The sequence below is a fragment of the Brevundimonas bacteroides DSM 4726 genome (assembly GCF_000701445.1).
GTDB classification, from domain to species: domain Bacteria; phylum Pseudomonadota; class Alphaproteobacteria; order Caulobacterales; family Caulobacteraceae; genus Brevundimonas; species Brevundimonas bacteroides.
Genome location: NZ_JNIX01000007.1, coordinates 55,552 through 102,500, shown reverse-complemented (window position 1 = coordinate 102,500; position 46,949 = coordinate 55,552). Strand labels below are relative to the sequence as shown.

Below are 46,949 nucleotides of genomic sequence, written 5' to 3'. Positions count from 1 at the left end.
GGCTTCCTGCGTCGCCTCGGCGATCTGGCACTTCACCACATCGCCGATGGAGATGACGCCGGCGAGACGGCTTTCCTTCAGGACCGGCAGATGCCGGATCCGGCGATCGGTCATGCGGCCCATCAGGACGGCGACGGTCTCGCCCGGCTCGGCGAAGACCACGTCGCGGGTCATATAGTCGGCGACCGGCCGGGTCAGAGCGGCCGCGCCATCCCGCGCCACGGCCCGGACGACGTCGCGTTCGGAGATCACGCCGGCGACCCGGTCGGCGTCGCAGACGATCAGGGCACCGACCCGGCGGCCGTCCATCTCGGCGCAGGCCTGGGCCACGGTGGTGTCGGGCGCGATCGAGAAGACCTCGCCGCCCTTGGATTTGAGAATTTCCGCGACCAGCATCCGGCGTCCCTTCCCTGTCTTGTCGGGAGCGATCGACGGCCGAAGAGCCGAAGCCGCTTCTTAAGCGAGAGGATCACCCGGTTCCGGGCTCGAATCAAACCTTTCCGGAAGTCGGCCGAACACCCTTGCGAGAGGGCCGATGGCCAGGATGCCGAACAGGAAGCCAAAGGCGTGGGCCTCCCAGGCGATTCGCGCGCCTTCCGCGCCGGGCGCGAAGCCGATCAGGCCGATCACCGCGTTGACCGCCATCCAGGCGATGGCGGAGCGGATCACGCCGCCGTCGGTCAGGGGAAGAACCCGCCCTCGCCCGCCCAGCAACCGGGTCGCCGCGCCGATCAAGCCGAAGACCGCGCCGGAGGCGCCGACCAGGGGATCGACCGAGCCCCAGTGCAGAACTCCATATCCCAGCGTCGCGGCGACACCCGACACTATATATAGGGCGAGGAAGACGATCAGGCCGATCCCGCCGCCGAACAGCCGGGCCAGCGGCGCGCCGAAGGTCAGGGCACCGACCGCGTTCATCAGCACATGGGCCCAGCCGCCATGCACCAGCATGGAGGTGACCAGGCCGCCGTATCGCCCCTCGGCGAGGTCGGCCGGCCGAAACGCGAGTTCCAGCCAATAGGTGTGCGACCGCTCCTGCAGCCAGTAGAGCGCCGGCATGGAGGCGGCGAGCAGCAGCGCCGCAAGCGGGGCGTTGAAGATGCGTTCCCTGGGGGGCGGGCCGTCGAATCGGCCGTCGGACGGCTCCATGCCCCTCAAATGCGGAAGGGGGCCGTTCACATCAAGTCATCCTTAACACCCGTCTCCCATTTTGGGACGCGGACCGCGCGCCCGCGGCCGAATCACGAGTGCCGAGTGGGATTTGACGACATGAGCCCGAACCGGATCGCCTCGGCCGCCCTGGCCCTTTCGCTCATCGCCCTGCCCGCCAGCGCCCAGCTGGCGTCGTCGTCGGGGATGTCGAGCTTCCAGAACGGATACGGCGGCGCGCGCCAGTCGGTGACCAGCGCCCAAACGGGCTCGACGCGGGACGAGAACGGCAACCGGCTGATCGTGGATGGCATCATCCAGGCGGGCGCCTCGGCCTATTCGCGCCAGTCGGGCGGGGTGTCGAACAGCTATTCCGGCGGCGTCGGCAACGGCTACGGCACGGTCGCCGGGGCCACGGCCATCGGCAACAATCTGAACGTCGTGGTCCAGGGCAGCCACAACACCGTCATCGTCAACTCGCGTCAGACCAACTCGGGCAATGTCACGGCCCGCAACGACCTGACCGGCACGCTCACAGGCTTCGAATGACGTTGCGTCCCCTTTCCCGGCTGCGCGTCCCAGCGCTTCTGACGGCCTCGGCGCTCGCGCTCAGTGCCTGCGTCAGCCCGACGGCGGGCCCCGGGGGCCTCTACGCCCGGCCGATCGGCAATGCGCCGGTCACGGCGAACCCTACACCCTATTCGCCAGCGCTCTACTGCATGGCCGACTATGCCCGACGTTACGGCCTGCCCTCGCCTCGCATGGCGGTTGGGCGGATCGCTGATTACACCGGAACGGTCTCCTCGGATGGCGGGCGCCAGATCACGGGGGGTGCCTCGCTGATGGCGATTTCGGCCCTGGCGAAGGCGGGCGCCCAGATCGTCGAACGCTATGACACCTCCATTTCCGAGATGGAGCTTCGCTACGCCAACAACCGGCTGATCGGCGACGAAGGCGGCACGCCTGAAGAGCCGAACTATCGCCGCATCCTGGCCGGTCAGGTGCCAGGGTCCGACTTCTACATCGTCGGCGGCATCACCGAGGTGAACTACAACATCCGCTCGGCCGGCTTCGACGCCGGGGTGGGCGAGACCGACACCGACGTGCCGGGATCGGGCATCGTCCAGGGCAAGATCTACGTCATGAACGTGGCGATGGACCTGCGCCTGGTGCAGACCACGACACAGGAAGTGGTCGACGTCATCTCTTACCAGAAGCAGATCATCGGCCGGGAGATTTCGGCTGGTGTGTTCGACTTCCTTAACGGCAACGTCTTCGACATCTCGGCGGGCACCGGTGGCATGGAGCCGGTCCAGTTGGCGGTGCGGTCGCTGATCGAGCGCGCGACGGTGGAGCTGATGGCCAATCTGTATGGCGCGCCGGGGCCGGAGGTCTGCCTGTCGGCCGAGAATGATCCGCTGAACACCGTCGGCCCCACGGGCGGCTACTACCCCGCCTATGACAACACGGGAACGAACAATGGCCAGACCCGCGCCGATCCGTCTCGCTGGCACGATCGCCGCGACGGCGATGTGCGTCGCAGCCGCTACTGAGGTTCTTGCCCAGCAGCAGGACAGCCGCGTCCTCAACAACCAGCTCCAGCTCGGCGACGTCATCAGTGGTGTGACGCTGAACGTCGAGGATGCCGCAGGCGAGGTCGCGGTGGACAATGCGGCCCAGGGCAACAGCCTGTCGGGCTCGGTTCAGAACGGGTCGCTGGACCTGTCGTCATCGCAGACGATGAACGGAAATACGCGGGCCACGACCACGGTCGAGGCCACCGGCGACACGGAAGGGCCGCTGAACCTGCAGACCCAGGCGCGCGGCAACTATCTGGCGGCCGGGGCCTATGGCGCGGACCTGACGATCGAGGCCAGTCAGGTGGTGGGACCGAGCGAGGTCACGGCCTCGGCGGCGCAGACGAACGAGGCGGCGCGGCTGCTGGGCGGGACGTCCATGTCCACCACCGCCATCGGCAACACCACGTCCATCGGCGGGACCGGAGCCCGGGTCGAGGGACTGGTCAGCCAGCGATCGGACGCAGGCGTTCGCTCCGAGAGCTTCGTTGTCAGCCAGTACATCCCGGCGACGGGAGAGGTGATCGCGACGTCCATCGGCAATACGATCGCCGCCAACTCCACGGCCGCCTCGAGCCAGGCCCTGACCCTGCGCCAGCGTCAGGCGGGCGACGCCGTGACGGCGAACGTCAGCGCCAATTCGGGCAATGCCTGGGATCTGGCCGGGCGGGCGCGGGCGACGGCCAACCAGTCGGTGCTCTACAATCAGGGCGGCTCGGTCGTGGTGACCGCCGACCAGTCGAACCTGTCGCAAGTGCGCGCCTCGACGGTCGTCACCGCCTATGACTATGGCGCAGCCACGGCCAATGCGGCGGGAACCGGCAATGAGGTCTCCATCGGCAACAACGACCGCTATCTGGAGATCGACAACAGCCAGGTGAACTCCGGCGGCGTCGAGGTGACGTCGGAGTTCGCGGGCGCCTATGGCTATGACGTTCGCGTCGGGGTGGAGGCGACGGGAAACGCCGTGACCGGCTATGCCTGCTCCGAGTGCGACGGGCAGATGGTCATTTCGAACGACCAGACCAACAGCGGAAACGTCTCGGCGCGCGCCACGACCCGCATCACAGGCTCCGGCCGCAGCGTGGTGACGAGCGCCACGGCCACGGGCAACTCCGGCACCTTCTACGTCTCCGGGTCCGGAAACAGCTCTGGCAACTAGGCGATCCGGCGGCCGTCCAGCGCCGCCAGGGTCAACGGCGGGCGGTTCGACACCCCGACCCCCACCGACAGGCGAGCCGTCAGCGGTCCGACGGCTTCGCGCCGCCGCTCCTGCTCCTGCACGGGCTGATAGAGGCCAAGCAGGCGGTCTGTGCGGTCGTCGGCGGTCCGAAGCGGGGCGATCACGATCTCCAGCGCGCCCCGCAGACGCGCGGCCTCGGCGACCATCACGACGGGCCGGGTCTCGCGCACCGTCTGGACGATCGCCGCCTGAACGAGCGGGCGGCTTTCGGGGGCCCAGAGGTCCAGCCAGGACACGCCGGCCATCCGTCGACCGTGCAGGGTCTCGATCCAGGCACCGGCCAGGCGGAAGACCGCGCCGTCGCCTTTTCGGTCGGCGCTGAACAGCTGAGGCACCAGGGCACCGAAGGTCATCGGCTCAAGATCGGCGCGCAAGGGCACACCGCCGACCCTGGGCAGGGCCGACCAACGGTCGATCAGGGTCTGTGTGCCGTTCTGGAACACCGGGCGCGCCTCCGCCGCGGCCGGCGCAAGGCCCACGCCGCATCGTGAACGGAAACGAAAGACCTTTGCCGCCAGATGTCAGGCTGGATCGGCCCAAGCGCGGCCGCGAGACGCTTTTTTCGGGAGCCCAGCCCATGCGGGTGCGGATCAAGACCTGGCTGCCGGCCGCCGTGGGGGCCTTCGCCTTCTTCGGCCTGGCTAACACCGGCGCGGCCCAGTGCAGCTCGGGCTGCCAGCCGCCCCCGCCGCCCTGCTGCGAGCCACCGCCCCCGCCGCCCCCTCCCCCGCCGCCGCCTCCGGACTGCTGCGACCATCCGGGACCGCCGGACTATCCGCCGCCGGGCGACATCAATGTGAACGTCAACGTCAATGCGAACGCCAACTCCAACGCATCGGCGGCGGCGCGGGCCGGGATCAACGCGCGCGTCGGCGGGTACGGCAATCTGCGCGGCGGTGGCGGTGGCTCGGCCTATGTCAGCGTCGAACAGCCGTATCCGACGGTGATCCAGGGCCTGACGGTCGAGGCCGGTGCCATCGCCCGCGTCGTGCGCGTGCCCTATGAAGCCCGTCGCCGCTGGGAGAAGCGGGTGGTCATCCAGGCCTTCTGCATCGACGACCGGGGCAGCCCGCATCCGGCGTCGCAGGTGATACCCGACCGCGACATCCATGACGGCTATGAGGGCGAGCTGTATCGCTGCATCGCCGGAACGCGGCTGCAGATCACCTGGGCGGAGTGGTTCGGCGAGGTCGCCTTCGATCACGGCGAGAGCTTCTACTGCCAGAAGGGCGAGGCCCTGTGGCGCGATCGCCTGGGCGGCCTGACGTGCCGCTCCCAGACGCCCCAGCGCGAGTGCAACGAACGCTCGCTGCTGCGCCGCTATGGCGCGGGCGTGAAGGTGGTCACCTGGATCCGCGAGGAGATCTACACCGAGTACCGCGAGGAAACCGTCATGGAGCAGGGCGCGGCCATCGTCGGCGCAACCCTGATGCTGGACGGCGGCGTCGGCGGCCGGGTGTTCTAAGCTGAATGGCGCACAACGGGCCGTTCAGCCTGCCAAAAGCGCCGCTCCCCTAGATTGCGGCCGTCGGTCATCGCCGGCGATCCTGAGTAGACTTGGCCCCGGAGCGCATGCCCCGGGGCCATTTTTCGATCAGGCCTGGCAGGACGGCGTCACTGCCTGTCGGGCTGTTCGGAGCCGCCGGACAGGGCGGCGGCCTCGGCGGGAGAGGCAGGCGCGGCGACCTGCTCCTCCGTGGCGGTGTCCATCGATTCCGGGGCAGGCGTGACGCCGCCATCGGTCGGGAGCTCGGTCGGGCCGCCGACGGCTGGAGCCGTGGTGGATTCGATCTCGGTTGCAGGGGCGGCGTCGGCCGTTTCCTCGGCGGCGGGGGTGCAGGCGGCGAGCGCCAGGGCGGCGGCTCCGGTCACGAACAGCAGGGTGCGCATCGGTTATTCTCCTTGGACGGCGTTCGACGAGGAACGGCCAAGGTCGCCGTTGGTTCAGTCGCCGACGAAATCCTGGGCGAACTCGGGGGCTTCGCCGTCCTCGATCGGGTCTTCCTCGTCCTCGGAGCCTGTGCGTGAAGGGTCCGGCACTTCGAAACCGACCGGCAGCGACAGGTCGAGCAGACCGGCCGCCTTCATCTCGGCGGCGCCCGGCAGGTCGTAGAGGCTGGCCAGGCCGAAGTGTTCCAGGAACCGGTCGGCGGTGGCGTAGGTCACCGGGCGACCCGGCGTGCGGCGGCGGCCGCGCAGGCGCACGAAGCCCATCTCCAGCAGCAGGTCGAGCGTCCCCTTGGAGATGGAGACGCCCCGAACGCTCTCGATCTCGGCGCGGGTGACGGGCTGGTGGTAGGCGATGATGGCGAGCGTCTCCAGCGCGGCCTTGGACAGGCGGCGCGGCTCCTCGCGTTCCTCTGTCATCAGGAAGCCGAGGTCAGGCGCGGTGCGGAAGCGCCAGCGGTCGGCGACGCATTCCAGCTCCACGCCCCGGCCCTGGTAGCGCGCCCTGAGCGACGCGATGGCGCGACCGACGTCGGCGCCTTCAGGCAGGCGACGCGCGATGTCGGCGGCAGACAAGGGGCCGGCGGCGGCGAACAGCAGGGCCTCGACCCGGCGTTCGACTTCGGCCTCGTCGGGGGCGAAACGGAGGTCGCTCACGGCGTCAGCTCCAGCGGCAGTCCCCGGCCTCGGCGTTTCAGCCAGACCTCGTCGAAGGCCTTCTCCTGACGTACGTCCATGGCCCCTTCCTTGACCAGCTCCAGGCTGGCGGAGAGGGTCGAGGCGGTGAAGCTGGCCTGGCTCGGGCCTTCGGCTTCGTCTCGGACCGGGGCGACGCGCACCAGCGGGGTCCAGTCCGCCAGACGCGGCAGGATGTCCCTCAGCCAGTCGCGGGCCTCCTCCAGGGCGAAGGCCTCGATGCGCTGGGTCGGATTGTACTGGCGGCCCTGCTCGCGGCGGCGCTGGCCGACGTAAGCGGCCATGAGCTCGTACAGGCTGGCGTCGATGCGGTCGGACGGGACGATCACCGTCGCCTCCGGGTCCCCGCGCGTGAAGACATCGCGCTTCAGCTGGGGCCGGGCCATCAGGGCCTCCGACGCCTTTCGCATCGCCTCCAGCTTCTGGAGCCGGAACGCCAGCGCCGCCGCCATTACCTCGGCCGGAGGCTCGTCGGCCTTGCCCTTCTCGGTGCGCGGCAGCAGCAGGCGCGACTTCAGATAGGCCAGCCACGACGCCATCACGAGGTAGTCGGCCGCCAGCGAGAAGTTCCGCCGCCGCGCCTCGTGAACGAAGGCCAAATACTGCTCCGCGAGTTTCGTGATCGAGAGCTTCAGCAGATCGACCTTCTGCGTCCTGGCCAGCGCCAGGAGCACATGCAGCGGGCCTTCGTAGCCCTCCAGGTCGACCACGAAGGCGTCGCGCGCGTCGACCTCCTCGACGGCGGTGAAATCCAGATTGGGCTGGAAGGCTTCGGGCATGCTCAGGCCTGCGCCTCGCCGACGTCGGGGCCCTTGGCAGCGGTGAGCCGACCCGCGAGCATGGCGTCGAAGCGGTCGCGGGCCTCGGCCACGTTGAGCGGCTCCGGCGTGTGGACGATACGGGCAAGCGCAGCCGACGCCCGGCGCGCGGCCCCGCCCTTCAGCTTTCCGACGCCGGCCATGACCTGCTCCATCTCCGCCATGTCGCCGGTCCAGTGGATGACGAGGTCGCAGCCGGCCTTGAGGGATTTCTCCGCCCGCTCGGTCAGGTCGCCGGACAGGGCGTTCATGCACAGGTCGTCGGATAGCAGCAGGCCACCGAAGCCCAGCCGCTCGCGGATCAGCTTGATCGCCTTCTTCGACTGGGTGGCCGGGCGCTTCCTGTCGATGGCCGTGAAGACGATGTGGGCCGTCATGCCGATGGGCATGTCCGACAGGGCGTTGAACGGGGCGAAGTCCCAGGCGTCCAGATGCTCCAGATCGGCGTGGACGGTGGGCAGTTCCTTGTGACTGTCGGCGAAGGCGCGGCCGTGGCCGGGCATGTGCTTGATGACCGGCAAGACGCCACCGGCCAGCAGACCCTCGGCCACCGCCCGACCGAGCTGGGCCACGGTCGCCGGGTCCTGGGCGTAGGCCCGGTCGCCGATGATGTCGTGGGCGCCGGGGGTGGGCACGTCCAGCACTGGGGCGCAATCGATGTTTATGCCGACGGCCTTGAGGTCATGGGCCATCAGCCGTCCGCCCAGCCGCGCCAGCTCGCGCGCGGTCAGGGGGTCGTTCGTGGCTTCCAGGAAGGCCTCGCCCGGCGGATACCTGGACCAGTGCGGTGGGCCCAGGCGCTGGACCCTGCCACCTTCCTGATCGACCAGGATGGGGCAGTCCCAGCCCACGGCTTCGCGCAGGGCGTCGGTCAGGCGCAGGACCTGTTCGGGGCTCTGGACGTTGCGTCGGAACAGGATGAAGCCCCAGGGCCGCGCCTGCGCGAAGAAGGCGCGCTCCTCGGGCGTCAGGGCCGCGCCCTTGCAGGCCAGGATGGCGGCGCTGGACACCCCGCCTAGCGCACCAGGCAGTCGCCGCCGCCCGCCTGGATGGCGGCGCAGAAGGCGCGGGCGTCGGCCGCCGACAGGCCGGTGAACGTCGTCCGGTAGACGGTGGAACCGTTCGAGGCCGTCACCTCCTGCACCCGCTTGGTGGCGTTCCGCGCGAACTGCGGGAAGCGCGCGGCGACGGCGGCATATTCGCGATCGGCGATGGCGGTCGAGGAGAAAGCGCCGATCTGGACGGCGGCGTTTCCGCCCGCTCCGGTCGCGGCGGGGGGCGGGGTTTCGGCGGCCGGTCTCGGGGCGGGCGCGGGCGTCGCCGGACGCGGGGCCTCCGCCTTCTCGGCCGTCTCGATCGGGCGCGGGGCCGGGCGCGGAAGCGGAGTCTCCGGCGGAGGCGCGAACTCGGGCGCGGTCGGGGTCTCGGAGGTCTCGTCGTAGAGGCCGACGCCCGCCTCCGGGTCGATCGGCTGAGCTTTGATCGGGGCCTCGACCTTCATCTGCGGCACGGGCGTGCCGACGGCGGGCGGGGCGTCGGTTGAGGAGCGCAGACCGGAGCGATAGAACAGCACCACCGCGATGATGAGCACCAATAGCACGCCCGCGCTGACCAGCAGGGTCACGGGCGGGGCCTTTTGCGGCGGCGCGCGACGCGGGTCGTAGCCGCCCCGGTTGAACGGCAGGTCGTCGTCGGTCGGCGGCGTATAGGCGCCGCGGTCGCGGGGACGGTGATCGTCGTCGTAGGACATGGTCTTGCGCCTCGGTTCGGGCCCGGCTCGAATCGGCGATCCGGCCTGTCAGTCTAAGCCGCCCCGGCCCGTCTGAGGAATCACAGATCGAGGGCCAGGTCGAGTGTGAACAGCTTTCTGTGTTCCTCGATGGCGTAGCGGTCCGTCATGCCGGCGATGTAGTCGCACACCGCCCGCGCGCGCTTGTGCGGATCATCGGTGGCCGCGCGCCTGCCCCACTCCGTCGGCATGACCTCCGGCTCGGCCATGAACAGCTCGAACATCTCGGCCAGGATGCGGCGCGCCTGGCTGCGGGTGCGGTTGACCCGGTAGTGGCGATACATCCGCTCGAACAGGAACCGGCGGAGTTGGCCGAGGTCCGCCAGCATGGCGTCTGAGAACTGGACCAGGGTGCGCCGCGCGGCGCGGACGTCGTCGGTGGAGGCAATGCCGTCCTCGGCGATGCGCCGCTCGGTCTCGGAGAGGACATCGTCGATCATGACGCCGATCATGCGTCGCACCGCCTCCAGCCTCAGCATGCGCTCCGACAGGCCGGGCCATGCCTCCCGCGTCGCCTGCAGGACGGGTCCGATCAGGGGCACGTCGCTGAGGTCGGCGAGGGTGAACAGCCCCGCCTGCACTCCGTCATCGACGTCGTGGTTGTTGTAGGCGATGTCGTCGGCGATAGCGGCGGCCTGCGCTTCCAGCGAGGCGAAGCTGTCCAGCCGCAGATCCCAGCCGGGGGCGAAGTCCGCGATGGCCGTCCAGGCCGGCTCATGAAGTTTGTGGGTCACAGGACCGTTGTGCTTGACCACGCCCTCGATCGTTTCCCACGACAGGTTCAGGCCGTCGAAGGCCGGATAGCGGGTCTCCAGCTTCGTCACGACGCGGAAGGTCTGGACGTTGTGGTCGAAGCCGCCGAACGGGTCCATCTGGAGCTGCAGCTCATCCTCACCCGCGTGGCCGAACGGCGGATGGCCCAGGTCGTGGGCCAGAGCTACGGTCTCGGCCAGATCCTGATCGATGCGCAGTGCATGGGCCAGGGAACGGGCGATCTGGCTGACCTCCAGACTGTGGGTCAGGCGCGTGCGGTAGTGATCGCCCTCGTGCGCCACGAAGACCTGGGTCTTCTCCTTCAGCCGCCGGAAGGCGGTCGAATGGATGATGCGGTCGCGGTCGCGGGCGAAGGCGTTGCGCGTCCGGCTGGGAGCCTCGGGAACCAGCCGTCCGCGCGAGGCATCGGCGGCTTCGGCGTACGGGGCGCGGGCGTTGCTTTGGCTCAATGGACGCAATCCGGAAGCCCGGACTTTGCGAACCGGGCGGGTCGGTCTCATATAGAGGGCGATGACGTCCGTCCAAACCGCTCCGCTCGAACTGAAGATCTCGACGCGCTCGCCCGAGGGCATCGTGCTGGCCGACAGCGCCTCGCGCCGTCTGGCCAGGCTGGCGGAGATAGAAGGTCACCCGGTGATGCTGCGGGTCGCGGTCGAGGGCGGCGGTTGTTCGGGGTTCCAGTACCGGCTCGATCTCGTGGAGGTCGCCGAACCCGACGATCTGCGCATCGAGGCGGACGGTCAGGCGGCGCTGGTCGATCCGGTCTCCGTGCCCTTCCTCAAAGGGTCCGAAATCGCCTTCGTCGATGAGCTGGCCGGAGCGCAGTTCGTGATCCGCAACCCGAACGCGGCGACCAGCTGCGGCTGCGGGGTCAGCTTCTCGATCTAACGGCAAAAGGGGGCACCCATGCTGAGCCTGATCCTCGCCGCCGCCCTTGCCGTCAGCGACCCAGTCGCCACGTCGGTGGAAGTGCCCTCCCCGCTGGCGCCGATGCACGGGACCGTCTTGAGCCCAAGCGGTGAGACACGAGCCGCGGCCGTCATCATCGCTGGATCGGGACCGACCGACCGAAACGGGAACAACCCCCTGGGTGTCCGGGCCGCGTCCTATCGCCTGCTGGCCGAGGGGCTCGCGGCTCAGGGCGTGGCGACCGTTCGATACGACAAGCGCGGGGCGGGCCAGTCAGTGGCGGCGCTCGGCAATGAGGCCGACCTGCGGTTCGAGCACATGGTGGACGATGCCCTGGCCTTCGCCGCCGAGGCGCGAGCCCGCACCGGCCTGCCGTGCGTCTGGCTGATCGGGCACAGCGAGGGCACGGGCGTGGCGCTGATGGCCGTCACGCGGGACGACGACGGCATCTGCGGTCTGGTGCTGCTTTCGGGACTGGGGCGGCGGCCACGCGTCATCATCGAGGAACAGTTGGGCGGTCAGTTGCCGGAGCCGCTGCGGACCCGCGCCTTCGAGGCCCTGGCCCGAATCGAAGCTGGCGAGCTGGTCGCCGACACCCCGCCGGAGCTGGCGGCCCTGCTGCGGCCGTCGGTCCAGCCCTTTCTGATCGGCCTGCTGGCTCTGGATCCGGCGGCCCTGATCGCGGCCTATGACGGCCCCGTCTTCATCGGCAACGGGACCACCGATCTGCAGACCACCGTCGTCGATGCCCGGGTCCTGGCCGAGGCCCAGCCGTCAGCGCGACTGGTCATCTGGGAGGGCGTGAACCACCTTCTGAAGGTCGCGCCGGCGGACCGGGCGGCGAATCTGGCGACCTATGCAAATCCCGATCTGCCGCTGGCGGACGGCGTGGTGGAAGACGTCGCGACCTTCATCCTCGCGCCGCGCTGAGGCTCAGGCCCCCAGCGTCTCCTGGAACCGCACGGGCCTGCCGTGGGCCGAGCCGATCAGTTCGCCGTCCTGCATGACGACGCGGCCCCGGACGATCGTGGCCATCGGCCAGCCCTCGGCCTCGAAGCCGTCGAAGGGGGTCCAGGCGCAGCGGCTGGCCATGTCCTCGTGGCGGATGACGCGCCGGGCCTTGAGATCCACCAGCGTCAGGTCGGCGTTGTAGCCCTCGGCCATGCGGCCTTTGTTCGCCGTCTGGAAGACGCGCTGGGCCCCGGCGGAGGTCAAGTCGATAAACCGCTCCAGCGTCATCCGCCCCTGCGCGACATGGGTCAGCATGACGGGCACCAGGGTCTGCACGCCGGGCATGCCGGACGGCGAGGCGGGATAGGGGCGGGCCTTTTCCTCCTTCGTGTGCGGCGCGTGGTCGGAGCCGAGCACATCGACCACGCCCTGTTCGATGCCGTGCCACAGGCCCCTGATGTGGTGGGCGTTTCGGATCGGCGGGTTCATCTGGGCAAAGCCCTTGAGCCGTTCATAGGCCTCGTCGCCGTCCAGGGTCAGGTGCTGGGGCGTGACCTCGACGGTGGCCACGTCCTTGTGATCGGCGAGGAAATCGATCTCCTCGGCGGTGGAGACATGCAGGACATGGATGCGCTTGCCCGTCTCCCTGGCCAGCCGGACCAGGCGGCGCGTGCTCATAATGGCGCTCTCGGCGTCGCGGACCTCGGGGTGGCTGGTCCAGTCGCCGGGGCGGGCGAGCGGGCGGCGGTCCGCCAGACGGTACTCGTCCTCGGAGTGGAAGGTGGCGCGACGGCTGACGGCGTTCAGCACCTTTCGCACACCGTCGTCGTCGGCGATCAGCAGGTCGCCCGTCGAGGCGCCCATGAAGACCTTCACCCCGCAGCAGCCGGGCAGCCGCTCCAGCTCGCCCAGGTGATCGGCGTTGGCGTGGGTGCCGCCGATGTAGAAGGCGTGGTCGGTCCACATGCGGTCCCGGGCGCGGGCGAGCTTGTCCTCCAGGGTGGCCGGATCAGTGGTGTTGGGCTCGGTGTTCGGCATCTCGAACACGGCGACGACGCCGCCCAGGGCGGCGGCGCGGCTGCCCGTCTCGAGGTCCTCCTTCCACTCCAGGCCGGGCTCGCGGAAGTGGACCTGGGTGTCGATGACGCCGGGGAGCACCGTCAGGCCTGTCGCGTCCACCACCTGACCGGCCGAGGCCTGGGACAGGTCGCCGATAAAAGCGATGGCTCCGTCGATCACGCCCATGTCGGCGGGGCCGCGTCCGGCGTGATTGACCACCTCTCCGCCACGGACGATCAGGTCGTATGTCTGGGTCATGAACGCCTTCTACGCGGCGGCGGACCGCTTCGCCAGAAGGGCGCGCGCCGCCTTCAGCACCCGATCGGCGGGCAGGCCCATCATGTGCTGGATGGCCTGATTGAGGTTCGGATCGACGGCCCGGAACTCTTCGAAGAGCCGATCGCCCCGGATGGAGACGCCGCCCCACGGACCGACGCGGGTGTCGTCCGAAGGGCCGTAGACACCCACGGTCGGGGCGCCCGCCGCGACCGCCAGCTGGGTCCAGATCGAGTCGGCCCCGATGTAGAGCGCCGCCCGCGACAGGGCCGCAGCGGTCTGCAGCCGGGTCAGCTTGCCCTGCAGTTCGATGACCCGGGCGCGGGGCACCGCCAGCCGGATGGTGTGGGCCAGGTCGCGGTCGGCCTCCTCGCCCACGATCATAAGCCGCCCGCCAGCGAGCGGCCCGTCCTCGGCCAGCAACGGCAGGGCGACCTTGGCGTAGCGTTCAGCGGGCCATCGCTTGCCGATCCAGTCGGCTCCCGGCCCGACCGCCAGAATGGGCGAGGGATCGTCGCCGATCAGGGCGTCGGCGGCGGCGCGGGTCTCGTCGCCGAGGAACAGACGCGGCGCGGGGACCTCGTCCAGATGCAACGTCCAGGCCGCGTCCTCGACCGCGTGGGCGCCGGGGCGGGCCGGCCCTTTCACGGCCCGCTTCTGGCGACGCAGGCGCTCTGTAAAGCGGGTGCCGCGCATGTCGACCGCCAGACCCCAGCGTGTCTGGCGGACCTGGTTCCACAGGGCGATCCAGTCGAACCGGCCGGTCTTGTCGAGCACGATCAGATTTGAAAGGCGCAGCGTGTCGGCGAATAGCGGCGCCGAGGCCGCAGAGCCGACGATGGTGAAATCCGCCTGGGGCAGGCTATCGACCAGATAAGCCAGGACGCCCGACGACAGCGCGGCCGCCTCGGCGTCGGCCTCGGCGATGTAGAGAATGGGAAAGCGGCCGCTCATGGGCGCACCGTATACGGATTCTCTCGTGGCGAGGGTGGGGCAAGTCCCGGCGAACTTGCCCGGCCGCCGTCAGATGACGAAGTCGTAGACGATGTCGGCTAGGGTATGGTCCATCGTGCGGGCGGGCGTGGCGTCGGTCGGGCAGTTGACCAGGCGGGCCGGCACCCCGGCGACTGTGCAGCCCGCCGGCACGGGCTTCAGCACGACCGACCCTGACGCCACCTTGGCGTAATCGCCGATCACGATGTTCCCGAGCACCTTGGCCCCAGCGCCCAGCAGGACCCCCTTGCCGATCTTGGGGTGGCGGTCGCCGCGCTCGGCGCCCGTGCCGCCCAGCGTCACGCCGTGCAGCATGGACACCTCGTCGCCCACCACCGCCGTTTCGCCGATGACGATGCCTGTGCCGTGATCCAGGAACAGGCCCGAGCCCATGCGGGCGGCGGGATGGATGTCCACTTGGAAAAGCTCGGAAATCCGGCTCTGGAAGTGGAAGGCGAGCGTTTCGCGGCCTTGCGTCCAGAGCCAGTGGGACACGCGCCAGGCCTGGAGCGCTTGGTATCCCTTGAAATAGAGGAAGGGCTGGAGCAACGACTTGATCGCGGGATCGCGCTCGGCCACGGCCTGGAGGTCGGCCTCGGCCGCAGCGACGATGGCGGGGTCTGCGGCGAAGGCGGACTGGCAGACCTCGCGCACGCTCATGGCGGCCAGCTCGGCGTCACCCAGCTTTCGGGCGATCTGGAAGCTGAGCGCCCCGGCCAGGTCTCCGTGCGAGAGGATGGCGGCGTTGAGCAAGGAGCCCAGATGCGGCTCGGCGCGCGCGGCCGCGTCGGCAGAGAGACGCAGGTCTCGCCACAGGGACGGCTCGGCGGCGACGACTTCCAGCTTGGGCATGCGCCCCTCCGTTTCGCCCACTATACCCGGGTCAGCATGGCGTGGGCCAGCCAGCCCGGCAGCAGGGCTTCTCTCGCCATATGGTAGGCCCGTAGCGCCGTCGCCACGGTGAAGGCGTCGCGGATCGAGCCCCGGTCGATCTCGGCGATCAGGGTCATGAAGGGGACGCGGACCGTCGTGATCACTTCCGTCGGGTCCGGGCGGGCCTCCGCCTGCGACAGGTCCCAGGCCAGCCAGGCGATGGCGCGCTCGTCGGTGATGGAGTTGGACAGTTCCATCCGCAGGACCTCGCGCCAGCCGCGCGCGATCAGGCCGGTCTCCTCGGCGAGCTCGCGCTGAACCCCGGCAAGGGGGGCCTCGCCGTCCGGGACGCCGCCTTCGGGCATTTCCCAGGAATAGTTCATCAGGGCGAACCGGGCCTGTCCGACCAAGGTCACCGTGCCGTCGCCGTGGATGGGCAGGACACCACAGGCCAGATTTCGCGGCCGGGCGACGACATAGTCCGCCGCCGCGCCCGTCGGAGCAGTCGCCCGGTGCCGGGTCAGCCGCAGCCAGGGATTGTCGAACAGGGTCTCGGCCCCGCCGTCGGACCAGCCCGGGCGCGCGGCACCGTCGTCCCAGACGGGGCGCGGCCGGTCGGCTTCGAAGGCGTCGTCGCTCATGCGGCTCCTATGGCGCGAAAGGCATCGATCGCCTAGCTGAACGCCATGACCCTGCCTCCGTTCGTCCCGCTCGGCGCCCCCCTGCCCTCGCCCACGGCGTCCCCCGAAATGCTCGCCCGCCTGGCGGTCCGAAGGTCCGCGCCGGCTCAGGGGCTGGCGGAGCCCGGCCCGTCGGACGCCCAGACCAATCTGATCCTGACGCTCGGTGCCCGCAGCCCCGACCATGGGAAGCTGACGCCCTGGCGCTTCGTCGTGCTCGGGCGCCAGACGCGCGCCGAGATCGCAGAGCGGCTGGCCGCGATGGCGGTCGAGAAGGCCCTGCCGGCCAAGGCGACGGCGGTGCTGGCCAAGCTGACGGCCGCGCCGGTGACGATCCTGGTGATCTCGACCGCGCGGCCCGCGTCCAAGCCCGAGTGGGAGCAGGTGCTGTCGGCGGGGGCCGTCTGCATGAACATCGAGCATGCGGCGGGCGCGCTGGGGTTCGCCTCCAGCTGGATCACGGACTGGTACAGCTATGACGCCGAGGCCGCCGCCCTGTTCGGCGTGACGGCGACGGAAAAGGTCGCGGGGTTCATCCACATCGGAACGCCGGTCGAGCCCCTACTGGAACGTGAGCGACCAGACATCGCGGCCCTGACGACGCGCCTGCCTTGAGCGTGTTAGGGTCGGTCCGCCTGGGCCGGAGCGATCCATGTCCCTGCCTGCCGACGCCATCGCCATTACCTTCATCCTGACGAAGGACCGCGCGGTCGCGGACGCCTTCTACCGGGACACGCTGGGACTGACGTTCGTCGTCGACGACGGCTTCGGAGCGGTGTTCGACCTGAACGGGGCGACGCTGAGGATCACCCATGTGCCCGATCACGCGGCGGGCGGTCATCCAGCGCTGGGCTGGCGCGTTTCGGACATCCGCTCGACGATCGCCGCGCTGAAGGCCAAGAGGGTCGAGATGACGATCTATCCCGGCATGGGCCAGGACCCGGACGGTGTCTGGACGTCCCCGGACGGCAGGGCGAAGGTGGCGTTCTTCGCTGATCCCGACGGGAATGTCCTCAGCCTGACGCAGGATTGAACGCGGGCTTCTCCCACTCCATCAGCATGAACCACGGCGCGCGGTCATAGTGGGCTGCACGGACCGGGTCGCCGCCGGGATCGGCGCGGGGCTCGGCGAAGTGGGTCAGGCGCAAGCCCTGATTCAGCAGCAGGGTCATGTAGGTCGACAGCGGGCGGTGCCAGTTCTGGATGCGGATGCCCTTCCACGCGATCCAGCCGACCTTCTCCTCCAGATAGTGATCCATGGCGTGGGCTCGGCGGCCGTCGGGAAGGGTCGTCCACCCCAGCTCGTTCGCATCAGCGGCGGAGTTGTACCCCGCGAGGTTGGCGATGAGCAGGATTCCTCCCGGAGCAAGGACACGCGCCATTTCCCGGATCGCGGCGGCCGCGTCGGGGATGTCGATCAGCGACAGATAGCTGACGACCAGATCGAGGGTGCCGTCTTGGAAGCCGAGCGCTTCGGCCGCCTCGACGCGGTAGTCGCCTTCCGGATCGAGCGTGCGGGCGTGGGCGATCAGCCCCTCCGTCGGGTCGATGCCGACAGCCAGGATACCATGAGCCCTGAGCATCCGGCAGAAACGCCCCTCGCCGCAGCCGACATCGAGCGCGCGGCGGAAAGGGCGTCGGCGTACCCGTTCCAGCATCGGCGCGTCCATGACCCAGCGTCGGCCGAAGTCGCCTTCATCGCCCTGGGAGGCGATCCAGGCCTGGGCCGACTCTTGCCAACCGTCGCTCATCGCGGCTCCTCCTCCGGCCGGTGGACCAACGAGACCAGCACCACCGAAATGATCATCAGCAGATACCAGCTGCCCAGCTTGGCCAGCGACACCGGCTCCCAGCCCGCCTCCTGATCCGGATAGACCCAGGCGCGGCCGAGCGTGCCCAGGTTCTCCGCGAACCAGATGAACAGGGCGACCAGGAAGTAGCCCAGAAGAAGCGGCATCCGCAGCCGCGCTCGGTCGGCCGTGAACCAGAACCATTCTCGCCCAAACAGGAGTGCCGTGGCCACGAACAACGCCAGCCGAATGTCCGGCAGCCAGTGGTGGGCGAAGAAGTTGACGTAGATCGCCGCCGCCAGAGCCCAGGTCGTCCAGAGCGGCGGATAGCCCCGCACCCGGATGTGAAAGATGCGCTGGACCCGCGCGATGTAGCTGCCCACCGCCGCGTACATGAAGCCCGAGAAGAGCGGCACCGCGCCGATCCGCAAGAGCGAGTCCTCCGGGTAGATCCACGATCCGTGGGCGGTCTTGAACAGCTCCATGATCGTGCCGGCGATGTGGAACAGCAGGATGACCCGCGCCTCGGCCCAGGTCTCGAAACGCAGCGCCAGCATGGCGATCTGGATGGCCACCGCGCCGACGACGAGAAAATCGTAGCGGCTGATCGGACTGACGTCGGGCCACAGCAGGAAGGTGCCGAGGATCAGCGCCAGCATGGCCCCGCCGAACAGGCAGGCCCAGGCCTGCTTCAGCCCGAACCACAGGAACTCGAAGACGAAACGGTTGGTCGGCGCGCGGTCGGCCCAGGTCTGGGCGGCCGTCAGCCAGGAGCGGCCCCAGGCTTCGAGGGGGAGGCGGGAGGCGGTCATGGGGCGATCCTGCCCTGCCAATCGCCACCGCTCATGAGCGAACCCTGAGCAAATGACGAAATCGTCGGATCAACCGCGTCCGCGATAGGTCGGAACGCCCTGGTCGGGCAGCCACAGGCCTTCGGGCGGCAAGCCCGTCTGCCAGAAGACGTCGATGGGGATGCCGCCGCGCGGATACCAGTAGCCGCCGATCCGAAGCCATTTGGGCGACAGGAGTTCCGCGAGACGCTTGCCGATCGCGACGGTGCAGTCCTCGTGGAAGGCGCCGTGGTTGCGGAAGGCGGTCAGGTAGAGCTTCAGTGACTTGGACTCCACCAGCCAGTCGCCGGGCGCATAGTCGATGACGATGTGGGCGAAGTCCGGCTGGCCCGTGACGGGGCAGAGGCTGGTGAACTCGGGCGCGGTGAACCGGGCGAGATAGAGGGTGTCCGGATGCGGGTTGGGCACGCGCTCGAGCTGGGCCGTCTCGGGGCTGTCAGGCTGGGCGATCTGGCGGCCAAGCTGGGAGAGGCCGGAGGTGTCGGTGGTCATGGGGATGCCATACACAATCCGGCGGGTGGAAGGGAGGTTCGGGAAGTCCTGCCGGTCCGCGACATACCCGCGCTCAAGCAGCGAGACGCCACGCATCGAGCGGTAGCGCAAAAGGAAAATGCCAGACGGCCTGTAAGCCGGGTTCTGTTCCCGCCGAAACGGGCGACGATCATTCCTCTGGACCGGCCATTGCTGGACGGTTCTCGCGACCTACCCGGGCGTCTCGGGCGGTGAACCCTGCGGCCAAAGCCGCGCGACGCCCCTATTCGGTCTTGCTCCAGGCGGGGCTTGCCATGCCGTCCCTGTCGCCAGGAACGCGGTGGGCTCTTACCCCACCCTTTCACCCTTACCTCCGAAGAGGTGGTTTGCTTTCTGTGGCGCTATCCCTCGGGTCGCCCCGGGCGGAGGTTATCCGCCGCCTTCTCACCGTGGAGCCCGGACTTTCCTCGACGCGGGCAAGCCCGCGCCGCGACCGCCCGGCCGTCTGGCCTGCGCTAGGTGGACGTTTCGAGGCCTGAGGTCAATTCAGCACACCGGTGACGCTCTCGACCGTCGCCAGTTGCAGGACGCCCATCAGGGTCGCGCGGGTCTCCCCGTCGGCGACGCCGTCGACCCTCGACGGCCGCCAGTGGCGCTGGAAGGCCTCGACCGTGATGCGGGTCTCGTCGGAATAGACGCCGTCCGGCAGAGGCTCGTAGCCGAGGCGGTGCAGGCCAGCCTGAAGAACATGGACGCCCAGGCCGGTGTCGCCGACCGACAGGGGCGGGCCGAGCGCGGCGATGCGTTCGGCGGCGGGCTCGAACCACAGGCCCTGGCGGTGTTCGGCGAGGCGCTTCCACGGGAAGAGCTCGCCGGGGTCCTGCTTGCGGGTGGGGGCCACGTCGGAGTGGCCGAGGATGCGCGCGTCCTCGATGGCCCATCGGGTGCGGATGTCGTCGATCAGGGCGATGACCGCGTCGATCTGGGCGTCCGGGAAGGCGCGATAGCCCCACTCGTGTCCCGGATTGACGATCTCGATACCGATGGAGACGGCGTTGATGTCGGTCTCGCCCTTCCACCAGCTTCTGCCAGCATGCCAAGCGCGGCGTTCCTCGGCGACAAGGCGCAGGATGGAGCCGTCCTCGTCGACGACGTAATGGGCCGAAACCTTGGCCTCGGGGTCGCGCAGGCGGGCGACGGCGGCCTCGGCGGTCTGCATGCCGGTGTAGTGGAGCAGCAGCATGTCGGGCGGGCCCCGACGCTGGTCGAAATTAGGGGATGGGGCCTCGCCGAGGGTCAACGGCACGATCAGCGCCCGTGACGCTCCCAGCCATAGGCGACCCAGGTGTCGCCGACCTTCTCGGCCTCGATGACGTCGTCGGAGCGGCGCGCACGGACGAAAGCGCGACGACGGGCCCGCATGGCCAGACCTGCGAAGAAGACCAGAACGCTGGCGCACAGCGCGATCACCGCCACGGCCGCGGCCGTGAAGACCGCCAGCACCGCGCCGACCGTCAGCGCCGCCACGGTCGCGATCACGCCGCCGAGCCACATGATCGGGGCCAGAAGCCCCTGATGGCGACGGTGCTGAAAGCCGAGCGAGGCGAAACGGTCTTTGGTCATTCCATGTCCCTGCTGGGCGAAGGCCGGCGGACCGGACCAACGCCTGAACATCCAATGTCGGTCCACAAGGATGAACCGTCAATGACCGGACGCATCACAGGCGAGTGTGCCGCAGGGCGGCTCACAGCGGCCGGTCGGCCAGGACCGTGGCCCCCTCGCCCCGCATGCGCTGGGTCCGGACCTCGCCAAGCACCGCTTGCGCCTGAGGATCGGCTATGACGCCGCCCAGCATGACGAGGGCACGGGCGGCCTCGGACTGGACGCCGAAGGCTTCGGACAGGGCCTCCCACGGCGACAGCGGGGTCGGGAAGCGCTTGTAGCGCACCGACTGATCGGCCGGGATTTCCGCCAACTCCCTGGCCTTGGCGATGGCTTCGGCCAGACCGCCGAGCTGGTCGACGAGACCCAGGCTGCGGGCCTGGGCCCCGGTCCAGACGCGGCCGCGAGCGATCTCGCGCACGCGGGCAACGGGTAGGCGGCGGCCAGTCGAGACGCGCTGGACAAACTCCTCATAGGTCCGGTCCATGGAGGCGGAGAAGGCGGCGCGCTGGCTCTCGGTCCAGGCCACGGACGGCGAGAAGGCGTCGGCGTATTCCCCGCCGACCGAAAGGCTGCGCAGGTCGACGCCGAAGCGGCCCAGCGCCTCAGAGATGACGAAGGTGCCGCCGTAGACGCCGATCGAGCCGGTCAGGGTCGAGGGCTGGGCCACGATCCAGTTGGCTTCCGAGCTGATCCAGTAGCCACCGGACGCGGCGTATTCGCCCATCGACACGACCACCGGCTTGCCCGCCGCCTTGGCCGCGCGGACGGCGGCCAGGATTTGCTCGGAGGCCTCGGGTGAACCGCCGGGCGAGGAGACGCGGAAGACGATCGCCTTGACCGCATCGTCCTCGATGGCGTCGTAGATGGCCTCGGCCGTGCGGTCGGAGTGGATGGAGCTGCCGCCGCCGAAGCCCGCGTCGCCGCCGTTGCCGGTGATGATCGCGCCTTCGCCGCCGACGATGGCGATGGCGTTGCGGCCCGAGCCGGTGCGCAGGCCCTTCGTCTCGGCATAGTCGTCGAACTCGATGATGTCGGCGCCGTTTCCGGCCCGGCGTTTGGCCTCGGCCTCGGCTTCCTCGACCTGGCCGATCTTGTCGATCAGCTTCAGCGACAGCGCCTGCTGGGCCGAATAGGGGCCGGCCTCGATGGCTGTCCGCAGCGCCGCCGGCTGGACGCGGCGGTCCGAGGCGGCGTTGGCGAGCGCCGAGTCGTAGATCGAGGTCATCCAGGCCGTCATCGCCTCGCGGTGCGGGCCGGTATAGTCCGACTGGGTGAACTCATTGACGGCGTTCTTATATTCGTAGCGTTGCTCGAACTGGGCGTTGACGCCGTAACGCTCGAAGGCGCGGCCCAGGAAGACGCTGTCGGCCGAGAAGCCCGTCGCCTGGAAGCTGGCGGTGTTCTGCATCCACAGCTCGGACGCCGAGGCCCCGACCATGTAGCTGGAAATGACCGTCCCGATCGGCAGAAAGCCCTGGGAGTGGGCGATCACCGGCTTGCCCGCCGCGCGGAAGCGGCGAACGGCCTGGCGCAGCTCGTCGGCGGTCGCGGGGTTCAAGCCGGCCTCGGGCAGGCGGATCAGCAGGACCTTCACGGCCCGGTCGGTCTCGGCCTGGGCCAGGACATCGACGACTTCCATGACCGACAGGCCCGAGCTGCCGAAGGCCGCGAAGGGATTGTCGCTCTCCTGATCGGTCAGGCCCTGACGCAGGTCCAGCTCCAGTACCGAGTTGGCGGGCGTCGCGGCCGGGCTGGCGGTGGCGGCCGCGCCGATGATCAGCACGATCGGCAGGACCACCAGGAACAGGATCAGGCCGGTGAAGACACCGAGCACCGTCAGGAAGAATTGTTTCATGGGCGGGGGAGCGTCCGGTCAGGCGGCCGAAAGGGGCCTCGGATCGACCATAGGCACACGACCGTCACCGTCAAATGAAGGTCGCGTAATCGGGGAGAGGCATGTCGTCACCTCCCCATCGCCAAAGGGCGATGGGGAGGACAGATCGCAAAGCGATCAGGAAGGGGCGAGGTGACGGCGGGGTTGAGGGCTGGCGGGCGTCGACGACGCTGCTAAGCGTCGAAAACCTCAATTCCGGGCACCGCGTCGCCCCCTCCTGGCTGCTTCGCAGCCTGTCCTCCCCACACCCCTGCGGGCGTGGAGAGGTGAGTGTCGCGCCTAAACCGATCCCAGCGTCCGCAGCCGAGCCCGCGGGTGGACCTCGTTCTGGCTCATCACCACCGTCTGGCCCCGGAAGCGTTCGATGATCGAACGGACATACGGGCGGATCTGCGGGCCGGTGAGCAGCACGGCCTGATCGCCCGACATGGCGATGCGCTCGAAGACGTCGCGGACATTGCGGATAAAATCCTGCAGGCGACTGGGGGCCATGGCCAATTGCTTGTCCTCGCCCTGACCGATCAGGGCCTCAGCGAAGGCGGCTTCCCATTCGGCCGACAGGGTGACGATGGGTAGTGCACCATCGTCGGCCTTGTGCTGCCAGCACAGCTGGCGGGCCAGGCGGGTGCGGACATGCTCGACCAGGGTGGTGACAGAGCTGGAGTGCGGCGCGGCCTCGGCCAGGCCTTCGAGGATGGCCCCGAGGTCGCGGATGGAGACCTTCTCGCGCAGCAGGGCTTGCAGCACCCGCTGAAGCGTCGTCACGCTGACCACCGAGGGGATAAGTTCGTCGACCAGCTTCTTCTCTTCCGGACCCAGCTCCCTCAGCAGCTTCTGCACCTCGGCATAGGAGAGCAGGTCGGCCATGTTCTCCTTGAGGATCTCGGTCAGGTGGGTGGTCAGCACCGTCGAGGGATCGACGATGGTGTAGCCGCGGAATGTCGCCTCTTCCCGCAGGTTTTCGTCGATCCATGTTGCGGGCAGGCCGAAGGCGGGCTCCTTGGTGTGTTCGCCGGGCAGTTCGACCTGGCGGCCGGCGGGGTCCATCGCCATGAGCGAGCCGAGGCGCACCTCCCCGGTCCCGGCCTCCATCTCCTTGATGCGGATGGCATAGCCCTGGGTCGGCAGGCGCATGTTGTCGAGGATGCGCACGCTCGGCATGACGAAGCCGAACTCCTGGGCCAGGGCGCGGCGCAGCGCCCGGACCTGATCGGTCAGGCGGCGGCCTTCCAGGTCGTTGATGAGGCTGAGCAGGGAATAGCCAAGCTCGATCTTGACCTCGTCGATGGTGAGCGCGGTGCCGATCGGTTCCTCGACGTCCTCCTTGGGCTTGGCGTTGACGGCGTCGTTCTCGATGGGCGCGGGCTTCAGCTTCGCCCGGCCCAGGCGCCAGGCCATGAAGCCCGCCCCCGCCGCCAGACCCAGGAAAGGGATGATCGGCATGCCCGGGATCACGGCCAGCAGGGCTGATGCGCCCGCCACCATGCCCAGGCTGACCGGATTGGTGGCCAGCTGGCTGACGAGGGCCTTGTCGGCCGAACCTTCGACGCCTGCCTTGGACACCAGGAAGCCAGCGGCGATCGAGATGATGATGGCCGGGACCTGGGTCACCAGACCGTCGCCGATGGTCAGCTGAATGTAGGTGTTGGCCGCGTCGCCCAGCGGCAGGTCGTGCTGGAGCGTTCCGATCAGGATGCCGCCGATCACGTTGATGAAGACGATGACCAGGCCGGCCACGGCGTCGCCGCGCACGAACTTGGACGCGCCGTCCATGGCCCCGAAGAAGGTCGATTCCTGCTCCAGCTCCTTGCGCCGCAGCTTGGCCTGATCCTCGGTGATGAGGCCCGACGACAGATCGGCGTCGATGGCCATCTGCTTGCCGGGCATGGAGTCCAGGGTGAAGCGCGCCGAGACCTCGGCGATGCGGGTCGAGCCCTTGGTGATGACGACGAAGTTCACCACCAGGATGATGGCGAAGATGATCACGCCGATGATGAAGCTTCCGCCCATCATCAGGGAGCCGAAGGCGGCGATCACCTGACCCGCCGCATCGTGGCCCTCGTGGCCGTGGCTAAGGACGAGGCGGGTGGAGGCGAGGTTCAGGCCCAGCCGGAACAGGGTCGAGACCAGCAGGACGGTCGGGAAGATGGCGAAGTCCAGCGGCTTCTTCATCATCAGCGCCGTCATCAGGATCAGCACCGACGACACCAGCGAGATCGCCAGCAGCAGGTCCAGCAGGACCTTCGGCACCGGCAGGATCAAGAGCAGGATGACGCCGATCACGCCGACGGCCATCCCGACTTCGCCGCGCATCAGCCAGCCGCGGATGTCCGAGCCCGAGGGGCGCGCCAAACCGTCCTTCATCAGGATGGGCGCGTCGGTCATGCCCGCCCGAGTTCAGCCAGGGCCAGCCGCGTCGCCTCAGCGATCACACCCTCGTTCTTCGGGTCGTCGCAGGCGGCATGGTAGTAGGCGGCGACGATCACCGGCGCGCCGGACGGCGGATAGAGGACGCCGATGTCGTTGGTCGGACCGTAGCCGCCGGTCCCGGTCTTGTGCGCCACGGTCCAGCCGGCCGGGACACCGGCCTTGATACGCGCCATGCCGGTGGGCGTGTCGGTCATCCACTTGAGCAGAAGAGCCTTGTGGTCAGCCGACAGCGGCGTGTCGGCGTCGATGAGCAGGCTCTGGATGTTGACGACGGACTGCAGCGGCAGGACGGTGTCCTTTTCGCCGTCCAGGCGGTTCATTTCCGGCTCGAAGCGGTCGGCGCGGGTCGTGGGGTCGCCGAGGTCGCGATAGAAGGCCTGCATCGGCTCGATGCCGCCCATGGCCTGAAGCAGCAGATTGGCGGCGGGGTTGTCAGAGACCTCGACGGTGCCCTTCATCAGGGCTTCAACGCTGAGCGAGGAGCCGATGGCGGGCTCGGTGACCGGGGCGTGATTGACCATGTCGGCGCGGGTGATCGGGATCATGCGATCCAGCCGCTCCAGCCCTGCCTGGACACGCAGCAGAGTGGCGGCCGCGAGGTACATCTTGAAAGTCGAGCAGTAGACGAACCGCTCCTCGCCGCGCCAGGCGAGCATGCGACCCGTGCCCATATCCTTGGCCGCGAAGCCGAGGCGGCCGCCCTCGCGGGCTTCGAGGGCGGAGAGGTCGAAAGGCTCGGGGGTGGCGGAAACGGCCTGCGTCGGGGCAGGTTCGCCGTCCTGCGCGCAGCCGATCAGGCCGAGACCACCGAGGGCCGCCAGGAAGGTCCGGCGATCCATCAGGCCGCGCTCGCGCCGTAGCCGGTGCCGGCGACGCCGGTCTGGGGGGCCATGATCGAGGCGCCCTCGTCGGCGTATTCGTTCAACTTGTTGCGCAGTGTGCGGATCGAGATGCCCAGGATGTTGGCCGCGTGCGTGCGGTTGCCCAGGCAATGCGCCAGGGTGTCGAGGATCAGGGTCTTCTCCATCTGGGCGACGGTCTGGCCGACGTAGGCGCGGCTGACCGCGTCCGCCGTCTGGGCCGCGCGGGCGGCGGGGCCGGCGTCCACGGACGCGCCGACAGCGCCCGACAGGGGCTGGCCGTCCGGCAGGCGGATGGCGTCGACGTCGATCTCGGCGCCGACGGCCAGCAGAACCGCCCGGTGCATGGCGTTTTCCAGCTCGCGCACGTTGCCGGGCCACCGGTGCAGGGCCAGCGCCCGGCGGGCGTCGGCTGACAGGGGACGCACCGGCACGCCGTTGGCGGCGGCGTACTTCTTGACGAAGTGATCGGCCAGCACGGCGATGTCGCCGGGCCGTTCGCGCAAGGACGGCAGGCGCAGGTTCACGACGTTCAGGCGGTAGAGCAGGTCCTCGCGGAACGTCCCTTCGGCGACCGCCTTGGCCAGGTCGCGGTTGGAGGTGGCGATGATGCGGATGTTGACCGGCACGGGCTTGGTCCCGCCGACGCGGTCGATGACCCGCTCCTGAATGGCGCGCAGCAGCTTGGCCTGGAGCCGGGCGTCCATCTCGGAGATTTCGTCCAGGAGTAGGGTGCCGCCGTCCGCCTCCTCGAACTTGCCGATGCGGCGGGCGACGGCGCCGGTGAAGGCCCCCTTCTCGTGCCCGAACAGCTCGGATTCCAGCAGGTTGTCGGGGATGGCCGCGCAGTTGACGCTGATGAACGGCCGCTCGGCGCGCTTGGAGTGGGTGTGCAGGTAGCGCGCCATCACCTCCTTGCCGACGCCGCTCTCGCCGGTGATCAGAATGGAGGCCTCGGACCGTGCCACCTGGTCGGCCAGCTGCGTCACCGCCTTCATGGCCGGGTCGGCCGAGATCATCGGGCGTTCGTCGTCGGCCACGGCCGCCAACACCGCCGCGATCAGGTCGGCCTCGGGCGGTAGGGGGATAAACTCCTTGGCACCGGCGCGGATGGCGGCGGCGGCCTTTTCCGCGTCGTTGTCAACGCCGCAGGCGACCACTGGCACGAAGATACGTTCGGCCTCATTCGCCGCGATCAGGGCCCCGATGTCGAGGTTGTAGTCGACCATCAGCAGGTCGGCCCCCTGCCCGCGCCGGAGCTGTTCCGTCGCCTGGTCCGTTCGCTCGACGTGGTTGACCTTGGCGCCGTGCGCCATGGCCATCTTCACCGCCGCCGCCAGCTGTCCGCTGAGCCGTCCGACCACCAGAAGCCGCATGGGTCTTCTCCTTCAGAGCCTACTATCGACGATCAGGCCTAGGCGGCCTGGTCCTCGGTCTTGATGATTTCCGTCATGGTCACGCCCAGGCGGTCCTCGACGACGACGACCTCCCCGCGGGCGACCAGGCGGTTGTTGACGAAGATGTCGATGGCCTCGCCGACCTTGCGGTCCAGCTCCAGCACCGAGCCCCGGTTGAGCTTGAGCAACTGGGCGACCGTCATGTGGGTCTTGCCGAGCACGGCCGAGATGTTGACCGGCACGTCGAACACGGGCGCCAGATCGACGGCGGACTTCTCTCCCATCTCGTCCACGGTCGCGAGCGCAGTGGACTCGGGAAATTCTTCGAGCGCGAGATCGTCGGCCATCAGAAGCTGCTCCGGGGGGAAAGGGGTTCGCCGTGTCCGGCCTCGGCGGCCAGCGCCGAGCGCAAGGCGGTCGACAGGCGTTCGGCGACGGCGGCGGGATCGAAGTCGGCGCGGCCGTCGGCCCATTCGAGGGCGAAGGCGGCCACCGGCAGGCAAGCATCGTCGCGAAAGGCGACCGCCCCGGTGAAGCCGGCATCCGCAGCCACAGCCTCGATCTTCGCGCGAGCCTCGTCGTCCAGCCCGGAGGCGCGGACCACCAGGCGCGGTGTAGCGTCGATCTCCTGGCCCAGCGTATCGAGAGCCGATTGGAGCGGACCGTGGGGCATGCGTTCCAGCGCACCCGACGCGATCACTCCGGCGGCGGCCAGGGCTAGTTCGGCGGACTGTTCACGGTGGGTCTGGGCGACCTGCTGCAGGGTCGGCATGGCGTCGGCCAGGGCCTGACCGATCGCGGACAGGGACATGGCGCGGATGCTGTCGGCTTCGGCCAGCGCCGCCTCGCGCGCCTCCAGCCGGGCCTGGGCGACCAGGGCCTCGACCTCGGCAGGGAGATAGGCGCGCTTGGCGGGACGAAAGCTCGAGGCGCGCACGACCGTGCCCGCCTCATCGAACTCGGTGTCGAAGGCGAAGGGACGGGCGTTAAGGGGGGCGGGCTGGCTCATGTCAGTAGATCAGCTCGTCGTCGCCGGACGCGCCGGCCAGCATGATCTCGCCGCGCGCTGCCAGGTCCTTGGCCACGGTGACCATGGCCATCTGGGCGGTGTCGACGTCCTTCAGACGGACCGGTCCCATCGATTCCATATCCTCGCGCATGATCTTGGCGGCGCGCTCGGACATGTTGGTAAAGAACATCTCGCGCAGGCTTTCGGACGCGCCCTTGAGCGCCAGGCCCAGCTGGTCCTTCTCGACGGCGCGCAGCAGGGTCTGGACACCGCCGGGATCGAGCTTGGACAGATCCTCGAAGACAAACATCAGGGCGCGGATGCGTTCGGCCGACTCGCGGTTGCGTTCCTCCAGAGCACCGATGAAACGGGCCTCGGTCTGACGGTCGAAGCTGTTGAAGATATCGGCCATCATCTCGTGGCTGTCGCGCTTGGAAGTGCGCGCCAGATTCGACATGAACTCGGTGCGCAGCGTCTGCTCAATCTTGTCGAGGATTTCCCGCTGGACCGGCTCCATGCGGAGCATGCGCTGGACGCACTCGAGTGCGAAATCCTCAGGCAGTGCCGTCAGCACGCGCGCGGCATGATCCGGCTTCACCTTGGACAGGACGACGGCGACGGTCTGGGGGTATTCGTTCTTCAGATAGTTGGCGAGGACGGCCTCGTTCACGTTGCCGAGCTTGTCCCACATGGTGCGGCCGGCGGGACCTCTGATCTCCTCCATAAGGCCCTCGACCCGCTCGGGCGGCATGAAGGAGGCGAGTAGACGCTGGGTCTGCTCGAAGCTGCCCATGACCGAGCCCGAGCCGGACATGCCGGACACGAACTCGACCATCAGCTCCTCGACAACCGAGGCGCTAACGGTGCCCAAGGCGGCCATGGCCTGGGAGATTTCCTTGACCTCGTCGTCGTCGAGGCTCTGCCACAGACGCGTGTGATCCTCGCCGAGCGCCAGCAGGATGACAGCCGCCTTCTCAGGCCCAGATAGCTTCTTGGCGTCGTCGACCGAGGCTTTCTTGCTGACCATGCGGGCCGCCATCAGCCCTCATGCACCCAGCTGCGGAGGATCGAGGCCGATTCCTCCGGGTGCTTCTCTACGAAATCCGCGACCTTCTTGACCGAGGATGCCTTCACCTGCCCCTCGATGCGGGCGATGTCGAGACGCTGTTCCATCTCCGACGGACCCGCCAGCTGGCCCATCGCCCCGCCGACGACCGTGGTCTGGAGCGACGTCACCGGGACCTGTCCGCCGCCTGCCGCAGCGCCCGCCAGAGCGGGGACCCCGCCCCCGCCCGAGGCCGACTTCATCAGGGGACGCAGGACGAAGAAGATGAGCAGCAGGCCGGTGACCAGAAGCACCAGCAGCTCCACGCCCCGCATGATGTCGTTCTTGGTGAAGTTGAACAGGGGGTCGCCGCCGTCGGTGCCGCCCGCCGACGTCAGAGCATCCCGATTGAAGCGGACGTTGGTGACGCGCACCTGGTCGCCGCGCGTCTCGTCGAAACCCATGGCCGCCTTCACCAGCTCCTCGATCTGGGCGATCTCCTCGGCCGAGCGCGGGGCGTAGGTCGGCTCTCCACCCGGCTCGGCGGCGGGCGTCAGGACGCCGTCGACGGCCACGGCGACCGACAACTTCTTGACCTCGCCCGGCTCCTTCACCGTGGTCGTAGTGGTGTTGGAGATTTCGTAGTTGGTGGTCTCGCCGTTGACGGTTTCGGTCGAGCCAAGGGGCGTCGCGGCCGGAGCTTCGCCACCAGGGATATTGTTCGCGGCTGTCGCACCGGCATCGGAGACCCCGGTGGTGTCCTGGGACTGGCTGCCATTTGTCGAGGTCGAACGGACGACTTGGCCGTCGGGGTCGTAACGCTGCTCCTGGGTGGTGGAGCGGGCCATTTCGATGTCGGCGGTGACCTGAACCCGCGCCGCGCCGGGCCCGACCACGCCTTCGACGAGGTCCTTGATGCGGGCCTGGAGCTGGGCCTCGGTCGTGGCCTTGGCGTCGCGGGCGGTGGCTGAGGTGAAGCCCTCCTCATCGTCGGCTGCGGCCAGCGTCTGGTTGGTCTCGTCGACCACGGTGACCTTACCGGGCTTGAGGTTGGGAACCGACGAGGCAACGACGTTGCGGATGGCCCGCACCTGATCCGCCGACAGGGCGCGACCGCCGAGGCCGACGACGACGGCGGCGGTGGGCTCGGCGGCCTCGGATTGGAACAGCTCACGGCGCGGTAGGGCGATCTGGACGCGGGCGGAGCTGATGCCGCGCATCGACATGATGGTACGCGCCAGCTCGCCCTGCAGCGCGCGCTGTTCGTTGATCTGCTGCTGAAATTCCGTCTGGCCCAGCACCGACTGGGTGTCGAAAATCTCGTAGCCGACCGAGCCGGACGTCACGAGGCCGCGTCCGGCCAGCATCAGCCGGGCCTCGCCCACCTGATCGCGATTGACCATGATGGTCGAGCCGTCGCCGCGCGTGGCGTAGGGGATGCCGGCCTGCTCCAGCGAGGCCGTGATTTCACCGGCCTCGCGCAGGTCGAGGTTGGAGTAAAGCAGCGCATCCGGAGCCTGCCCGATGCGGGTCATCAGCAGGATCAGGGCGACGGTCACGCCCGCGCCGACCCCCAGCACCATGGCCAGGCGACCGATCCCGAATCTCTGCAACGCCGCCGTAAAGCCGCCCACGCGTCCCCACCCAGATACTGGCGGAGCTCAGCTGCATCCCCGCTAGGCAGAAACTGCCGCCCGCGTGGTTAATGGCGGTTTAAGCGACAGCCTTAAGCGAAGGCGAAAAGCAAACGGCCGTGGCCCATGCGCTCGCGCAGCATCGGCAGATCGGCGTGCGCCGTGGAGAAGCAGCCGTAGGAGCGGCCCAAACGACCTTCTCGCGCCAGAAAATCCGGATCGGCGTAATCGGCCCCGTGGACGATGATCGCTCGGTCGCGCGCCATGTTGTTGGTATACTCTAGCCCGTCCAGCAGGACGTTCGGCCCCTGCGCCGGACCCCAGCCCGCCCCGGCGGTGGCGTAGGCGCCGACCGATGACATGTAGCTCTCGGGTTCGTTGGAGAACCGACGAGCGAAGCCGGAGTGCTCCGGGTCCGACCCGCGACCGTGGCTGGTACGAAAGGCGGTGACGCGGCCGCCGATCAGGTCGACCTCGAACAACCGCGTGTCGCCGGAGAACTTCTGGAAGTCGACGAGATACATCCGGTCACGCAGCGGCAGGCGCTCGTGATGGATGTCGAGCGCGGCCATGGCGCGGCTCATGAGCTCCGGGCGGACCAGGCGCTGGGGATCGAGAGGCGGCGGGGTGATCTGGAGGGCCGGCGTATAGGTCGGCTGGGGCGGTGGCGGCGGCAGTTCAGCCACCGTGATCGGCGGGGGGGGCGCGGCCGTGGCGCAACCGGCCAGCACGGCCGACCCACCCAGAATCAAACCTCGTCTCGACAGCCGCATGCGACGCCCTCGTAGCGGTTGAACCGAAGTCACGAGGTGTTTCACAAATCAGACTGCCCGATCAAGCCAAGGCTTGGCGACAGACCGACGCGGGGTAAGGTGGAGGACAATAATCGGGAGGTGTTCATGAAGTCCTTTGCCCTTGCCCTGCTCGCGAGTTTCGCCGTGGTCGGCGCTTCGCAGGCGCAACAGAGCCCGCCCTCGCAGGCGATTCCCTCTGGCGGAGAAACCGTGTTCGTTCAGGCGGGGCGGCTTCTGGCGGACCCCGAGCGCGGCGTTGTGCTGCGCGATAAAACTGTCGTGATCACAGGCGGCCGGGTGGTCGAAATCCGCGACGGCTTCGTCGGCGAGGGCAATGTCGTCGATCTGCGCCAGCACTTCGTCCTGCCCGGACTGATCGACAGCCACGTCCATCTGACGAGCCAGCAGAACCCGAACGCCCGCCTGATGGCGGTGACGGAGAGCGACGCCGACCGGGCGATCCTGGGGGCCCAGTATGCTCGTCGCACCCTGATGGCGGGCTTCACGACGGTGGCCGACCTGGGCGGGCCGAACGACGCGGTGTTCGCCCTGCGCGACGGGATCGCCGCCGGTCAGATCCCCGGACCGCGCGTCATCGCGTCCGGCAGCTCCATTTCCATCCACGGCGGCCACGGCGACGTGAACGGCTACAGCGATGACATCATACACCTACTGTCGTCCGAGAGCATCTGCTCGGGGCCGGAGGACTGCATGCGGGCGGTGCGGACCCAGGTCCGCGCCGGGGCCGACGTCATCAAGATCACGGCGACAGGCGGCGTGCTGTCCAACACGGCGGCGGGACTGGCCCAGCAGTTCAGCGAGGCCGAGCTGGCCGCAATCGTCGAGGCGGGTCATCGCATGGGCCGCCGGGTGACAGCCCACGCCCACGGCGGCGACGGGGTGAACGCCTTCCTGCGGGCCGGCGGCGACTCGATCGAGCACGGGACCTATCTGGACGACGAGTCCATCCGCCTGTTCCGGCAGAACGACGCCTATCTGGTGCCGACGCTGCTGGCCGGAGACTTCGTGGCGCGGATCGCGTCGAGCCCGGGCAACTTCTTCACGCCGGCTCAGACGGCCAAGGCGCTGGAGGCCGGACCGAAGATGCTGGACATGGCGCGCCGGGCGCATGAGGGCGGCGTGCAAATCGCGTTTGGCACCGACAGCGGTGTCTCGGCCCACGGCGACAACGCCCAGGAGTTCGCCCTGCTGGTGCGCGCGGGGATGACGCCGCTGGAGGCGATCCAGTCCGCGACAGTTGTCGCCGCCGAGCATCTTCAACTGTCCAACGAGGCGGGCCGGATCGCGCCGGGCATGCCCGCCGATATCATCGCTGTCGACGGCGATCCGCTGTCGGACGTGACCGTGCTGGAGGACATGGACTTCGTGATGCGGTCGGGTGTGGTTCACAGGAACGACTGATCTTTGTTCCGGGGCGGGGTCGGGCTAGACGGCAGTCCATGACTCTGCCCCACGCCCTGCCCCGCCTGTCGGCCGTCGCCGCCGATTACGATGTGCTGCTGTGCGACGTCTGGGGCGTGATCCATAACGGCCGCGAAAGCTGGCCCGAGGCCTGCGACGCCCTGATGCAGTTCCATCGGCAGGGCGGTCAGGTGGTGCTGATCTCCAACTCGCCGCGTCCGGCCTCGGATGTGATCGAGCAACTGGACCGGCTGGGCGTGCCGCGCGAGAGCTGGCAGGCCTTCGTGACGTCGGGCGACGCGACGCGGGCGGAACTGGCCAGGCGCGCGCCGGGACCGGCCTGGATCATCGGGCCGGATCGCGACTGGCCCCTGTATGACGGCCTGGGTCTGGAGCGGGCGACGGGCGCGGACAACGCCGCCTTCATATCCGTCACCGGGCCCGAGGACGACGAGACCGAGACGCCCGAGGATTATCGCGAGCGACTAACGCCCGCCGTCGCGCGGGGGCTGGAACTGATCTGCGCCAACCCCGACCGGATCGTGCAGCGCGGGGACAAGATCATCTACTGCGGCGGGTCGCTGGCCGACCTTTACGAGGAACTTGGCGGGCGGGTGACGATGGTCGGCAAGCCCTATGGGCCGATCTACGCATTGGCCATGACGGAGGCGGAGCGGCTGCTGGGTCGACCGGCGGACCGGTCGCGGGTGCTGTGCATCGGCGACGGGGTGGTGACCGATGTGCTGGGCGCCAACGCCCAGGCGCTGGACTGCCTGTTCATCGCCCAGGGCATCCACGGCGACGCGGCGCGGGGCGACGACGGTCAGCTCGATCCGGAACGAGCAGGAGCCCTCTTGAAGGCCGAGACGGCCTATGCGCGATACGCGGCGCTGGAGCTCCGTTGGTAGTCCTCGCCAAATCGCCACGGCGCCGCTAACACCGGCCGATGATCACCGGACCTCACGCCTCGGGCGGCTACATACTGGAAGAACTGTCGCCCGGCATGGTGGCGATCAAGGAGGTGACGGTCACCGAAGACCGCATCGTCCAGTTCGCCGAGGCGTCGGACGACTTTAATCCCGTGCACATGGACGAGGCCTTCGCGTCCAAGACTGCCTATCGCGGGCGGATCGCGCATGGGCTGCTGAGCGCCTCGTTCGGGTCGGCGGTGGTGGGGACCATCCTGCCGGGGGCGGGCGCCATCTATCTGAGCCAGACGCTGGCGTTTCATCGCCCGGTGCGGATCGGCGATGTGGTGCAGGCGCGGATCACGGTCGCGGCGGTCGATGCCGAATCCGCCCGGGTGACGCTGCGCACCGAGGGCTATGTCGGCGAGGACATGATCATGGAGGGCGAGGCCATCGTCCGCGTTCCCCGCCGCCGTCGCCCGGCCAAGGACTGACCGGGCCGTCGTGCCGATCCAGATCGTTCACGGCTGGCGCAACCTGACGCCCGACCAGCGCGGAGCGGCCGCCGCCATCGGCGCCTTCGACGGCGTGCATCGCGGCCATCAGGCGGTGATCGGCGCGGCGCGCGAGGCTGCCGAGCGGCTTTCCGCGCCCCTAGCCGTCGTGACGTTCGAGCCGCATCCGCGGCGCTGGTTCCAGCCCGAGGCCGCGCCGTTTCGCCTGATGACGATCGGCCAGATGGCGCGGGCGCTGGAGGCGCAGGGCGTGGAGCGGCTGCATCTGCTGCCCTTCGACCGCGAGATGGCGGCGATGTCGGACGAGGCCTTCGCCCGCGATGTGCTGGCCGGTGGGTTGGGCTTGAAGCATGCCGCGGTCGGCTTCGACTTCACCTACGGCAAGGGCCGGACAGGATCGCCGGAGGCCCTGACGCGGATCGGGCGGGAGCTCGGCTTCTCGGTCTCGGTCACCGAGCGGGTCGATGACCGCAGCGGGCTGAAGCTGTCGTCCAGCGCCGTGCGCGAGGCGCTGGCGGCGGGCGACATGGCGCGGGCGGCGCGCATTCTGGGCCGCCCCTTCGCCATCGAAGGCGAGGTGGTCCACGGCGACAAGCGCGGCCGCACCATCGGGGTGCCGACGGCCAATGTGCGGATGGGCGACTATATGCGCCCGGCCTATGGGGTGTTCGCTACCCGAACGCGCTTGCCGGACGGGCGGGTGGTCAACGGCGTCGCCAATCTGGGCGTGCGGCCCATGTTCGAGACGCCCGAGCCCCTGCTGGAGGTCTGGCTGTTCGACTTCTCGGGCGATCTGTACGGCCAGGTCGTCGAGACGCAGCTGATCGCGCGGCTGCGCGGCGAAATGAGCTTCGACGGCCTGGACGCCTTAAAGGTCCAGATCGACGAGGACGCGAAGGCGGCACGGGCGGCGCTGGCCGCCCGTGCCTGAGCCTCAGCCCTGGCCTTCGGCCGCCTCGGTCAGGATGTCCTTGACCGACTCGTTCATGCCCATCTCGACGTCGTCGACCTTCCAGTTGCCGCCTTCACGGACGAGGTTGAGGATGGCGGTCTTCTGCTCGCCCATGTTGGTGAAGACGACGGATACCGCGGCCGTGTTCTCGTCGCTCTGGGCCGCGGCCATGGAGTTCACAGCGAAGCCCTCCTGATCCTGGCACTGGCAGAAGATGTCGTAGTCGATCGTTCCCACTTCGCCCCCGGCGGCACGGAAGTCATTGCCGATCAGGGCATTGAGGGTCCGCGAATAGATTGGATCCTGACCGGGCGCAGGCGGCTCGCCCTGCGGTCCGCCGGTCGCGTACATGCCGTAGATGGCGCGGGCGAAGGCCTCGGGGCCTTCGGCTGCGGCCGCGTAGATCTGCTCGCGGGTCACGGGCTCCGAGCCCGTCGGCGGGATCACCGCCCCGGCCGAGGCGGAGGCGTCGGCGGCGGCCCCGTCGGCGGGAGCGGCCTCTTCCGCCGGCGAGCAGGCGGCGATGGCGGCGCAGGCGGCCACCGCGGTGAGTGAAATCAGGATGCGCATGGATGGTCTCCCCTCTTGCGGCGTTTCTGATCGAACGCCGGTCGAAGCGGACGTTAGCCGAACGCGCGGCTTTTCCCAGCCCCTCGGCCCTGATAGACCGCCGCCATGCAAGGGCGCACGATCCTCTCGATCCGGATTACCGGCCCGGCGGCGTAAGCCGGGGCGCTTCAGCCCCCGCGCCGACCGGGTCCGATCCCACGCCGAACGCCCATCGACTTTTCCGAGACAGACCATGTCCGACGCCCCGACCGATTCCGCACCCGCAGGCCGCGACTATCGCGAGACCGTCTTCCTGCCCGAGACGCCGTTCCCGATGCGCGGAGGCCTGCCACAGAAGGAGCCGCTGATCCTTGAGCAATGGGGCGACCTCTATGGCCGGCTGCGCGCCGAGCGTCAGAAGCAGAACGCGCCGCTCTATGTGCTGCACGACGGCCCGCCCTATGCCAACGGCGACATCCACATCGGCCATGCGCTGAACAAGACGCTGAAGGACTTCGTGGTCCGGAGCCGGTTCCTGCTGGGTTACGACGTCGACTATGTGCCCGGCTGGGACTGCCACGGCCTGCCGATCGAGTGGAAGATCGAGGAGCAGTTCCGGGCCAAGGGACGGCGCAAGGACGAGGTCTCCAAGGCCGAGTTCAGGACCGCCTGCCGAGAGTATGCGGCGGGCTGGATCGGGGTGCAGGCCGAACAGTTCAAGCGGCTCGGCGTCACCGGCGACTTCGCCAACCGCTACGCCACGATGGACTTCACGACCGAAGCCGCGATCGTGAAGGAGTTCCACAAGTTCAAGAACTCGGGCCAGCTGTACCGCGGGTCCAAGCCCGTGATGTGGTCGCCGGTCGAGCGGACGGCCCTGGCCGACGCCGAGATCGAGTATCACGACCACGTCTCGCCCACGATCTGGGTCAAGTTCCCGGTCATCGCGGCGACGGATGACCATCCCGACGACCTGCTGGCGTTCCGGCAGTCGACGCCGAGCGTGGTGATCTGGACGACCACGCCGTGGACCATCCCTGCCAACCGGGCGATCAGCTTCGGGCCCGAGATCGCCTATGGCCTGTACGAGGTGCAGTCGATCGAGCAGGGCCTGGAGTTCCAGCCCTGGGCCAAGGCGGGCGACCGGCTGATCCTGGCAGACAAGCTGGCCGAGGACGTCATGAAGGCGGCCAGGGTGGCGACCTTCACCCGCGTGGATGACATCGATCCGGCGGGGCTGGTGTGCGCCCATCCGCTGGCCGAGCTGGACGACGGATACCGGTTCAACGTGCCGCTGCTGGACGGGGATCACGTCACCGACGACGCTGGCACGGGCTTCGTCCATACGGCTCCGGGACACGGCGCGGACGACTATGAGGTCTGGCGCGCGCACGGCCATCATGAGGTGCCCGACACGGTCGATCCGGACGGAGCCTATTATCCGGGCGTGCCGCTGTTCGCCGGGCTTAAGATCCTGGAGACCGAGGGCAAGAAGATCGGCAAATTCGGGCCAGCCAACGGCGCGGTGACCGAGACGCTGATCGAGGCCGGGACGTTGCTGGCGCGCGGTCGGCTGGAGCATTCCTATCCGATGAGCTGGCGCTCGCGCGCGCCGGTGATCTTTCGCAATACGCCGCAGTGGTTCATCCGCATGGACCAGGCGCTGGACCACGGCACGGGCGAGACACTGCGCGAGGTCGCGCTGAAGTCGATCGACCAGACGGCGTTCCATCCGGCGGCGGGCAAGAACCGGATCCGGTCGATGGTCGAGGGCCGGCCCGACTGGCTGGTCAGCCGGCAGAGGGCCTGGGGCACGCCCCTGGCCATGTTCGTCGACAGGCACACGGGCCAACCGCTGCACGATCCCGAGGTCGACGCCCGCATCATCGCGGCCATCGAAAAGGGCGGAGCCGACGCCTGGTTCGAGACGCCGGACGCCGAGTTTCTGGGGGCGCACGATCCGGCGCGCTACGAGAAGGTCGAGGACATCCTGGATGTCTGGTTCGACTCGGGCTGCACCCATGCCTTCGCGCTGGAGCCGCGCGATCCGGCCAAGGGCTATGTCGGCGACCGGCCGAGCCACTGGCCGGCGGACCTGTATCTGGAAGGCTCGGACCAGCATCGCGGCTGGTTCCAGTCAAACCTGCTGGAAGGGTCCGGCACGCGGGGCCGCGCGCCCTACAAGGCCGTTCTGACCCACGGGTTCACCCAGGACGAGAACGGCGAGAAGATGTCCAAGTCCAAGGGCAACACCGTCGATCCGGCCGTGGTCATCAAGGAAAGTGGGGCCGACATCCTGCGCCTGTGGGTGGCGCTGGTGGACTATGCCGAGGACCAGAGGATCGGAAAGCAGATCCTGCAGACGACGGTGGATGCGTACCGCAAGCTGCGGAATACGGTTCGCTATCTGCTGGGCGCGCTGTCCGATTTCGACGAGGCCGAACGGGTGGAGTACGCCGACATGCCGCCGCTGGAGCGGTTCATCCTGCACCGGCTGTGGGAGCTGGATCGGGATGTGCGGGCGGCCTACGAGACCTACCGCTTCCAGGATGTGGTGCGGCCGGTTCTGGAGTTCTGCGCGGGCGATCTGTCGGCGCTGTACTTCGATATCCGCAAGGACAGCCTGTACTGCGACCGGCCGGACGCGATGCGGCGGCGGGCGGCGCGGACGGTGATGCAGGAGGTCTTTCTGAGGCTGACCGCGTGGCTGGCGCCGCTGACGCCCTTCACCATGGAGGAGGCGTGGACGACGCGGTATCCGGACGCGGGCACGAACTGCGCGCGGGTGATCCCGGAGACGCCGGCCGAGTGGGAGAATGCGGCGGAGGCCGAGCGGTGGGCCAAGGTCCAGACGGTCGTCTCGGTCGTCAACGACGCGCTGGAAGCGGCGCGCCGCGACAAGCTGATCGGCGGGGCGCTGGACGCCTGGCCGACAGTGTCGGGACCGGCGGAGGCGTTCGCGGCGTTCGACGGCTTGGACGCGGCGGAGGTGTTCCGCACGTCTGGCGCAGAGCTGCGGGTCGGCGGCGAGACAGTATCTGCAGAGGTCGCGGTCGCGCCTTACGCCAAGTGCGCCCGCTCCTGGCGGCGTGTGCCGGACGTAGGGTCGGACCGGGACTATCCCGACCTTTCGGCGAGGGACGCGGACGCGGTCCGCTGGTGGGACGCGCAAAGGGGCTGATTGTCAAAGACCGTTTGTCGTCTCTCCCCCGTCGCCATCGGCGATGGGGGAGTGGATCGGCGCGACCAGCGCCGAGACGAAGGGGGGCGAGGCAGTGGCGCGGATGAGGACCGACTAAGCCGGCGACAGTGGCGTTGGCGTTGTGCGGAGTGCGCGGTCACGGGCCCGCCTCTGGCGGCTCTGCCGCCTGTCTCCGCCCAGGGGGCGGAGAGCCGGAGGGAAACAGGCATGCGTCGACGCTCTTCCGCTGTGAACGGGATGGGAAGGGCGGGCGGAGCAGCCGGGCCTTCGCCCGGAGACCGTATGGGTTTGTGTTTCGGCGAACGCTGACTGCTCCGCGCGGCTGGTCTGACCGGAAGCGGACGGCCCCGCGTCGCTCGAAGCCGACTGACCGGGGACCAACGGCCCTGTTAGAGCCTTGCCGCTACTGACGCCTCCGGCGGGAAGGTCGGCGTGCTTGCGAAAGCCGATCCCCTGAACGACGCCGGTCTTCTGCCGACGCCCTTATCGCCGCGAGCCCCGAAGGACCCGTGAACCACCCCCTTGATCCGGACGCCGGACGACCGCTCTTCACGGCCTCCGGTCGTTGGACCTCGGGAGCCCCCGCTCCAACCGCTTCCGCCGCGACAAGCTCGCAAGGCCTTGCGCCCTTCCCAGGCGACGGAACCGGGGGTGATTGTAAGGCAGGTTTCAATGAGGGCGCGTTCAGAGCGTCTCAAACGGAGCGGGCGTTGATTTTACTCGCTGATTCCGGGCGTCGTTGGATGATTGAGAAAAACAGCTCGCGATCCTTCGTCGACCCGCAAGGGGCGAAGGGACGTGGGGCGCGATCCCGGCAACCGCCAGGCTTCCGGGACGGCGCCTCAGGCCGCATCGGGCGTGGCGGCGATCTCTTCCGTCGCGCGGATCGGGTTGACGCGGATGCGGCCGCCGCACTGGCTCCACGCCCCACCTTCACGCCACACGCGCGAAGTTTAACCACGTCTGGAACGGCGCTCTCGCGCCCAGGGAGCATCCGGAACCCAAACGCACCACGACACTCTAGGACGGCATGATCCGCCTGGAGAGTCTGCCGTGTCCCGACTTTTTTCGACCCTCATCGCCTCGCTTCTCGGCCTGCTGATCATGGCCGCCACCCCCGCGCTCGCTGGAGACCGACCTGGGGGTGGCGGGCATCATGGCGGGGGTCACGGAGGCGGCGGGCATCCGGGCGGCGGCTGCCGGGGCGGCTGTGGCGGAGGCGGCCACTACGGCGGCAACATCAACGTCAATGTGAACGCCAATGCGAACGCCAGCGCCTATGCCTCGGCGGGGGCCGGAGCCTCGATCAACGCACGCGCCTATGATCTGGGACAGGTGCGCGGCGGATACGGCGGGCACGGCGGCATGATCGCCGTAGGTTCGGGCGGGATCGACCTGGGCGGATACGGCTATGGCAGCGGCTATGGATACGTTTACGTCAGCGGGCCGGGTTACGGGCCGAGCCGGCCGTTCGGCTACACCGTCCACGGCTTCGGTCGGCGATATGTGACCACGGACCGCTGCGGCGGCTGCCGCCCGCCGCGCCCGCGCCCCTGCGACGGCGTCTGCGGCGGCTACGGCCATGGCGGCGGACATGGCTACGGAAGCGGCTACGGTTACGCCCAGCCGTCGGTCGTCCAAGCCCCGCCCCAGGTGTATTTCGAGCAGGATCACCAGAGCGCCTACGGCTCCAGCACCGCCACCTACGAGAGCTACAGCGAGAGCCAGGCCTACGGCGGCGGCTATGCCTATCAGGGCGGCGGCGCGGTGACGGGCGGGCATCAGTACGCCCCGGCCCCGCCCGTCCATCAGCAGCCGATCATCGTCCAGGCCCCGCCGGTCGACTATCAGCCCGCGCCGATCTATGTGACCCCGCCCGCGGGCTACTATGGCGACCTGCCGCCGGGCGACACGGGCGAGGGCCGACCCTACCGGCAGGAGATGCCCTATCGCCAGGAGCCGGGCGAGCGCGGCTGAACCGCCTCCGCCGTCTTCCGTCTGGAGCCTTGAGCGGCTAGAGCCTGCCGCCATGATCGACTTGGCAACCCTCGAACTGGATCTGATCAACGCCATCGGCGGGGCGGCGACCGTCGCCGAGGTGGAGGCCGTGCGCGTCGCGGCGCTGGGGAAGACCGGCACGATCTCTGGTCTGCTGAAGGGCATGGGGGCGATGAGCCCCGAGGAGCGTCGCGAGCAGGGGCCGGTCATCAACGGCCTGCGGGACCGGGTCGCTTCGGCCCTCGCGGCGAAGAAGGCCGAGCTGGAAGCCGCCGAGCTGGACGCGCGTCTGGCGGCGGAGCACGTCGATCTGACCCTGCCGGCGCGGTCGCGTCGCAAGGGCGGGGTTCACCCGACCATGCAGGTGATGGACGAGATGATCGCCGTCTTTGCGGAAATGGGCTTCTCGGTCGCCGAGGGCCCGGACATCGAGGACGACTTCCACAATTTCACGGCCCTGAACTTCCCGCCCAAGCATCCGGCGCGGGAGATGCACGACACCTTCTTCCTGCGGCCCGACCCGGAGACGGGGGAGCGCAAGGTGCTGCGGACCCACACCAGCCCGGTGCAGGTGCGCACCATGATGAGCCAGGAGCCGCCGATCCGCATCGTCGCGCCCGGCCGCACCTTCAGGAAGGATTCCGACGCGACCCACACCCCGATGTTTCATCAGATCGAGGGTCTGGTGATCGGACGGGACATCCACATGGGGCATCTGAAGACGACGCTGAAGGACTTCGTGGCGCGCTTCTTCGAGCTGGACGACGTGGACGCCCGGTTCCGGCCGCACCACTTCCCCTTCACCGAGCCCTCGGCCGAGATGGACATCCGCTGCGACCGGTCGGGCGGCAAGCTGGTGCTCAACGAGGGCGACGACTGGCTGGAGATTCTGGGCTGCGGGATGGTGCATCCCAATGTGCTGCGGAACTGCGGCATCGACCCGGACCAGTGGCAGGGCTTCGCCTTCGGCATGGGCGTCGATCGCCTGGCCATGCTGAAATACGGCGTGCCGGACCTGCGTCCCATGTTCGAGGCCGATGTGCGCTGGCTGGCCCACTATGGCTTTTCGGCGTTCGCTGCGCCCAACCTGGCCTCCGGCCTGAGCTGAACCCCGGACCTGACCCATGACATTTGTCGATCCGTCGCAACTGCCGATGACCGGGCTGGGCCGCCGCTTCAATCCGGCCTCGGACCTGACCAAGCGCGTCTTCGAGAACGAAGACATGCCGCTTTATGAGCTGTTCATGGCGACGCTGCGCCAGGGCCGGTCGGTGATCGAGGGCGTGACCTTCAGGGGCTGCCGCATCGAAGGGCCGGCGGTGATGCTGGTGCTGGACGGGACGAACTTCGAAGCCACCAACTTTGGCAACTCCAAGGGCGACATCGCCAATATGGTGCTGCGGCCTGTGGCCAATATGGCGATCGGCGCCATCCCGGTCCGCAACTGCACCTTCGACGGCTGCGAGTTCCACGGGCTCGGCTTCACCGGCAATGCGGCGATCCTGGAGCAGATCCTGTCCATCCGGAGCGTGGCTTGAGCTCCACACCGCTCCTGACGGCGATGCTGGGCGTGCCGGTGCGCGCGTCCGACCGGCTGGCCTATCGCCAGGCGCTGATGGCCTATCTGGATGGACCCAAGGCGGCCTCGAGCTATTGCGTGACGGCGCTGGACCGCATCATGGGCAAGGCGGGCGGGCTGATGTCGGCGGACGGAATCTTCGCGGCGCTCGCGCTGTATCTGTCCGAGCGGGCGGACGGGGGCTGGGCGACCGCTGCGCTGATCCTGCTGCTGCTCGCGGTCGGCCTGTGCTGCACGACGCTGTGGGCCACATCGTCGGGCATCGCTGCTGAGCGGGTGACCGAAGAGGCCATCCTGGAGCATGGGCTGAAGCTGGTCATGGGTCGGACCATGCGGTTCACGATCGCGCTCTGGCTATCGGGTTTCGCCTATCTGTTCATCCTCATCCAGGTAATCCTGGGACTGGTCTCGCCGTCATGAAGTTCTCCCTGTCCTGGCTGAAGGATCACCTCGACACGACAGCCACCGCGGCCGAGGTCGCCGACGCCATGACCATGGCCGGACTGGAGGTCGAGGAGGTCCACGATCCAGCCGCCGCCCTGGCGCCCTTCACCGTGGCGAAGATCGTGGAAGCGGTTCAACACCCCGACGCCGACCGGCTGCGGGTCTGCCAGGTCGAGACCGTCGACGGCCTGAAGGAGATCGTCTGCGGAGCGCCGAACGCCCGGGCAGGCCTGACGACCATCTATGCGCCGATCGGGGCCTATGTGCCGGGTCTGGGCGTGACGCTGGTCGAGAAGCCCGTGCGCGGTGTGGTGTCGAACGGCATGCTGTGCTCGGCTTCGGAGCTGCAGCTGGCCGACGAGAGTGACGGTATCCAGGAACTCCCTCCGGAGGTTCCAGTGGGCACGCCGGTGGCCAAGCTGTTCGGCGCGGAACCGGTGATCGATTTCGAGGTGACGCCCAACCGGCCGGACTGGCTGGGGGTGACGGGCATCGTGCGCGATCTGGCCGCCGCGGGCGTGGGCACGCTCAAGCATTTCGACATCGCGGTCGTCCGGGGCGGCTTCCCTTGTCCCGTCTCGGTGCGGATCGAGGCGCCGGAGCTGTGCCCGGTGTTCGCCGGTCGGTTGATCCGGGGGGTGAAGAACGGGCCGTCGCCGGAGTGGCTGCAAAGACGACTGACGTCGATCGGGCTGCGGTCGATCAACCGGCTGGTCGATGTGACCAATCTGATTGCGTATGACCGGGCTCGGCCGCTGCACGTCTATGACGCGAACAAGCTGGTCGGGTCCGAGATTGTGGTGCGCGGTGGACAGGCGGCGTGCGAGACTGGCGAACCCGAGCACCTGATCGCGCTCGACGGCAAGACCTATGCGGCGTCCCCGGCGGATTGCGTCATCGCTGACGCCGGCGGCGAACGACCCATCGGCCTGGGGGGCGTCATGGGCGGCGAGAGCACTGGCTGCGACGATGCGACGGTCGATGTGTTCGTCGAGAGCGCCTGGTTCGACCCCATCGCGACGGCCCAGACGGGGCGGTCGCTGGGGATCACCTCGGACGCCCAGTACCGGTTCGCGCGCGGGGTCGATCCCGCCTCGGTCGTGCCGGGGCTGGAGCTGGCGACGCGGCTGATCCTGGACCTGTGCGGCGGGGAGCCCTCGGAGATCGTGCTGGCGGGCGAGGCCCCGGCGAACCCGGCCCCGTTCCCCTTCGATCCCGCCTATGTGAAGCGGCTGTCGGGGCTGGACCTGGACGATGACCGGATCGGCACGATCCTGGGTCAGCTCGGCTTCCTGGTGACCGCGGGCGGCGCGGGTCAGGTCGAGCGCTGGACCGTCACCCCCCCTTCGTGGCGCCGCGACGTGGAAGGCCCCGCCGATCTGGTGGAAGAGGTCGCGCGCATCCACGGCTACGATCACCTGCCCGACACCCCCCTGCCCGATCAGGGCGCGCCCAGCCGGGGCGTGCTGAATGCCCGTCAGGCTCGCGTGCGGATCGCGCGCCGGGCGCTCGCGGCCATGGGCTATTCGGAAGCTGTGACGTGGTCGTTCACGCGGCGGGATATCGCGCAGCTGTTCGGCGGAGGGGATGAGCGTCTGGTGGTGGACAACCCCATCGCGTCCGACCTGGACTGCATGCGGCCGTCGGTCCTGCCCAACCTGATCCAGGCGGCGGCGAGGAACGCCGCCCGGGGTCACGGCGACGTGGCCCTGTTCGAGATCGGGCCGATCTATCTGGGCGATGGACCGGGCGAGCAGAGGACGGTGATCGCCGGCCTGATCAGCCCCCGCGCCGCCCGGCACTGGGGCGGGGCGGGAGAGGACGCCCTGTTCACGCTGAAGGGCGACCTGACGGCCCTGCTGGAGCAGATCGGCGCGCCGGTCGGGGCGATGCAGCTCGCGCAAGGGGCCAACCGCGACTGGTGGCACCCGGGGCGGTCGGCGCGGCTGCAACTGGGCCCCAAGACAGTCATCGCCGAGTTCGGCGCGGTGCATCCGCGGGTGCTCAAGGCGCTGGACGCCGATGGCCCCATGCTGGCGTTCGAGATCGTTCTGGACGCTGTGCCCGAGCCCAAGGCCAAGGCGACCAAGGCGCGCGGCAACGCCGACCTGCCCAATCTGATGCCGCTGACCCGCGACTTCGCCTTCGTGGTCGAGGACGGCCGGGCGGGGGGCGATCTCGTTCGTGCCGTAGCGGGAGCGGACAAGGCCCTGATCACAGACGTTCGGGTGTTCGACGTCTATCGCGGCGCCGGCGTGCCGGAGGGTTCGAAGTCCATCGCCATCGAGGTCGTGATCCAGCCGCGCGAGGCGACCTTGACCGACGCCGATATCGAGGGTCTGTCTGGGCGCATTGTCGCCGCCGCCGAAAAGCTGGGGGCGCGGCTCAGGAGCTAGCCCGGGGGGCTCAGGATGGGCGTCAAGCCGAGGATCGAGACGGCCTTTGAGCGGATGCTGTTCCGCTCACGATGGCTGATGGCGCCGTTCTACGTCGGTTTGGCGCTAGCCCTGGTCATGTTGCTGGCCGTCTTCCTGCGCGATCTGGCCTACTACCTGCCCCAAGCCTTTGCGCCGCGCGACGAGATGGACTCCAACGGGGCGATCCTGGCGGTCCTGACGCTGGTGGACCTGTCGCTCGCAGGCAATCTGCTGTTGATCGTGATCTTCTCGGGCTATGAGAACTTCGTGTCCAAGCTGGATCTGGACGGCGAGACCGACCGCCCGCCGTGGATGGGCACCGTCGACTTCTCGGGCCTGAAGATGAAGCTGATCGCCTCCATCGTGGCGATCTCGGGCATCCAACTGCTGAAGTCCTTCATGAACATCGGCAAGCCCGGCTATCCGCTGGACGAGGCGGCGATGCTGTGGGGCGTCATCATCCACCTGACCTTTGTGGTCTCCGGCGTGCTGCTGGCCCTGATGGACTGGCTGACGGCCAAGACGGACAAGCACTGAGCGGGCTCGGAAAGTTTCCGTTAACCTTGCCGCCCCAAGGCTGACTCAAACCTCGCCGACCCTGACCGAACGCCAAGGGGGCGAACCAGTCCGGGGACCATTCATGCACCGCCGCCAGCTGATCCAGACCGGCTTCGCCGCCGTGACCGCCACTTCCCTGGGGGCCTGCGCGACCCAGCCGCGCCAGCCGGTCGAACCGGCCTATCCGATCGCATCCGACACCAATGCCCCGGCCTACACCGCCGACGAGCTGGTGGCGGCGGGCTCGCGCGAACTCGGCATCGCCGCCGAAGCCATGGGCGCCGCCATCGAACGCATCTTCGCCGACCAGGGCGACGCCCCCACCGCCTATATCGCGGGCGAGGAGGGGGCAGGGGCCGCCGTCGTGGGTCTGCGCTATGGCCGCGGCGCCCTGCACATGAAGGACATGAGCGCCTCGATCGAGGTGTTCTGGCAGGGCATCTCGGTGGGCTGGGACGTCGGCGGCAACGCCAGCCGCGTCTTCACGCTTGTCTATGGCCTCTACAATCCCGATGCGATCTACCGCCGCTATCCGGGCGTGGAGGGCTCGGCCTATCTGGTCGGCGGCGTGGGCGTGAACTACCAGCGCGCCGACGGCATTGTGCTGGCCCCCGTGCGGACCGGCGTTGGCCTGCGCCTCGGCGCCAACGTCGGTACCATGGCCTACAGCCGTCAGCGGAACCTGCTGCCGTTCTGAAGCCACTCTGCGCAGGGCCGTTGACACCGGCCGCTTGGCCCCTCTATGTCGCCCGCTCCTGCTGCCAATGGCGCGGGGCCGTAGCTCAGTTGGTAGAGCGCGTCGTTCGCAATGACGAGGTCAGGGGTTCGACT

The 46,949-nt window shown here is 68.8% G+C and carries 48 protein-coding genes, 1 tRNA gene and 1 other RNA gene (2 of these 50 only partly in view); 21 read left to right on the top strand and 29 right to left on the bottom strand.

The genetic code is table 11. From position 1 onward, the window contains the following. Together Q333_RS0102790 and Q333_RS0102785 are read right to left on the bottom strand one after the other, a co-directional pair. On the bottom strand, positions 1-396 hold the 5' portion of the coding sequence (locus Q333_RS0102790) for a CBS domain-containing protein (RefSeq protein WP_029415231.1). The gene continues 33 nt to the left of window position 1, outside the view; 396 of the gene's 429 nt are visible here — the first part of the coding sequence; its start codon is at positions 394-396; its stop codon lies off the left edge, out of view. Between the two features lie 60 nt (positions 397-456). Beyond that, entirely contained in the window at positions 457-1,179 is a 723-nt protein-coding gene (locus tag Q333_RS0102785) for a rhomboid family intramembrane serine protease (RefSeq protein ID WP_245591465.1), read from the bottom strand. A gap of 90 nt (positions 1,180-1,269) precedes the next feature. Here Q333_RS0102785 and hfaA point away from each other — a divergent pair, with 90 nt between their 5' ends. From hfaA to hfaD, 3 genes are read left to right on the top strand one after another with little or no spacing between them, the layout of a single operon-like run. Beyond that, positions 1,270-1,698, top strand: coding sequence for a holdfast anchoring protein HfaA (gene hfaA, locus Q333_RS0102780; protein WP_029415229.1), 429 nt, complete (start codon positions 1,270-1,272; stop codon positions 1,696-1,698). Then, entirely contained in the window at positions 1,695-2,702 is a 1,008-nt protein-coding gene (gene hfaB, locus Q333_RS0102775; RefSeq protein ID WP_029415228.1) for a holdfast anchoring protein HfaB, read from the top strand. The genes hfaA and hfaB overlap by 4 nt, the downstream gene beginning before the upstream one ends. Beyond that, positions 2,629-3,888, top strand: coding sequence for a holdfast anchor protein HfaD (gene hfaD, locus Q333_RS0102770; protein ID WP_029415227.1), 1,260 nt, complete (start codon positions 2,629-2,631; stop codon positions 3,886-3,888). Before hfaB ends, hfaD begins: the two co-directional genes overlap by 74 nt. Here the strand turns inward: hfaD and Q333_RS0102765 are convergent. Then, the gene (locus Q333_RS0102765; protein WP_051651079.1) at positions 3,885-4,448 is read right to left on the bottom strand and encodes a PAS domain-containing protein; all 564 of its coding nucleotides are present in this window, start codon (positions 4,446-4,448) and stop codon (positions 3,885-3,887) included. The genes hfaD and Q333_RS0102765 overlap by 4 nt on opposite strands. 29 nt (positions 4,449-4,477) lie before the next feature. Between Q333_RS0102765 and Q333_RS16290 the strand changes: the two genes are divergently transcribed. Next, a complete protein-coding gene (locus Q333_RS16290; RefSeq protein ID WP_245591464.1) occupies positions 4,478-5,434 on the top strand; it encodes a hypothetical protein in 957 nt (318 codons plus the stop codon). 149 nt (positions 5,435-5,583) lie between these two features. Here Q333_RS16290 and Q333_RS0102750 read toward each other — a convergent pair whose 3' ends face one another. From Q333_RS0102750 to Q333_RS0102725, 6 genes are all read right to left on the bottom strand, one after another. Then, positions 5,584-5,859, bottom strand: coding sequence for a hypothetical protein (locus tag Q333_RS0102750; protein ID WP_029415224.1), 276 nt, complete (start codon positions 5,857-5,859; stop codon positions 5,584-5,586). A 54-nt stretch (positions 5,860-5,913) separates the two neighbouring features. Continuing rightward, a complete protein-coding gene (gene scpB / locus Q333_RS0102745) occupies positions 5,914-6,573 on the bottom strand; it encodes an SMC-Scp complex subunit ScpB (protein WP_029415223.1) in 660 nt (219 codons plus the stop codon). After that, on the bottom strand, positions 6,570-7,391 hold the full coding sequence (locus Q333_RS0102740) for a segregation and condensation protein A (RefSeq protein ID WP_029415222.1): 822 nt from the start codon (positions 7,389-7,391) through the stop codon (positions 6,570-6,572). Before Q333_RS0102740 ends, scpB begins: the two co-directional genes overlap by 4 nt. A 2-nt stretch (positions 7,392-7,393) precedes the next feature. Then, on the bottom strand, positions 7,394-8,440 hold the full coding sequence (gene nagZ, locus Q333_RS0102735; RefSeq protein WP_035293651.1) for a beta-N-acetylhexosaminidase: 1,047 nt from the start codon (positions 8,438-8,440) through the stop codon (positions 7,394-7,396). Between the two features lie 5 nt (positions 8,441-8,445). Then, entirely contained in the window at positions 8,446-9,180 is a 735-nt protein-coding gene (locus Q333_RS17950) for an SPOR domain-containing protein (RefSeq protein WP_029415220.1), read from the bottom strand. A gap of 80 nt (positions 9,181-9,260) precedes the next feature. Continuing rightward, complete coding sequence (locus Q333_RS0102725) at positions 9,261-10,493, bottom strand: deoxyguanosinetriphosphate triphosphohydrolase (protein WP_157072344.1); 1,233 nt, start codon at positions 10,491-10,493, stop codon at positions 9,261-9,263. Between the two features lie 10 nt (positions 10,494-10,503). On the opposite strand from Q333_RS0102725, the gene Q333_RS0102720 reads away from it, so the two are divergent. Together Q333_RS0102720 and Q333_RS0102715 are read left to right on the top strand one after the other, a co-directional pair. Further along, on the top strand, positions 10,504-10,881 hold the full coding sequence (locus Q333_RS0102720) for a HesB/IscA family protein (RefSeq protein WP_051651078.1): 378 nt from the start codon (positions 10,504-10,506) through the stop codon (positions 10,879-10,881). A gap of 18 nt (positions 10,882-10,899) precedes the next feature. Next, positions 10,900-11,832: an alpha/beta hydrolase gene (locus tag Q333_RS0102715; RefSeq protein WP_029415217.1), complete on the top strand. Its 933-nt coding sequence runs from the start codon at positions 10,900-10,902 to the stop codon at positions 11,830-11,832. A 3-nt stretch (positions 11,833-11,835) separates the two neighbouring features. Here Q333_RS0102715 and Q333_RS0102710 read toward each other — a convergent pair whose 3' ends face one another. From Q333_RS0102710 to Q333_RS0102695, 4 genes are all read right to left on the bottom strand, one after another. Continuing rightward, positions 11,836-13,170 carry a dihydroorotase gene (locus Q333_RS0102710; protein ID WP_029415216.1) on the bottom strand — a complete coding sequence of 445 codons (1,335 nt, stop codon included), beginning with the start codon at positions 13,168-13,170 and terminating at the stop codon, positions 11,836-11,838. Between the two features lie 9 nt (positions 13,171-13,179). Continuing rightward, the gene (locus tag Q333_RS0102705) at positions 13,180-14,142 is read right to left on the bottom strand and encodes a glycosyltransferase family 9 protein (RefSeq protein ID WP_029415215.1); all 963 of its coding nucleotides are present in this window, start codon (positions 14,140-14,142) and stop codon (positions 13,180-13,182) included. Positions 14,143-14,211: 69 nt separating this feature from the next. Further along, complete coding sequence (gene cysE, locus Q333_RS0102700) at positions 14,212-15,033, bottom strand: serine O-acetyltransferase (protein WP_029415214.1); 822 nt, start codon at positions 15,031-15,033, stop codon at positions 14,212-14,214. 20 nt (positions 15,034-15,053) lie between these two features. Next, the gene (locus tag Q333_RS0102695) at positions 15,054-15,695 is read right to left on the bottom strand and encodes an NUDIX domain-containing protein (RefSeq protein ID WP_029415213.1); all 642 of its coding nucleotides are present in this window, start codon (positions 15,693-15,695) and stop codon (positions 15,054-15,056) included. A gap of 45 nt (positions 15,696-15,740) precedes the next feature. On the opposite strand from Q333_RS0102695, the gene Q333_RS0102690 reads away from it, so the two are divergent. Then, a complete protein-coding gene (locus Q333_RS0102690) occupies positions 15,741-16,349 on the top strand; it encodes a nitroreductase family protein (RefSeq protein WP_029415212.1) in 609 nt (202 codons plus the stop codon). A gap of 37 nt (positions 16,350-16,386) precedes the next feature. Continuing rightward, complete coding sequence (locus Q333_RS0102685) at positions 16,387-16,767, top strand: VOC family protein (RefSeq protein WP_029415211.1); 381 nt, start codon at positions 16,387-16,389, stop codon at positions 16,765-16,767. Here Q333_RS0102685 and Q333_RS0102680 read toward each other — a convergent pair. The 15 genes from Q333_RS0102680 to Q333_RS0102615 form a co-directional block, all read right to left on the bottom strand. After that, entirely contained in the window at positions 16,748-17,485 is a 738-nt protein-coding gene (locus Q333_RS0102680; RefSeq protein ID WP_029415210.1) for a class I SAM-dependent methyltransferase, read from the bottom strand. The genes Q333_RS0102685 and Q333_RS0102680 overlap by 20 nt on opposite strands. Continuing rightward, a complete protein-coding gene (locus Q333_RS0102675; RefSeq protein ID WP_051651077.1) occupies positions 17,482-18,336 on the bottom strand; it encodes a DUF817 domain-containing protein in 855 nt (284 codons plus the stop codon). The genes Q333_RS0102680 and Q333_RS0102675 overlap by 4 nt, the downstream gene beginning before the upstream one ends. A 69-nt stretch (positions 18,337-18,405) precedes the next feature. Next, positions 18,406-18,867, bottom strand: coding sequence for a preQ(1) synthase (queF, locus tag Q333_RS0102670; RefSeq protein ID WP_029415208.1), 462 nt, complete (start codon positions 18,865-18,867; stop codon positions 18,406-18,408). A 117-nt stretch (positions 18,868-18,984) separates the two neighbouring features. Continuing rightward, an RNA gene (gene rnpB / locus Q333_RS16855) (RNase P RNA component class A) lies at positions 18,985-19,355 on the bottom strand. Between the two features lie 32 nt (positions 19,356-19,387). Next, a complete protein-coding gene (locus tag Q333_RS0102665; protein WP_029415207.1) occupies positions 19,388-20,152 on the bottom strand; it encodes a peptidoglycan recognition protein family protein in 765 nt (254 codons plus the stop codon). 2 nt (positions 20,153-20,154) lie between these two features. Beyond that, positions 20,155-20,469 (bottom strand): hypothetical protein, encoded by a 315-nt coding sequence (locus tag Q333_RS0102660; protein ID WP_029415206.1) that lies wholly within the window; start codon positions 20,467-20,469, stop codon positions 20,155-20,157. Between the two features lie 121 nt (positions 20,470-20,590). After that, positions 20,591-22,366 (bottom strand): signal peptide peptidase SppA, encoded by a 1,776-nt coding sequence (gene sppA, locus Q333_RS0102655; protein ID WP_029415205.1) that lies wholly within the window; start codon positions 22,364-22,366, stop codon positions 20,591-20,593. Between the two features lie 318 nt (positions 22,367-22,684). Beyond that, on the bottom strand, positions 22,685-24,769 hold the full coding sequence (gene flhA, locus Q333_RS0102650; RefSeq protein WP_245591479.1) for a flagellar biosynthesis protein FlhA: 2,085 nt from the start codon (positions 24,767-24,769) through the stop codon (positions 22,685-22,687). A gap of 17 nt (positions 24,770-24,786) precedes the next feature. After that, positions 24,787-25,674 carry a class A beta-lactamase gene (gene bla / locus Q333_RS0102645; RefSeq protein ID WP_029415203.1) on the bottom strand — a complete coding sequence of 296 codons (888 nt, stop codon included), beginning with the start codon at positions 25,672-25,674 and terminating at the stop codon, positions 24,787-24,789. Then, complete coding sequence (gene flbD, locus Q333_RS0102640) at positions 25,674-27,071, bottom strand: sigma-54-dependent transcriptional regulator FlbD (RefSeq protein ID WP_029415202.1); 1,398 nt, start codon at positions 27,069-27,071, stop codon at positions 25,674-25,676. Before flbD ends, bla begins: the two co-directional genes overlap by 1 nt. Positions 27,072-27,109: 38 nt before the next feature. Next, a complete protein-coding gene (gene fliN / locus Q333_RS0102635) occupies positions 27,110-27,442 on the bottom strand; it encodes a flagellar motor switch protein FliN (RefSeq protein WP_157072365.1) in 333 nt (110 codons plus the stop codon). Further along, on the bottom strand, positions 27,439-28,101 hold the full coding sequence (locus Q333_RS0102630; RefSeq protein WP_029415200.1) for a FliH/SctL family protein: 663 nt from the start codon (positions 28,099-28,101) through the stop codon (positions 27,439-27,441). The genes fliN and Q333_RS0102630 overlap by 4 nt, the downstream gene beginning before the upstream one ends. Position 28,102: 1 nt before the next feature. Further along, the gene (gene fliG, locus Q333_RS0102625; RefSeq protein WP_029415199.1) at positions 28,103-29,140 is read right to left on the bottom strand and encodes a flagellar motor switch protein FliG; all 1,038 of its coding nucleotides are present in this window, start codon (positions 29,138-29,140) and stop codon (positions 28,103-28,105) included. After that, positions 29,140-30,780 (bottom strand): flagellar basal-body MS-ring/collar protein FliF, encoded by a 1,641-nt coding sequence (gene fliF / locus Q333_RS0102620; protein WP_029415198.1) that lies wholly within the window; start codon positions 30,778-30,780, stop codon positions 29,140-29,142. Before fliF ends, fliG begins: the two co-directional genes overlap by 1 nt. 92 nt (positions 30,781-30,872) lie before the next feature. After that, the gene (locus Q333_RS0102615; RefSeq protein ID WP_029415197.1) at positions 30,873-31,553 is read right to left on the bottom strand and encodes a murein L,D-transpeptidase catalytic domain-containing protein; all 681 of its coding nucleotides are present in this window, start codon (positions 31,551-31,553) and stop codon (positions 30,873-30,875) included. A 126-nt stretch (positions 31,554-31,679) separates the two neighbouring features. On the opposite strand from Q333_RS0102615, the gene Q333_RS0102610 reads away from it, so the two are divergent. The 4 genes from Q333_RS0102610 to Q333_RS0102595 are packed head-to-tail and all read left to right on the top strand — an operon-like array spanning position 31,680 to position 35,350. Next, positions 31,680-32,996, top strand: a complete 1,317-nt coding sequence (locus tag Q333_RS0102610; protein ID WP_029415196.1) for a metal-dependent hydrolase family protein — start codon at positions 31,680-31,682, stop codon at positions 32,994-32,996. Between the two features lie 38 nt (positions 32,997-33,034). Continuing rightward, positions 33,035-33,904, top strand: coding sequence for a TIGR01459 family HAD-type hydrolase (locus Q333_RS0102605; RefSeq protein WP_029415195.1), 870 nt, complete (start codon positions 33,035-33,037; stop codon positions 33,902-33,904). A 41-nt stretch (positions 33,905-33,945) separates the two neighbouring features. Next, entirely contained in the window at positions 33,946-34,398 is a 453-nt protein-coding gene (locus Q333_RS0102600; protein WP_157072364.1) for a MaoC family dehydratase, read from the top strand. A 10-nt stretch (positions 34,399-34,408) separates the two neighbouring features. After that, the gene (locus tag Q333_RS0102595; RefSeq protein WP_035293648.1) at positions 34,409-35,350 is read left to right on the top strand and encodes a bifunctional riboflavin kinase/FAD synthetase; all 942 of its coding nucleotides are present in this window, start codon (positions 34,409-34,411) and stop codon (positions 35,348-35,350) included. 3 nt (positions 35,351-35,353) lie between these two features. On the opposite strand, the gene Q333_RS0102590 is transcribed toward Q333_RS0102595, so the two are convergent. Further along, positions 35,354-35,941 carry a DUF3828 domain-containing protein gene (locus Q333_RS0102590; protein WP_029415192.1) on the bottom strand — a complete coding sequence of 196 codons (588 nt, stop codon included), beginning with the start codon at positions 35,939-35,941 and terminating at the stop codon, positions 35,354-35,356. 232 nt (positions 35,942-36,173) lie between these two features. On the opposite strand from Q333_RS0102590, the gene ileS reads away from it, so the two are divergent. The 9 genes from ileS to Q333_RS0102545 form a co-directional block, all read left to right on the top strand. Further along, positions 36,174-39,101: an isoleucine--tRNA ligase gene (gene ileS / locus Q333_RS0102585; RefSeq protein WP_029415191.1), complete on the top strand. Its 2,928-nt coding sequence runs from the start codon at positions 36,174-36,176 to the stop codon at positions 39,099-39,101. 1,074 nt (positions 39,102-40,175) lie between these two features. Then, the gene (locus Q333_RS0102580) at positions 40,176-41,099 is read left to right on the top strand and encodes a hypothetical protein (protein ID WP_029415190.1); all 924 of its coding nucleotides are present in this window, start codon (positions 40,176-40,178) and stop codon (positions 41,097-41,099) included. Between the two features lie 52 nt (positions 41,100-41,151). Beyond that, on the top strand, positions 41,152-42,228 hold the full coding sequence (gene pheS, locus Q333_RS0102575; RefSeq protein ID WP_029415189.1) for a phenylalanine--tRNA ligase subunit alpha: 1,077 nt from the start codon (positions 41,152-41,154) through the stop codon (positions 42,226-42,228). A 16-nt stretch (positions 42,229-42,244) separates the two neighbouring features. Continuing rightward, on the top strand, positions 42,245-42,658 hold the full coding sequence (locus Q333_RS0102570; protein ID WP_051651075.1) for a hypothetical protein: 414 nt from the start codon (positions 42,245-42,247) through the stop codon (positions 42,656-42,658). Beyond that, positions 42,655-43,119, top strand: coding sequence for a hypothetical protein (locus Q333_RS0102565; RefSeq protein ID WP_157072343.1), 465 nt, complete (start codon positions 42,655-42,657; stop codon positions 43,117-43,119). The genes Q333_RS0102570 and Q333_RS0102565 overlap by 4 nt, the downstream gene beginning before the upstream one ends. Continuing rightward, positions 43,116-45,539, top strand: coding sequence for a phenylalanine--tRNA ligase subunit beta (gene pheT / locus Q333_RS0102560; RefSeq protein WP_029415186.1), 2,424 nt, complete (start codon positions 43,116-43,118; stop codon positions 45,537-45,539). The genes Q333_RS0102565 and pheT overlap by 4 nt, the downstream gene beginning before the upstream one ends. 15 nt (positions 45,540-45,554) lie before the next feature. Next, the gene (locus tag Q333_RS0102555; RefSeq protein WP_029415185.1) at positions 45,555-46,097 is read left to right on the top strand and encodes a TIGR00645 family protein; all 543 of its coding nucleotides are present in this window, start codon (positions 45,555-45,557) and stop codon (positions 46,095-46,097) included. A gap of 103 nt (positions 46,098-46,200) precedes the next feature. Further along, a complete protein-coding gene (locus Q333_RS0102550) occupies positions 46,201-46,815 on the top strand; it encodes a DUF1134 domain-containing protein (RefSeq protein ID WP_029415184.1) in 615 nt (204 codons plus the stop codon). A gap of 74 nt (positions 46,816-46,889) precedes the next feature. Continuing rightward, positions 46,890-46,949, top strand: a tRNA-Ala gene (locus tag Q333_RS0102545) (it continues 16 nt past the right edge of the window).

Excerpts from the sequence above, each read along its gene's own strand:
- Q333_RS0102690 (WP_029415212.1), top strand. The coding sequence starts at position 15,741 with ATGACCCTGCCTCCGTTCGTCCCGCTCGGCGCCCCCCTGCCCTCGCCC.
- Q333_RS0102605 (WP_029415195.1), top strand. The coding sequence starts at position 33,035 with ATGACTCTGCCCCACGCCCTGCCCCGCCTGTCGGCCGTCGCCGCCGAT.
- Q333_RS0102570 (WP_051651075.1), top strand. The coding sequence starts at position 42,245 with ATGACATTTGTCGATCCGTCGCAACTGCCGATGACCGGGCTGGGCCGC.
- Q333_RS0102685 (WP_029415211.1), top strand. The coding sequence starts at position 16,387 with ATGTCCCTGCCTGCCGACGCCATCGCCATTACCTTCATCCTGACGAAG.
- fliG (WP_029415199.1), bottom strand. The coding sequence starts at position 29,140 with ATGGCGGCCCGCATGGTCAGCAAGAAAGCCTCGGTCGACGACGCCAAG.
- pheT (WP_029415186.1), top strand. The coding sequence starts at position 43,116 with ATGAAGTTCTCCCTGTCCTGGCTGAAGGATCACCTCGACACGACAGCC.
- Q333_RS0102680 (WP_029415210.1), bottom strand. The coding sequence starts at position 17,485 with ATGAGCGACGGTTGGCAAGAGTCGGCCCAGGCCTGGATCGCCTCCCAG.
- Q333_RS0102715 (WP_029415217.1), top strand. The coding sequence starts at position 10,900 with ATGCTGAGCCTGATCCTCGCCGCCGCCCTTGCCGTCAGCGACCCAGTC.
- Q333_RS0102725 (WP_157072344.1), bottom strand. The coding sequence starts at position 10,493 with ATGAGACCGACCCGCCCGGTTCGCAAAGTCCGGGCTTCCGGATTGCGT.
- queF (WP_029415208.1), bottom strand. The coding sequence starts at position 18,867 with ATGACCACCGACACCTCCGGCCTCTCCCAGCTTGGCCGCCAGATCGCC.
- Q333_RS0102555 (WP_029415185.1), top strand. The coding sequence starts at position 45,555 with ATGGGCGTCAAGCCGAGGATCGAGACGGCCTTTGAGCGGATGCTGTTC.
- Q333_RS0102630 (WP_029415200.1), bottom strand. The coding sequence starts at position 28,101 with ATGAGCCAGCCCGCCCCCCTTAACGCCCGTCCCTTCGCCTTCGACACC.
- bla (WP_029415203.1), bottom strand. The coding sequence starts at position 25,674 with ATGGATCGCCGGACCTTCCTGGCGGCCCTCGGTGGTCTCGGCCTGATC.
- Q333_RS0102550 (WP_029415184.1), top strand. The coding sequence starts at position 46,201 with ATGCACCGCCGCCAGCTGATCCAGACCGGCTTCGCCGCCGTGACCGCC.
- hfaD (WP_029415227.1), top strand. The coding sequence starts at position 2,629 with ATGGCCAGACCCGCGCCGATCCGTCTCGCTGGCACGATCGCCGCGACG.
- sppA (WP_029415205.1), bottom strand. The coding sequence starts at position 22,366 with ATGAAACAATTCTTCCTGACGGTGCTCGGTGTCTTCACCGGCCTGATC.
- Q333_RS0102750 (WP_029415224.1), bottom strand. The coding sequence starts at position 5,859 with ATGCGCACCCTGCTGTTCGTGACCGGAGCCGCCGCCCTGGCGCTCGCC.
- Q333_RS0102695 (WP_029415213.1), bottom strand. The coding sequence starts at position 15,695 with ATGAGCGACGACGCCTTCGAAGCCGACCGGCCGCGCCCCGTCTGGGAC.
- Q333_RS0102660 (WP_029415206.1), bottom strand. The coding sequence starts at position 20,469 with ATGACCAAAGACCGTTTCGCCTCGCTCGGCTTTCAGCACCGTCGCCAT.
- Q333_RS0102705 (WP_029415215.1), bottom strand. The coding sequence starts at position 14,142 with ATGAGCGGCCGCTTTCCCATTCTCTACATCGCCGAGGCCGACGCCGAG.
- Q333_RS17950 (WP_029415220.1), bottom strand. The coding sequence starts at position 9,180 with ATGTCCTACGACGACGATCACCGTCCCCGCGACCGCGGCGCCTATACG.
- ileS (WP_029415191.1), top strand. The coding sequence starts at position 36,174 with ATGTCCGACGCCCCGACCGATTCCGCACCCGCAGGCCGCGACTATCGC.
- Q333_RS0102590 (WP_029415192.1), bottom strand. The coding sequence starts at position 35,941 with ATGCGCATCCTGATTTCACTCACCGCGGTGGCCGCCTGCGCCGCCATC.
- Q333_RS0102615 (WP_029415197.1), bottom strand. The coding sequence starts at position 31,553 with ATGCGGCTGTCGAGACGAGGTTTGATTCTGGGTGGGTCGGCCGTGCTG.
- flhA (WP_245591479.1), bottom strand. The coding sequence starts at position 24,769 with ATGAAGGACGGTTTGGCGCGCCCCTCGGGCTCGGACATCCGCGGCTGG.
- pheS (WP_029415189.1), top strand. The coding sequence starts at position 41,152 with ATGATCGACTTGGCAACCCTCGAACTGGATCTGATCAACGCCATCGGC.
- Q333_RS0102740 (WP_029415222.1), bottom strand. The coding sequence starts at position 7,391 with ATGCCCGAAGCCTTCCAGCCCAATCTGGATTTCACCGCCGTCGAGGAG.
- Q333_RS0102720 (WP_051651078.1), top strand. The coding sequence starts at position 10,504 with ATGACGTCCGTCCAAACCGCTCCGCTCGAACTGAAGATCTCGACGCGC.
- Q333_RS0102675 (WP_051651077.1), bottom strand. The coding sequence starts at position 18,336 with ATGACCGCCTCCCGCCTCCCCCTCGAAGCCTGGGGCCGCTCCTGGCTG.
- hfaA (WP_029415229.1), top strand. The coding sequence starts at position 1,270 with ATGAGCCCGAACCGGATCGCCTCGGCCGCCCTGGCCCTTTCGCTCATC.
- Q333_RS0102610 (WP_029415196.1), top strand. The coding sequence starts at position 31,680 with ATGAAGTCCTTTGCCCTTGCCCTGCTCGCGAGTTTCGCCGTGGTCGGC.
- cysE (WP_029415214.1), bottom strand. The coding sequence starts at position 15,033 with ATGCCCAAGCTGGAAGTCGTCGCCGCCGAGCCGTCCCTGTGGCGAGAC.
- hfaB (WP_029415228.1), top strand. The coding sequence starts at position 1,695 with ATGACGTTGCGTCCCCTTTCCCGGCTGCGCGTCCCAGCGCTTCTGACG.
- flbD (WP_029415202.1), bottom strand. The coding sequence starts at position 27,071 with ATGCGGCTTCTGGTGGTCGGACGGCTCAGCGGACAGCTGGCGGCGGCG.
- Q333_RS0102710 (WP_029415216.1), bottom strand. The coding sequence starts at position 13,170 with ATGACCCAGACATACGACCTGATCGTCCGTGGCGGAGAGGTGGTCAAT.